Genomic DNA, 57,671 nt, shown 5'->3' with positions numbered 1-57,671 from the left:
ATCAAGAATTCGATCTTCCGCCGCTTCTTCGGCTCGGTACTTCACTTTCTCAGTTTCTTGTTCTTTGGTCATTTTGATAGAAATATCCGCAAGATCACGAATAATACTTTCTACTTCTTTGCCAACATATCCCACTTCAGTGAATTTGGTCGCTTCAACTTTAATAAAAGGAGCATTGGCTAATTTAGCTAATCGACGAGCTATTTCTGTTTTACCAACACCTGTTGGACCAATCATCAAGATGTTTTTAGGGGTAACTTCCTGACGTAATTCCGCATCTAACTGCATACGTCGCCAGCGATTTCGCAATGCAATCGACACTGCTCTTTTGGCATCTTGTTGACCAATTATGTGACTGTCCAACTCGTGGACAATTTCTCTTGGAGTCATCTCAGACATAAAAAACCTTTAAAAATGTAACGCACTGAAAACACTTAATCAGTGCTATTAAAATTAGTAATCTAACGTTTCTATAGTTTGACTATGGTTGGTAAACACACAAATATCACCGGCAATAGTCAGACTTTTCTCGGCAATTTCTTTTGCACTTAAATCTGTATTTGCCAGTAATGCGGTGGCCGCGGATTGGGCATAGGGGCCACCTGAACCAATCGCAATAAGATCTTGTTCGGGTTGCACAACGTCACCATTACCAGTGATGATAAAAGAGGCCGTATGATCAGCCACAGCGAGTAAGGCTTCTAACTTGCGTAACATCCTATCTGTTCGCCAATCTTTCGCTAATTCGACAGCGGCTTTGGTTAAATGCCCTTGATGCATTTCCAGTTTAGTTTCAAAACGTTCAAATAAAGTAAAAGCGTCCGCAGTGCCTCCGGCAAAACCAGCGATGACTTTATCGTTGTATAGTCTGCGCACCTTTCGCGCATTACCTTTCATTACGGTGTTTCCTAACGAAACCTGACCGTCACCTGCGATGACGACTTGATTGTTGCGGCGTACGGATACTATGGTAGTCACGTCTGCTCCTTGTTTAGCTCAACTTTCGACTCACTGCACATGCGAGTCACGATTTATGCTGTATATGTGGGGAGCGGTAAGGAATTTTCAAGCGCTAAGGCCCAAGTATCTCAAAAAATGAAGACAATATAGTTGGATCAGCCGTGAATTTCAGGTTTTAGCCTAGAGGCCATGTTCTAAACCTAACTTGTAGGCGGCGGCTTTAGCCCCGCAAAGAAAATGATAAACCCATGGCCTAGAGGACTTGCTACAGTCCCGCGGAAGAATTAAAGGTCCCAGTACCAAATTTGGCAAGAACCAATACCGATACGTTGAATAACATGTCGGTCTGTCTCGGCGTCTCTTTTATAATCATAAGGACCTAAAATCACTCGGTACCATAGGCCGTTTTTGCCTTCACTGGCTTTCACCAAAGATTCTAATCCTTGCAACGCTAACTGAGCACGCATCTTTTCGGCTTGTTGTTTCTGTCTAAATGAACCACATTGCATCAAATACGGACGTTCTGATTTTTCTTGTTCTTTTCGGTCGATCTCTACGCTGCCATGTTCCAATTCTTCAGGATAAATATATTCTTCTTTTGGCATTTCAGGCAACGACTCTTGCTCTTTGGCCTTTACTTCGACCTTGGGCTTTTGAGTGCTTTTCTGTTTGTCTTGTTGTGCTTCTTGTTGAGATTGTTCTGCAACAACATCGTCGGAATCAGAGGAGTGACTTATAACCCACAAACCATATGCGAAGCCACCTACTAAAATTAATGTGATAAATAGTAGGATCCAAGGACGCTTCGGCTGCTGCGCTTTTTTAACAGGTTTCTTTTTAGGTGCTTGACCCCGTTTTACAAAATCTTTGTGTGCCATATTATTAATTATTTTTATTAATGAGAGTCTGATTTTTAAGGTAATGTACTAATGAAAATGCAATTGAAATAGCTGAGTTGGATATCTCAGAAGATGCATGTTACCTCTGAGTAAAACCAAATAGTAACGTGAACAGCTAGATAAAACCAACATTAAAAACGTGACTTACATGAAATCCTGGGGGTCAATATCAATTGACCAACGAACTTTTCGCGCCATGGGTAAGGCCTCAATTTCAGCTGCAAAATGACCGATAACCTTGTTAATCAGCCCTCGACTTTGACTCTGCACTAAAAGCTGCATGCGGTATTTGCCTTGACGTTTTTCCATAATTGCTGGAATAGGCCCAACCAAATGTACCTGAGGATGTTGTAGCATTTGCGACACATGAGATAGGAACTCAAATCCATCTTGTGCTTTTAAAGATTCCGTGCGAAATAAAGCATGAAAACTAAAAGGAGGTAAATTGGCTAACTTTCTTTCGCTAAGTGCAAATCGCGCAAAATGACCGTAACCGTTATGAATTAAGTCTTGTAGAAGTGGGTGTCCAGGTTGATGGGTTTGCAACCACATTTCGCCAGGCTTCTGAGCTCTACCTGCTCTACCGGAAAGTTGGGTGATAAGCTGGGCAAGGTGTTCAGACGCTCTGAAGTCAGCACTAAACAAAGCGCCGTCTGCATCTAAAATCACCACTAAAGTGACATTGGGAAAATGATGGCCTTTAGATAAAATTTGGGTGCCGATTAAGATCTGATGGGCGCCACCATTAATTTCAGTCAGTAAGTTATCTAATTTAGCTTTCCCTCTGACACTATCACTGTCAATGCGAACAGAACTGTATTGGGGAAATTCTTGTTCCAAATACATGGTTAATTGTTCTGTGCCCACACCTTGGGTGATTAATTCATGATGACCGCACTCTTTGCATTGTTTGGGTAATGGCTTAGCTGCACCGCAGTGATGGCATTGCATCTTGTGTAACGACTTATGCACTGTGTAGGGTTTATTGCAGCGTCGACATTCTTCAACATGCCCACACTGATGACACAATAGTGCCGGTGCAAAACCCCGTCGATTAACAAATAACATAACTTGGTTACCGGCTTTTAAGTGCTGTTCAATGCGCGTCAACATGCCCGCAGCCAACCCAGCAGTTAGTGGTTGATTGGTAATATCTAAAACACTTTGTTTCGCTTGTAGAGCATTACCAGCTCTTTGATGAAGTTGCAGCAACTGATAGCGCCCCGTTAACGCATTATTCAGAGACTCTAAACTCGGTGTTGCTGAACCTAGGATTAGTGGTATTTTATGTTCCTTGGCACGGATAACCGCTAAATCACGAGCGTTGTATTTAAGTCCATCTTGTTGTTTATAGGACGCATCATGCTCTTCATCTACAATGATCATTCCAGGCCGTGCCATAGGCGTGAAAATAGACGAACGAGTGCCAATAATAATCCCTAGCTTTCCTGAGCGGCTTTTTTGCCAAACTGCTAAGCGTTCGTTGTCAGTAAGATTAGAATGCAGAATCCCTACTTTAATCTCAAAGCGCTTTTCAAATCGTTTGACCGTTTGTGGAGTCAAACCTATTTCAGGCACCAGTATCAATACTTGTTTATGATTTTTAAGCACCTCTTCGATACTTTGTAAATACACTTCAGTTTTACCACTGCCAGTAATACCTTCTAACAAGAAGCACCTGTATTTAGCTAACGATTGACTGATAGCGGTGATGGCTAAGGCCTGTTCAACATTGGGCTGGGGCTTTTCAATCGTTTCTGGAAGGGAAAATTCCATGGCCTCATCTTGTTCATCAACAGACTCGAATTTGGCAATATTTTTTTCCACCAAACCTTTGATCACTGTGTCTGTGTAGGTTTGTTTAAGCGAACTCACGGGGATTGCTCGCTCTAACAGCTCAATATACAACTCACGTTGTTTTTTAGCGCGATTGAGTTGTTCGGGAATGACTGCCTGATTACCCTCAATTAAACTCAACACTTGAATGGGTTTTGGCTTATCAGACTCTCCTTTACGCAGTGCTACAGGCAGAACCGTGTGCATCACCTCACCTATTGGGTGATGGTAATAACCAGCCAACCAATTACACAATGACAATAGGGTTTGATCGATAACAGGTTGCTGGTCAATCACCTGAGTGATGGGTTTCAATTTGTTTAAAAACGGTGAGTCTTCGGTGGTACTGATGATGATACCAATGAGTTCTCTTGGCCCGAATGGCACTCGAACACGACAACCGGGTTGCAGACCAGTATGTTCATACAAATAATCGAACAATTGTCGCTTGGGTAACGGCAGTGCAACTTGATAAATGGGCATGGGCGAAATTCGATAATCCTAGACGATTTAGTGCTATTAAAGACACGATATGGTTAACAAACAGTCAAAAAACAACTTGATCAATACAATCCTTTACATTAATATGCGCGCCTCTTTGCGGCAAGCCGCTATTTAATTTAATTTGCGTATGGTGTGCAACTTCGGGTTGTATAGCGATACGGCCCAGAAATGAGGTAATCCATATGAAACAAGATATTCATCCAGAATACACAGAAATGACAGCAACTTGCTCTTGTGGCAACAAAATTGTTGTACGTTCAACCCTTGGAAGAGACATGAACCTAGACGTATGTTCTGCATGTCACCCTTTCTACACTGGTAAGCAACGTAACGTTGACACTGGTGGTCGTGTTGATAAGTTCAAGAAACGTTTCGGTGCATTGGGCAAAAAATAAGCCTAACTGCTACGAATTCGAAAAGGCGCTTAAAGCGCCTTTTTTTGTGCCTGTTATTTTTAAATCTCTTATTGGATTATTCTGCAATTAAATCATGAATATATCGAAGTGAGGGTAGCTTTCTCTCCGACTGATAAAATAAACGATTTAGCCGACCCAATAAATTAATTGAGCGACTGGGATCTTTTGGCTTGCGACGATGAGAGCTTGCTGTCTGCAAAAACTCCCAAGGTTTTAAGTTCATACTCGCTATCTGTTCGCTACTAATTCCCTGCGCACGAATAGTAGATAAAATACGTTCTGTTTTGCTTTCCTGAATCGGGATGACCTGTTCAGCGTAGACCTCTGCAATAGGGTCGCCAATTGCAGATAGACTATTATTAATCGCCTGCCAAACAACATCATGGTCAAATGGATGATTACTAGGCGCGTAATATCCCATAATTTCCCACTCTAATTCCACATTGCTTACAGCAATAGAACTCTGCAATTCGTGGGAAAAAGACAAATCTGGTCGAGCTCCAATGTTGTATACATCAACCGAGAAGCCCAGACAAATGACTAAATCTCCAGTAACCTGAGGGTCGTGATATAAAGCTTCAAATGCTGCCCGTTTGACCCCCATCCAACCATGCACTATGGGTGTTTTGGTAGCAAAATCACGTACATCGTCAGGTAAATCTTCGCCGTACTTATCAATAAATAAAGGAAGTGGATCTTGTTGCAGCTGATCGTCCGGTACCCATATTTCATACTCCTGACGATTGTCTCCTTTACCACGACTTTTAATCCCATATGACAAGTTTGTGGGTCGACAAATATTGCGATCTTCGCCAACTCGATGAAAGTATTCTGAGCGGAAACGTTTAATAAAAGGAGCATCAAAGCCTGCAAGTGCAGCGGTTGGGTAACGGAAACCCAAATCGCTTTTCGCCACAAGACATAGTCCAGGTAAAACCTCCGTTAGAATTGTTTTTACCCCCTTTAAAGTAGACAAATTAGGTAAAACAATACTGCGCTCAGGCTCTATGCATTGCCTTTGGCCATCAGGGCTAATAAATTTTGGCGTTTTGTGATAACCATATTCGCCAAAACCAAGTTGTGCGGCATGGGCGTTTCTAATTAATGCTAAATCAGTGAATAGTGCATCATGATTTTTTATGTGCTTGATTAAAGGTCGATTATCGGTCATAGGCTAAGAATGAATGGATCGGTATTTTTTATATTAGGTACTCAAGTTATAAAGTGATACGTGCTCTAACACAAGTGAAAGATTTAGAGTAAGTACTAATGAAAAGGTATATAAACAATATAAACTTTTACAACTTAACAGGATAGAATATCAGTCAGTATATAGTTACATGCAAACCTATATCATATTCATGAATAGTATCCATAGCCTCATCTGATATGTGCTTTTGTTTGAGCTATGTTACATTCGTTCAACTGGTAGCAGACGCTTAACATATTTTTAAAGATATTTAACCGCGCTAAAATAAAAATAATAAGCTGATACTAATTAATAACTCTTAACCGAACACTCCGTTAATTAACAGAAAAGGCGATTAATGGATGTACCATTCAAAGTAAGGACCAAGACAGTTATGTCTGACTTTCGACACAAAGCATTGGATTATCATTCTAAACCTGTTCCGGGAAAAATTAGCGTTGAACTAACCAAACCGGCTGAAAGTGTTACCGATTTAGCATTGGCCTACAGCCCCGGTGTGGCTGAGCCTGTAAGAGAAATAGCCGCAGATCCAAATACAGCCTATTTATATACTGGAAAAGGTAATACTGTTGCGGTCATTACTAACGGCACTGCTATTTTAGGCTTGGGTAATTTAGGCCCTCTTGCATCAAAACCGGTAATGGAAGGCAAAGCTTTGTTATTTAAACGCTTTGCCGGTATAGATTCAATTGATATTGAGGTTACTCACCGTACTACCGAAGAGTTCATCAATACCGTAGCCAATATTGCAGATACCTTTGGCGGTATTAATCTAGAAGATATCAAAGCCCCTGAATGTTTTGAAATTGAGCAAGAATTAATAAAACGTTGTTCGGTACCTGTATTTCATGATGATCAACATGGTACAGCCATAGTCACCGCTGCCGGTATGCTAAATGCCTTGGAGATTCAGGGAAAAAATGTTGGCGAGGTTAATATTGTGTGTATGGGAGCTGGCGCTGCAGCAGTCGCATGCATGGAGCTATTAATTAAATGTGGTGCTCAACGAGAGCGAATTTACATGCTAGATACCAAAGGCGTAATCCACACTCGTCGTGACGACCTAACCCCTCATAAACTGATGTTCGCTAACAATACTGACAAGCGCACGCTGGAAGATGTGATGGACGGTGCTGATGTGTTTGTAGGTGTATCAGGCCCTGATGTATTGCCTGCCGAAGCCCTTAAATTAATGGCTGATAATCCAGTTATTTTTGCTTGTTCGAATCCTGACCCAGAAATTAAGCCAGAATTAGCCCATAAAACCCGTGATGACCTTATTATGGCTACAGGCCGATCCGATTATCCTAACCAAGTTAACAACGTGCTATGTTTTCCATTTATCTTCCGCGGCGCATTGGATGTGAGAGCGTCTAAAATAAATGACGAAATGAAGATTGCGGCAGTTAATGCTATTCGCAGTATTGCCAAAGAGCCAGTTCCCCAGCAAGTACTGAACGCCAGTGACATGGACTCTTTAGAGTTTGGTCGTCAATATATCATCCCTAAACCTATGGATCCGCGCTTGTGTAAACGAGTGGCAACAGCCGTAGCTCAAGCCGCTATTGATTCAGGTGTCGCAGCAATAACTGAGGTACCTGACAATTATTTGGATTGATAAAAAAGGCGCATCGCGCCTTCTTTTATTTTAGCGGGCTGCAAATATCAGGCGTGCTAAGCTTCGGTTGCTGATAATACAAAATTGCGGTCACCTCTTGCTGAGGTGACCGGTTAAATTTACCTTAATCTATTCTGAAGTTAATTAGTCTCTGTTACGACCAAACTTATCGTGACTACTTACCCAATGGCCACCAATAACAGCACATGCTAAGGAAATATCCCCAGCCAGCACTGTAGCAGCCACTATCTCTGCAAACTTATTAGCTTTGCCCGTTCCATAACAGTCCATTAGTTGCAAACACTCTTTTTGGGTAGGTAATCCAGTACCTCCACCATAAGTTGCTACGATTAAGGACGGCAAAGTAACAGAAAGATAAAAATCACCGTTTTCTAGTAACTCATGGGAAAGTAGACCTGCATGAGACTCAACTACGTTGGCTTCATCTTGACCTGTGGCGATAAATAGCGAGGCTATTCCATTAGCTGAATGAGGACCGTTATAGGCCGCACCAGCCATCAATGCCCCGGTATTGGCTAAAACTGTAGCCCGCGCCAACATTTTCGTATCAACTTTCATGATCTTTTTGAGTACGTCTTTTTTCAAGACGATTTCCGCGATGACGCGTTTACCGCGAGAATGCAGCATATTTAGGTGCGAGTGTTTTTTATCTGTATCCATATTACCGGATAGTAGATATTCACATTTTTCAGGGTAATTGGCGACAATCCACTCACAGGCAGCTAGGGTGGCTTTACCCACCATATTCTGTCCTGCCGCATCGCCAGTGGTATAGTTGAAACGTAAATAGCGGGTCTTTGAAACAGACCACTGCATGATATGTTCAAGCTTACCAATAGTGGTGGTGGTTTCAGCCGCAACTTTAATCTCTAAAAAGTGTTCATCTACCCACTTCCCAAACTCACGAGCTTCTCTGGCATTGGCAAAGATAAATGCTGGAGCTCGTTGCATATATTGTTCAACAACTGTGGTGTGAACCCCACCACACTCGTTTATTACGCGCATACCTCGGCTATAACTAGCAACGAGAGTACCTTCGGTCGTCGCTAAAGGAACGTGAAATAATCCCTCTGCATATTCACCATTTACTTGAACCGGTCCAGCGATGCCGACTGGCATCTGTACTACACCGATGAAATTTTCGATATTACCCGGAAGCGCCTCAGGGTCGATAGAAAAATGCCCTGTGTGTGGCAGCTCCGTGCCCGTTTGCTCAGTAAGGTATTCACGACGCTTTTGGGCCCACTCGAGACTATGATCATTCATTGTATTGCGCGGGATACGTGGTGTTTTTACCATGTTGGCTTGTCCTCAATTGGCGATATTTATATGACTATCTATTCATGCCGTTAGTTATTAATAAAATAACAAACGCCATTCTTAATACAATTTAATTGAATGCAATCTGCTTGCCATAACAAGACTACTGTATAAAGATGAATAAATCATGAAACTCACTCGAATCGTGACTATTTTTGCACCAATGTTGGGATTTTACAATTGGGTATTGATGCAAATACAACATAGTTTATTTACTGATTCTTTAATACTAACTTAGTCATCTACTTCTTTAACTTCAAGCCCCATGGCTTCCATTAATTCTCTAGCTTCTTTGGGAATACGATTTGGATTATCTTTGCGCAGATCATCATCATCAGGAAGCGGCTGACCTGTAAAGGCGTGCAGAAACGCCTCACACAACAATTCTGAATTAGTTGCGTGTCTTAGGTTATTCACTTGTCGACGGGTGCGTTCATCCGTCAAGACTTTAAGTACCTTTAATGGAATTGATACTGTCACTTTTTTTACGAGTTCACTCTTTTTACCGTGTTCAGCGTAGGGATGTATGTATTTTCCGTTCCACTTTGCCATACTGTTGCTCTTTTATCTTTCTTATAAGATGAAAGTCTAACCTCAAGTCTATTAGATGTCTAAACATCTTGACGGCTTATCATTCTCAGTTTAGTTTAGACGTCTAAACGGCTAATGTTAGTTTACCTTTAAACGTACTGACGAATTAAGCTGATATTATTATTATTTTTTACCTATTGGAGTACAGCATGGTCTCTTACGCACAAGGTATTGAGTCGCTCAATCAGTCGCTGTCTGAATTAAGTGATATCAATGTTTCTTTTGAATTTTTCCCGCCAAAAACGGAACAAATGGAACAAACACTTTGGAAATCAGTAGAGCGCCTTGCGCCGTTAAAACCTGCCTATATGTCAGTGACCTATGGTGCCAATAGTGGCGAAAGAGATCGCACCCATGATGTGGTTAAGCGTATTCAAAGTGAAACGGGGATAGCTGCTGTCCCACATTTAACCTGTGTAGATGCAGGCAAAGAAGAATTAATTCAAATTGCTAAAGATTATTGGCAGTCAGGCATTAGACGAATAGTAGCCTTACGAGGAGATCTTCCCGCAGGTACTCAAAATACGGAGATGTATGCAGCAGATCTAGTGGCGTTGTTAAAAGATGTCGCCGATTTCGACATCTCTGTTGCTGCATATCCAGAAAAACACCCAGAAGCACCTAATGCTCAGTTTGATTTGCTCAATTTGAAGCGGAAAGCGGAAGCCGGTGCCACCCAAGCCATTAGCCAATTTTTCTTCGATGCAGAGGTGTTTTTACGCTTCAGAGACCGTGCAGCTGCCGCAGGTATCGATTTAGATATTGTTCCGGGCATTTTACCGGTAACAAATTATCAAACACTAAAGCGCTTTGCAGGCTTCACTAACGTTCACGTACCTAGCTGGTTACACAAAATGTACGATGGTTTAGAGAAAGATGATCAAACCACTCGAAACCTTTTGGGGGCAAGTATTGCAATGGATACGGTTAAAGTATTAGCAAAAGAAGGGATCCGTGACTTCCATTTTTACACCCTAAACAGAAGTGAGTTAAGTTACGCCATTTGTCATTTATTAGGCGTTCGAGCACAAAACGGATAAACTAATGGGGCGATAAATTCATTTTGAGAGTGGTATGACACAGCAAAACTGGTTTACACAAATTAAAGCCTTTTTAGGGCACGTGTTTATAATCGTGCGCAATGTGTTACACCACTGTCAAAAAGATAATATTGGCGTATCCGCAGGTCACCTTGCTTATGTTTCCCTGCTATCTCTTGTGCCCTTTATTGTCGTATTTTTTAGTATCCTTTCCGCGTTTCCGGCTTTTTCAGAAGTACGAACTCATTTAGAAGAGTTTGTGTTCAATAATTTCATTCCCACGTCGGGGGATGTTTTACAAAAACATATGACAGAGTTCGTCGACAACGCCTCTAAGATGGGAGCCTTGAGCATTGCGTTTTTGGTGGTAGTGGCTTTAACTCTTATTTCTAATGTTGATAAAACCCTAAATAGGATTTGGCAGGCCAAAAGTGAACGTCCTGCCATCTACACTTTTGCCATTTACTGGATGGTTCTCACTTTAGCGCCGCTGTTGATTGGGGTAAGTGTGCTAGTCAGTTCATATTTGGTTGGTCTAGCCAACTACGCTGATGAATATACCCCAGGTTTTAGTACAGTTCTGCTCAAAGTTGTGCCCTTTGTTACCTCAGTGTTTGCCTTTTTTATTCTCTATATGGTGGTGCCAAACAAACAAATTAGCTACAAACACGCCTTGTCTGGCGCAATATTGGCTGCTGGTCTGTTTGAGTTATCCAAAAAAATGTTTGCCATGTATGTGGAAAACTTCCCGTCTTACCAAGTGATTTATGGCGCGATTGCAGTCATTCCTATTTTGTTTGTATGGGTATATTTAAGTTGGATATTAGTGTTGGTGGGCGCTGAATTTACCCGAGCACTGGAGCGAATCATGCCAGAAGAAGATACCGGTGAAGAACGCAATTTAATGCCTAATGATGAAAACTCAGATTAGCAGAATGATTTTTTAGCACAACTTAGAAGCACAGAGTTGACTAAGTCTGCATGGATTTACAAAAGGGGCAAAGCCCCTTTTTTCATGATTGAATGCTGGTGATAAATTCATTGCTTTGAGAAATAGCGGAATTCATTTCTTCAATCAACAGATCAATATCTTTTTTGATGAGATTGAATTCACCTTGCAGCGCGCCAACTGCGTTAGCATTTAGATTATGTTTTAAATACAGAACATTATCCTGCAACGCTGAAAGTACGGGTGGCATTTTAGACTCTGCTTTACGCATGGCGGATATCAACGAATTATAGCGTCGCTGTGTTTCGCGCAATTGTTTTTCACTGTCGCGCTTCAACTTAGCGTTAGAATACTTTTCAAGTTCTTCAGCCCATTCATCAAAAAGCGCTTCAGCAACACTCTCAACCTTATCAATTCGGCTACTTACGTTATCAGCGGCACTTTTACTCGCTTCATATTGACCACTAAGATCGTCATAAACGTCTTGTAACTCACCACCGTCATAATTAATTAACTGACTGAATTCGTCCAAGGCTGAGGCAAATTGCAATTGTGCATCTTCTTGAGAATCTTTTGCGTCCTCTACGCGATCAACTAAGATATCGCGCTTTTCAACACCAAGCTTTTCCCATGCCGCATAATAAGCACTTTGACAACCAAACATCACCAAACTAAAGAATACGATTACTAGATTTTTCATGTTTATGAACCTTTGTACTTTGCAGCATCAATGATAGCCCAAATATAAGCTATCCCCGCTATAACACCTGGAACGATTAAGAACCAAAGGGCTGCGCCACCGAAAAAGACAATAGCGAAAATAAGCGCAGCTAAAATTCTGCCCTGTACTAACTGTCCTAATCCTGGAAAAAAGATATTACATATTGCAGCAATCACATTGCCGCCAGATCCTTGTCCCGCCATTTTTGCCTCCAAAATCGCGTTATTATTAAATAGAAAACTTATATTTTATCAATTAAGTGCTAAATTAAAGCAAATGGATTCAATAAACAAACAAAAGCGGAATTTATGAGCCATATATATCCACCGATAAAAACCTATCATAGGGAAATGTTAGACGTAGGTGATGGGCATCAAATTTATCTGGAACAATCTGGTAACCCCGAAGGTCTGCCTGTTTTATATCTACATGGTGGTCCTGGTGCAGGCCTGTCACCCATGTATCGAAGTTTTTTTAATCCGGAAGTATACCGAATTATTGGGTTTGATCAGCGAGGTTGCGGTCAATCACTTCCTTTTGCAAAACTTGAGCACAATACTACAGATCACTTACTCGCAGACATTGAGTTTATTCGTAAACATCTAGGTATTAAAAAATGGATGCTTTGTGGCGGCTCTTGGGGCACAACGTTGGCCCTACTGAGTGCTATTGCCAAGCCAGAAGCCGTTTCCGCGATTATTTTACGTGGCGTATTTTTAGGTCGGAAACAAGATTTTGAATGGTTTATTGAACAAAGTGGCGGGGCTGCTCAACTCTTTCCCGAATATTATGACGAATTCGTGGGAATGGTTAAAAATGGCGCGAAAGATCTATCGGTAACTGATCGCTTTTATCAGATATTCTTACATGGAGATGAACTCAGCCGGGTACATGCCGCGAAATCTTGGTGCATGTGGGAGGAGCGTATATCGGTGTTAAATAGCACCGTTAAAGAACACGATTTCCACCAGAATTTGAGTCGCGCTGCCAGTTTGGCTTTGCTCGAGTGCCATTACATCAAAAATAACTGCTTCATTATTGAAAACCAAATTTTACAGAATATTCATAAAATTGATTCTATTCCCGGTACCATAATCCACGGTCGTTTTGATATCGTATGCAAAATGGAAAATGCTTACACTTTGAGTAATGCTTGGCGCGAAGGCCAGTTATTGGTGGTTCCAGAAGCCGGACACAGTGCATCTGATCCAAGAATAAGCGATGCAATTTGTCACGCAACCGATAGAATGGCTAAATTTTTGACAGAGAAACAATCTTGATAGCACTAATCCAACGGGTAACCCATGCCCATGTAGAAATTGACAATAATCTTGTTGGCCAAATAGATAAAGGCATGATGTTGTTGTTAGGGGTCGAAAAAACCGATAGTGAAGAGACAGTCAAAAAGCTTGCCAATAAACTGATGAAATTGAGGATATTTAGCGATGCTGAAGGCAAAATGAACCTTAATATTCAACAGTTTGGCGGAGCTATGTTAATTGTTTCACAATTTACTCTGGTGGCTGATACTAGCAAGGGTAATAGACCTGGATTTTCTAATGCAGCTCCTCCTGAACAAGGTAAATATCTGTATCAGCAATTCGTTGAATACTGCCAACAACAAGGAGTGGAATGCCAGACAGGTGAGTTCGGTGCTGATATGCAAGTATCCCTTACGAACGATGGTCCCGTGACATTTCATCTGCAAATAAATTAATCTGCCTATTGTGCGTCGTCTGCGATTGCGTTTTAATGATGAACATTTTTCGCGGGCTAACATCTATATCAGACAAGGTTTTTACTGAGATATTTTTAAAAGTACCTTTCTTGAACTGACCTGTAATAAAAGAGACGACCTATTATATGTATAGAATAGAAACACCAAAAACGGAGCAACAACTTGAAGCGTATTTCCATTTCCGTTGGGAAATGTTGAGAGAACCTTGGAATCATCCCTTAGGTTCAGAGAAAGATGAATACGAACAAGTTGGTGAACACCGTATGGTGGTTGATGGAAACGGCAAAGTCGTTGCCGTAGGGCGAGTACATTTAAATATGTCTGAGGAAGCGCAGATTAGACATATTGCGGTTGCTAAAGATTGTCAAGGTAAAGGCTTAGGCAAGTTAATCTATTCAGCTTTAGAAGAAGTGGCGCGTCAACAGGGTGCAACCCGATTAGTTACCAATAGTCGACAAATCTCTATCGAGTTCTTTGAAGCCTGTGGGTTTGCAGTTGAAAAAGAAGCTCCGACTGAAATGGGAAAATTGAAACGTACCCAAATGATTAAAAAGCTTTCCGATGTAAACCAAGTCATGCTCCACCCTAAATGGTGTCAGGAACTGCAAAATACGTGGCATGAAACCATTCCGATTAGTGAGCAAATGGGAATTCAACTCTATCAATACAGCGGTAAGACTTTAGAAGTTCGAGCGTCGTTAAATAAAAATATCAATTTGCACGGCACTATGTTCGCCGGCAGTATTTTTTCGTTGGCTACCTTGACAGGCTGGGGCATGATCCATTTAAAGCTAAAAGAAAAAGGGTTGGGTGGTGAAATCGTGTTAGGAGACGGCGATATCCATTACCACAAACCTATTACCATGCAACCTAGGGCTTTATGTAACATTGAGTCATTAGAAGGCAGGCTTGAAATGCTGGAGAGAAATAAAAAAGTAGCAGTGAAACTCCAAGTCGATATTTTAGATGGTGAATCGCCAGTAGCTGAGTTTAAAGGTGTTTTTTGGGTATTGCCGAGTAAAGGTGAAGAGCTAGAACAGGCAAACTAATTAATCTGACGAGAATATTTAGACAGGAAAAACAACTATAAAAAAAGCGCGATTAAATCGCGCTTTTTAATGAAATCATAGTGAATGATTAAACTGCGTTTTTATGCCGCCATTGCAGACTGCAACTTTTTCATCGCATTTTTTTCAATCTGACGAACACGCTCAGCTGAAACTTCATATTTATCAGCCAAATCTTGTAGTGTTAGTTTGTCGTCAGACAACCAACGAGTTTGGATAATATGCTGACTGCGTTCATCTAAAGTTTTAATCGCTGAATGTAAGCGTTTTGAAGCGTTTGTATCCCAATCGGAGTTAATCACTTCATTTTCGACATCAGTGGTTTTATCTTCTAGGAACTGTACAGGCGCAAAACTGCCACTTTCATCATCATCAGCAGACAAATCAAAGGCTTGATCTTGGCTACTCATGCGAGCTTCCATCTGCAACACTTCTTTTGTGCTAACACCTAGCTCTTGAGCAACTTTTTGCACTTCATCATGGGTAAACCAACCTAAACGCTTTTTATTTTTACGTAGGTTAAAAAACAATTTACGCTGTGCTTTCGTTGTTGCTACCTTAACGATACGCCAGTTTTTCAGTACGAACTCATGAATTTCCGCTTTAATCCAATGTACCGCGAAAGACACTAATCTCACACCTACAGTTGGGTCAAAACGTTTCACGGCCTTCATAAGGCCAATGTTACCTTCTTGAATAAGGTCAGCTTGGGGTAATCCATATCCTGAGTAGGATTTAGCAATGTGTACAACAAAACGTAAATGGGACATAACCAGCTTTCGTGCAGCTTCAATGTCTTCATCTCGCTGCAAACGTTCTGCTAGCTGTCGCTCTTCTTCCACAGTGAGCATATTAATGCTACTAACAGCTTGAATATAAGATTCAATACTACCACTGTGAGGAACGCTTAATGCCATAGCTTGCATATTTGTGCTCATGTTCACCTCGTTATTCGTTACAGCCCAGTATTCTAGCAATACAAATGGGCAAAGCCAATTATCTATTACGTATATAGACCGTAAAAGGTCATAAATAATTCACTTAAACTGAAAAAATTTGTCTATATAGAAGACATTCAGGATATATGGGGACGAAGAATCATATTTAAAGGTTTAATTTTAAATTAAAATAGATCAATATACTCGTCTAAAATTCAGTCAAGAAGAACAAGTATTAGGCAAGGATAAATGTTTTCATACATTGCACGACAAGCTATTTTTGACAAGCAGATGCATGTATTTGCTTATGAACTACTTTTTCGTGATGGTGAAGATAACACCCTACCCAACATTGAGTCTAATGAAAAAACGGCCAAGCTGATTACTTATAGCCACTTCAGCGTTGGAATAGAAGAAGTCGCAGACGGCAAAGCTGCTTTGATTAATTTTCCAACTGATACTTTACTCTATCGATTTCCCACATTATTTGAACCACACAGTGTTATTGTCGGTATAGTAAATAACATCGAGGTATCCAAAAAACTTTTAGAAGCCTTAAAACACATTAAGGGGTTAGGATACAAATTAGCCTTAAACGACTATGATTTTGACCCTAAATGGGATCCCATACTTACTATTGTCAGCTACATTAAAATCGACGTTTCGGCAACTAATGTACAATTAATCAAAGACAATAAAGCACGTTTTCAGCAGACCAAAATTAAACTTATTGCAACGGAAATTGAAAGCGCCACTTTGTTCGCACAATGCTGTGAACTTGGTTTCGATTATTTCCAGGGTTACTTTTTCTTTCAACCTGAAACCCAAAAGCAAAAAAACATCCCAAGTTCGAAGCTTAATTTGTTAGATTTAATGCGTGAAAGCGCAAATCCACAATTAGACTTTAATAAAATACGGCAGATATTAGAAAAAGATGTAGGCCTTTCTTATATGCTGATGCGCTTCATAAACAACCCAATTATGAATAAGCGAAATAAAATTGAATCCTTGAGTCATGCTTTAAATTACATGGGCGAGGTGGAAATCAAAAAGTTTATCGCCTTAGTCGCTATCGCCAACTTGAGTGATGAAAAGCCAACCGAATTAATTCGATTATCTTTGGTACGCGCAAAATTGTGTGAGCTCATATCTGTGGCTAAACAAGATGCTGATAATCCCCCCAAAGGCTTCTTAGTGGGTTTATTTTCACTATTAGATGCGCTGTTAGATCAAAAAATGGCGAATTTATTGAGAAAGTTACCCCTGAGTAGTGATTTAAACGATGCGCTAAATGGTATACATGGTCAACTTAGAGAATATTTAGTCATTGCTCGCGCGTTTGAATATGGCGATTGGAAAGGGATCTCTCATCATTCAACTAAACTTGAACTTGATCAAGACATGTTGCATAGTTTTTATCATGAATCGATAAAATGGGCGTCAGCAATCGTAAGCTCAATTCATCGGAAATAAAATAATTAGAAATGACAAATTAATTTTTGTGTAAATGGAATAATAGGGGTTTTGATGTTCGCTTTTGTGGCTCGGCAACCAATTTTAGACAGGGATAAAGAAGTATTTGCCTATGAATTATTATTTAGAGACGGCAAAAATAATTGTTTCCCTGACAAACTAGTTGAGCCCTACCAACCTCAACCCGAAAATCAATCAAACCTCAAATTGGCATTAGATGACATTTCCTGTCAGAAAACGTCTTTTATTAATTTTACCAATGAGACCATTTTAAAAGGCCTACCTAATAGCTTAGATCCCAATACAGTTGTAGTCGAAATATCTGAAAATCCCGATGGTGAAGACTCCATAATTGAGGCCTGTAAGAATATCCGTGACATGGGCTTTCAAATAGCCTTAAACGAACCCAAGTTGACCACCAGCAGTGAGTTATTAAGCTTAGTGGATATCGTTAAAATTGATACGTTTCAGCATGCATTTCCAAATATCGCGAAACAAATGCCGCGCTTTTCTAATGCCAACGTAAAAATGGTAGCAGACAATGTAGATACTCTGCAAAATTTCATATCTTTCAATGATTTAGGCTTTGATTATTTCCAAGGTTATTTCTTTTCTAAGCCAGTTAATTTTAATCAAGCTCCACTACCTGTGAACAAATTGTCGTTGGTTGAATTAATCGGTGAAACGGCTAATGAAAGTTTTGGCATAGAACGTATAAATGAAATTATTGAAAGAGATGTTGGTTTGTCATATATGTTGTTGAGATTCATCAACAACCCAATGATCAATAAACGATTTAAAATCACTTCTTTAAAACACGCTCTAAACTACATGGGCGAAGTTGAAATCAAAAAATTCATCGCCCTACTCGCTTTGGCCAATCTAGCTGATGACAAGCCAATGGAGCTATTACATATGTCTTTAGTGCGAGCCAAATTCTGTGACTTATTGGCGAAACACCGAAAAGTAGGAGATAACCCTCCTATTGGATTCATGACTGGATTATTTTCTTTACTCGACGCCCTGTTAGATCAAGACATGCAAGAGCTCGTCACTAAAATACCCATTGTAGATGAAGTGAAATTTGCATTATGTGGTGGAAAGAACGATTTTTATCTCTACATTTTGTTAGCCAGAGCGTTTGAGAGTGCTACGTGGATGAAAGTGAGGAAAATCTCAGAAGTACTGGAAGTTGAACAAAAACACTTACATCACATGTTCAATCAAGCGGTCTTGTGGGGCAATACTATCCGCCAATCAATCTCTCCACACTATCCAAAAGCAATTGCTTAGCTAGTTAAGGAGGAGCCACTCACCTCGATTTAGCTAGAAATAGTCATTAACGTCTATTTTGGTTCAATGCTTCTAACGTGTTTTTGCACTGAGATTATTGAACCGGCCAAACCTAAAAAGATTGACACACCAAGCATCACTAGTAATGACGTCAAGTCTAAGCCAGTTAGATCAAAGTTTTTGTCATACTGAGCAGTCAATGCATCAATACTGCCCCCCATCCACCAGAGTAACAGTATGACCGCAAACCAGGCCATTAAGCCTCCTAGTAAGCCGTACCACATACCTGTGTACATAAACGGACGGTGAATAAACCCATCGGTCGCACCGACCAATTTCATGACCAAGATTTCATCTCGCCGACTTAGGATATTGAGGCGGATCGTGTTGCCAATAATTAACACTACAGCGAGAAACAACAACAGGGCAACTGCGTAGATAAGTTCTTTAGCAATAGATAAAAAACCATGTAAACGCTCTAACCACTTTATGTCGAGTTTACCGACTTCCACATGACGCTCCCGATTGAGTTTCTCTAGCAACTGCTTAGCCGCTGATGGAGTGGTATTTTGAGAAGTTGGATTCACCAAAATAACGTCGGGTAAAGGATTTTCATCTAAGTAATTTAGTGCTTCTCCCAAACCACTTTGTTGTTGAAATTCAATCAACCCTTGGTCAGCAGGAATGTAAGTCACCGAGTCGATTTCTGACCATAGTCCCAATCGCGTAACAAGTTGGTTAGCATCTTTGGATTGTGTGCCTTTCCGCAGGAACAAGGTTATTTCGGAGGCTTGTTGCCAATTTTCAGCAACGGATTCGGCATTTTTAACTAAAATATAGAAAGTACTAGGCAGTGTAATACTCAACCCAAGTACCCCTACCGTCATTAAAGAGGCCAACGGTGCACGCCACAATTCGCCTAAACTACCTAGAGCTTGTCTGACATGACTGACAAAAAACATGTGTATACGTTGAAACATGCCTATTTTCGAAGAATACGCACCTTGAGGGCGACCTTTAAATAGAAGACTCATTAAAAATCGTACTCCTTGGACTCTTCAGTATCCCACTCTTCGCTTAAACCATCGGTGATCATTTGCCCTTGCTTTAGGGTCAACGAGCGATATTTCATGCGAGCAATTAAACCTAAGTCATGGGTGGCAATAAAAACAGAAACACCCGCTTGGTTGAAATCTTCGAATAAACGAATAATTTCCATGGATAACTTAGGATCTAAATTCCCAGTGGGCTCATCGGCCAATAACAGAGGGGGCTTATTAACTACGGCTCTGGCAATACCAACTCGCTGTTGTTCCCCCCCAGAAAGCATTAATGGGAAACTTCTAATTTTGTCCCGCAATCCCACCATTTCTAGTGCTGCATGCACCCGCTTAGTGGTTTCTTTATGGGAATATCCTTCAATCACTAGCGGCAAAGCAACATTGTCAAAGACGGTTTTATCCAATAGCAATTGGTGACTTTGGAAGATCATGCCGATATCTCGACGAATAAACGCAATTTGTCGTCGTTGTATGGTATTTAAATCGTGACCGTTTATAAGTACCTGTCCTACGGTGGGACGCTCCATGATGCTAATGAGTTTCAACAGGGTACTTTTACCTGCACCAGAGTGACCGGTCAAAAATGCCATTTCACCAGGTTCAATATGAAAACTCACTTTTCGCAAAGCTTGCTGTCCGCCTGGATAAGTTTTACTAACCTGTTCAAACTTGATCACGATATTACCTACACTTAACTTTCGTTATCTTGAAATAGCGCTTCTACAAACTGTTGGCTATCAAATGGACGCAGGTCATCAATTCCTTCGCCGACACCAATGTAACGAATAGGGACGTCGAACTTATCAGCGATTGCGAATATGACGCCGCCTTTTGCCGTGCCGTCTAGCTTAGTCAAGGTTATACCACTCAAACCTACAGCTTCATCAAAGAGTTTAGTTTGGCTAATGGCGTTTTGTCCGGTACCGGCATCAATAGTTAACATAATTTCATGAGGGGCATGTGGATTTATCTTTTTCATTACCCGCACAACTTTCTTAAGTTCTTCCATTAAATGATCTTTATTTTGCAATCGGCCAGCGGTATCCGCTATCAAAATATCAACATTTTTAGCTTTAGCAGATTGGAACGCATCAAAGATAACAGATGCACTGTCAGAACCCGTTTGTTGTGCAACCACGGGTATATTGTTTCGCTCGCCCCACACTTGGAGCTGCTCAACTGCCGCGGCGCGGAAAGTATCCCCCGCTGCCAACATGACTTTTTTGCCTTGTTGTTGGAATTGTTTTGCTAATTTACCAATGGTGGTGGTTTTACCCACACCATTTACACCCACCATTAGAATCACAAAAGGTCCATCCGTGCCTTCGAATTTAAGGGGTTCGCTAGATTTGCCTAAAATCTCCGACATTTGTTGTTTCAGCAGTTGATATAAGGCTTCTCCATCTTTCAACTGAGAACGGTTGGCGCTTTCGGTCAACTCATTAATTATTTTACTGGTGGTATCCATTCCCAAGTCGGCGACCAACAACTGGGTTTCCAGTTCCTCAAACAAGTCGTCATCGATGGTTTTGCCTTTGAACAAACTAACAAAACCACTTCCCAAATTTTGTTTGGTGCGCGACAGCCCACGTTTCAGTTTGCTGAAGAAGCCTTCTGGCTCTGGCTCTGGCTCTGGCTCTGGCTCTGGCTCTGGCTCTGGCTCTGGCTCTGGCTCTGGCTCTGGCTCTGGCTCTACAGGAGTGTGTTGCTCTGTAGCCACAGCGTCAATGGATTGAAGCTGTTGTGTGCTGTCTTTACTGCTCCCCTCATCAACTTCAAGGTTATCATCCTTGTTTACTGAAGATGTATCATTGGGGGAGGATTCTTCAGGCAACTCCTTTTGAGCCTCTGGCGCAGAGAATTCTTGCTTCTCAAGGTCATCGTTACCGATATCCTGTAACGCCTCATCTTGCTCAACGGACGGCTTAGATTTTTCATCTTTATCTTTATTAAACCAGCGGAAAAATTTCGACATGCTTTAGTTAATTCTCTTGATAATGTGAGTCTTCAATTTTGTCTTTCTAAGCAACAAAAATCGACTAATATAAAGTTTCTTGATAGCGACCTGCCTTTTCAAAAAGTGTGCATGCAGAAAAGTGCTTAAAGGTATACACTATCGTCCAATTTTGACAATCATAGCATTTCTTGGATTCATGAAGCGAGGCGTAAAAAAGCAAAATGCCATCACCGGCTCAATCCGGGTGATAAGTGGCAAGTGGCGAGGCAGAAAGTTACCTGTTTTAGAGGCACAAGGTTTGCGTCCAACAACGGACAGAATGAAAGAAACCTTGTTTAATTGGTTAATGCCCTATGTCAACGAAAGTCGTTGTTTAGATATGTTTGCTGGAAGTGGCAGCCTTGGTTTTGAATCTCTCTCAAGACATGCTAGTAGTGCGACCTTCATCGAGTTAGATAAGGTAGCTGCCAAGCTAATTACCAGCAATCTCGAAAAACTAAAGGTTGAAGACCAACAAACTCAGGTGATGCAGGGCAATAGCCTTGAGGTATGTAGCAGACTAAACCACAGTTTTGATCTTGTTTTTATCGATCCTCCCTTTAATGCTGGATTAGTACCTAAGGCAATCGACGTAATCAACCAAAATAACTTAGTGACGACACAAAGCGTGGTTTACATAGAATGTGAAGCACAAAACCAAAATTACCAAGTGCCAGACAATTGGCAATGCATCAAAGAAAAATCAACTCAAAGTGTGTCGAGCAAACTCTTTATAGTGAGTTAATTTCTAATCCAAGGTTCGACACACCTTCGCTTGTTACCATTTCACGAAGTAATTTCACACTTTTTGCACCTTCAGGCAAAGCAGTAATATTTTCTAGCAATTCGTTTTGAAATGCCACTTCCCATTGCATCAAGGGGTGCTCTTTTATTTCTTGAGAGCTCAATGATTTATCAGATACCAATTCAACAAAAGCTTCCACACTACCTTGCGATAATTTAGAAACAATAACTGCACCTTGAGGTTCATCATTAGTTATCAAAGAGATGATGGCCGCTAATGAAATGGCGGCATCAATAGCGGGGTAGACCCCAAAACTATCGTGCTCAGCAGCGTCAGGGGTCACACTTTCGATTTTTTCTAACTGTAAAGCGAAGTTTATTTTAGAGCCTGTGCGTGATAACCACTGCCAAATCGATTCCAAAGACTTGTGGAATTGACCTTCATCGTCGAATTCAGCTGTTTCACAAAACAACTGAAAATTGGGTTTCATGCGCTCGGTTAATGTGGCGGCATAAGCAACTGCATGCCAGCCTGTTAATTCACGCACTTTTTGAAATGTATTTAATTTAGCGCTCAATTCGTCACTCCAATTGAAAAGTAGTTACCTACGCCGTCGAGAAACATTTGTATCGACAACATAATAAGAATCATGCCCATTAAACGCTCTATGGCAATCAAGCCTCGCTCGCCAAGAATCTTAAAAAATACACCAGAAAACAATAAAATACTTGCTGAAACTGCCCAAGCTGAAAAAAGCGCTAACGACCAGTCAAACATTCTTAGGGGATCTTGATTGGCAAGTAATATCAAAGCGGCTAATAATGAAGGGCCGGCAATCATCGGAATAGCCAAAGGAACAATAAAGGGTTCTTGTTCACTTACATCGTCGTCATGGCTACCTTTATTGGGAAAAATCATACGTATGGCGATAAGAAATAAAATGATCCCACCAGCAATACTCACGGCTTGCTGTTTCACATTCAAAAAATCTAACACTGCCTGTCCACTGAATAAGAATATGAACATAATTAGCAATGATAAAATCAACTCTCGAGCCAAAACTTTGCGACGACGCTTAGGCTCAATTGATTTTAAAATGGACATAAATATAGGTAAATTTCCTAATGGATCCATAATTAGGAATAACATTACCGCAGCAGACCAAATATCCATTATACCTCCAACAATCCGAAATTCGCGGCATTGTAAACCTATTTAAGATTTATCCATAATCGAATATAGAACTACCGTAAGTTGTTTGCCTAATCAGTCTCTCATTTTAGAAAGTTGCTAAGCACTAATCGACTCACACCTTATCCTTTCAATGTATAGGTTAAATTGACTTAGTTAAATAAATTTGAGCATAGGATTGATAAAAACCAGATAGTCTAAAGAATAAGATAAATAATGGCTAAACAGATAGAAATATTTAATTCAAAGTGCAGAAATCGAAATTAATGCGGTTCACCAGTGCAGTGAACCGCAAGACTTTTTACAAAATACGACTAAGCCTCTAATAATGCTTGGGCGATACCTCGGATGCCGATACCACTCCCACCGGCGGGCATATGGCTAGTTCCGCTGCCATTATAAGCAGCCGCTAAATCCACATGAATCCAACCTTTTCCTTGATTACCCACGAAACGAGATAAGAAACCAGCTGCATTTGAAGCACCGCCAGCACCCCCACCTTTTTGAGCCCGACTATTTGCCGTATCAGCAAAAGGAGAAGGACACTTATCTTGATGCCATAACTCCAAAGGTAATGGCCATACGGGCTCATGCTGTTTTTCTGATTGAATAATAAATTGTTGAAGTGCCGGTTTATCAAGGGAGAAAACTGCATTGTAATCCCCGCCCACAGCGGCTATTGCTGCTCCAGTAAGGGTGGCAGCATCAATAATTAATGGTGCTTGGGTTTCACTTGCTGCCATTAATCCATCAGCCAATACCAAGCGCCCTTCGGCATCTGTATTAACAATTTCAACTGTTACGCCATTTTTGTAGGTTAAAATATCCCCTAACTTGTATGCATGGCCACTGACTAAATTTTCAGCACAACATAAGAACAATTTAACACGCTTGTTCAATCCTTGCATGATCGCAAGTCCAAGGGCACCGGTAACGGTTGCAGCACCGCCCATGTCACACTTCATACTCAACATGCCTTCACTACTTTTCATACTGTAACCACCGCTATCAAAGGTAATCCCTTTGCCCACAAGGGCTGCGGCCACAGCAGTACTTTCTTCACCGCTTGGGTTGTAATCCACTTCTAATAATACTGGGGGACGTTCACTACCCCTTCCAACATTATAAATACCCACCCAGCCAGCATCCGCTAATTCTTCACCAACACAGTGTTTCACCGAAACTTTATCGCCGCCAAGTTCAGCTAACCAGTCAGCACTGCGTTTCGCCAACTCTTCCGGTGAAAGTTGTTCAGGGGTTTCATTGACTAAGTCACGCGTAAAACTCAAAGCTGCATAACGCTGCTCTAAACTGGTTTTATCACTATTTTCCAGCCATGTTATTTGACCCGCATTTCGCGCTCGACGATAACTAGCCGCTAGAGACCATTGCTGCTCTTCGCTCCAGTTTCCACTAAAAGTAACACCAGATAAATTCATGCCATCTAATTTACGGCCTACCACTGCAATTTTCGATAATTGCGCATCAATAGGATCATCAGTGTTTAAATGAATTGTCGCCGTTTCAGCATCAAAACTAACAAGCGCATTCTCTCCCCATTGTGCTGAGGCTGTTTGATAACTGAGTTCAACTAAAAGATGTGACATACTGGTTTCCTTTTCTTTGACATCCAAGGCTCGTATATATGAGTATTGGAGAAGTTTGCGCAATCTAAAACGCATAATGTGAGAGGTAATATGCTGTTCCCTAGTCCACTTATCAAGGGCAAATTAATAAAACGCTACAAACGATTCTTGGCCGATGTTGAGCTAGAAGATGGTTCCATTGTAACTGCTCATTGTCCAAATACCGGTGCTATGACGGGCTGCGGTGACCCTGGATTTGAAGTGTGGTTAAGCCCTGCCAACAACCCCAAACGAAAATTAGCCTATACCTGGGAGCTAAGTAAAAACCTGCAAGGGGATTGGATTGGTGTAAATACGCAAAATGCGAATAAATTAGTGGCCGAAGCCTTTAATCTCTCTATAGTGGAAGAGTTAGTCCAATACCAAGGATATAAACCTGAGGTAAAATATGGAGAAGAAAACAGTAGAATTGATTTCATGTTAACCTCGGACACTTTGCCCGACTGTTATGTTGAAGTGAAATCCGTTACCTTATTAAGGGATGGGATCGGATATTTCCCAGATGCTAAAACCCAACGAGGTAGTAAACATTTACGCGAACTAAGTAGCATTGCAAAATCTGGAAAACGGGCGGTTTTATTATTTTGCAGTCAACACACAGGCATCAAAAATATTCGCGTTGCCGAAGACATAGATCCAGAATATTCGGCGACTTTACGAGCAGCAATTGACTCTGGTGTGCAAATTATCGCCTACAGCTGCAAATTGTCTGAAGAAAAAATACAATTAAATCAAAAGCTAAGCTTCAATCTATAAAAAAAAGGTTGATTTTTTATTTAAGGAGTCTATGTTTGCGAGTCGTAAAAAACAGCACATTGTTTTTTATTCAAAAAAATTGGTATCTACTAGGCCAATTTTACCGCTGATAAAGCGTAACAGTTACATATATTCGACCAAGCCTAATTTGCTGGGATAATAGCAATCTGCTATATATCCTCATTCGCTAAACAACGTTTGTGTCGTAGTGTAGGAGAATTGGCACATGCCAACTGGAAAAGAAAAAAGTTTAGGATTAATAGCACTAGCTGGTCTAACTCCTTATCAGGAAAAAGACGGCGAAGAGTATATGAACGATGCTCAACTCGAGCATTTCCGTAAAATATTGTCAGCATGGCGCGCTCAACTTCGCGAAGAAGTGGATCGTACTGTTCACCATATGCAGGATGAAGCGGCTAATTTCCCAGATCCAGTAGATCGAGCGGCTCAAGAAGAAGAATTCAGCCTAGAGCTTCGTACTCGCGACCGTGAACGTAAATTAATTAAGAAAATTGAAAAAACTTTAAAACGTATTGAAGAAGACGATTTCGGGTTTTGTGACACATGCGGTATCGAAATTGGTGTAAGGCGTCTAGAAGCTCGTCCTACCGCTGATTTATGTATCGATTGTAAGACGCTAGCTGAAATTAAAGAAAAACAGCTACAAGGTTAATTTTTTAAGTTAATTCAAAAGCCGCTAACTTGCGGCTTTTGTCGTTTCTAGAGCGTTAACTTTAAGTTGGTGATTATTGATGAACCAAACTGGTTATGTTGGCCGATTTGCACCTAGTCCTTCGGGGCCTTTACATATGGGTTCCTTGGTAACCGCTCTGGGCAGTTTTTTGCAAGCAAAAGTAAATAACGGCAAGTGGCTGCTGCGCATTGATGATATCGATCCGCCCAGAATTCAAGCTGGCGCCATTGAAAATATACAGTCATGTTTAACCGCTCACGGTTTGATTTGGGACGGTGATGTTTTTTTTCAAAGTCAAAACGCCGAGCATTACGAACGCATTATATCCCAACTCAACAGTCAAAAGTTACTTTACCCATGTGAATGTACTCGTGGGAAAATTAAAGCCCTTGGAGAATTTTATAAGGGGACTTGCAGAGAAAAAACGCAAGTCAAATCACCCTATTCTCTGCGCTTGAAAAATCAATTTGAAATTTCTCAAATTGAAGACCGTCGATTAGGAACACTTCAGGTTAATAGTCAGGCCACTCAAGAAGATTTTATTGTTAGGCGCAAAGATGGTTTGTACGCCTACCATCTTGCCTCTGTGGCTGATGATATTCAGATGGGGATAACTGAAATTGTTAGGGGCGAGGATTTAATTACGGCCACAGCGTGCCAGTGGGCATTATTTAAGACTTTAGGAAGGACACCACCAGAATGTTTGCATTTACCCTTAGTGACCTTTGCTGACGGACGTAAATTCAGCAAACAAAACCATGCGCCTGGTTTAGATTTAAGTAAACCTGTTAAAAATCTCACAGACGCATTGGCTTATCTGAATTTAACCGTACCAAACTCATTTCAATCTAATCATCAGATAGACGAAGTTCTAAGTTGGGCGATTCATGCTTGGGCAGATTCACCTTCTAACATTTTATAAAACGCCATAGTGACACCATTGGTCCAGCCAAAACCATGTTGCACCTCATACTCACCGCCTTGGGCACTAAACTCAATCTGTTGAACGTTATATTTTTCCATTAAGCTGCCATTTAACTGAAAGTAACGCTCTACGGTGGAAAGCCACTTTTGCATAATCTCCAATGCTAAATCATCTTGTTGATATTGCTGCAAACCTTTGACTGCAAACCAATGTAACGGTGCCCAACCATTAGGTGCATCCCACTGCTGTTGAGTCTGACAAAGGGTGGTAATAAGCCCGCCTACAGACAAGAACTCATTTTTTAGGCGTGAAGCTACTGCTGCGGCCTGTGATGGCTCGGCAAGGGCCACAAATAAGGGTAAAACTCCCGCCAAAGAAATGATCTTAGATTGACGTTGGGTCAGCAGATTGAAATCCATATAAAACCCAAGCTCTGTATTCCACAAATATGATTGAATATTTTGTTTACGTTGCTCTGATTTTTGCAGGTATTCCAAACTTTTTGACTGTTCGCCTAATTTGCCCCAATAGTTACTCAAAAGCACTTCGAGTTTATACATCAAGCAATTCAAATCGATTGGTACAATTTTAGTTGTTTGAATGGTTTGTAAATCTTCAGGATCAGCAAGCCAGCGTGAACTAAAATCCCAACCTGATTCACAGGCCGCACGAATGTTACGATAAAAATGCGTTTTATTATCACCCTGTTTATCCGCCGCAGCATGCATGTCTTCAGCGTAGGACTCTGGACGAGGCGTACCTTGATCATCCCAGTATCGATTTAGTAAGCCGCCGTTGGGCATTCTTACCACATGCCTATGGGCTTCATACGGTTGACTTAATTGTTCTGCACCTTGCATCCAAAATGCATATTCAGTTTCCATCGCCTCTGTACATTGAATTAAAAACTGAGTATCTGCTGTTTCAGTATCTGAGCTCACCAACAAGTCTGCCATCATGGCTAATATTGGCGGTTGTGAGCGACTGTAGTAATAACTCCGATTTCCATTAGGGATGCATCCAATACTCTGCTGCAATTGAATAAAGTTTAAAAGCATCGACTTGACCAATTCCCAACGCCCAGAGTGCAGTAACCCTAGCGCTGTAAAGTAGCTATCCCAATAGTAAATCTCACGAAAGCGACCACCAGGAACGATATACGGCCGTTTTAAGGGCAATAGAGAGTTATTACCCTGTTCATCCGGTTGTTTCATCAATACCGGCCATAGGGCTTCAACATGCTCTGCCACAGTTTTATGCACTATGTGTTGTTCAAGCTCAATGGGCTCGGGCAAACTGAAAAATTCAGTAACAAAATCAGCTAAGTTAAAGTCGGCTTGTGCTGATTGCCTTTCAAACTCGTGATATATCTTCGACCAACTAGTTTTAGGCGTTGCATCGGCAAACTGCTTACTGTCTTTAAAAAGACCCGTGGTTTGCACCTGATGAAACAAGGCACTATCAAAAAAAGTTAAACTATCAGTAAATTCTTGTGGCGGATTTAACACCTTAACCTTACTCATGTTATCTCCTCCAATTTACTCGTTATCTCAGGTTCAATTCGGTTTGCTGAACGTCGAAATAAAAATAAGGTTAAAGCAATCAATAACATAGGGATTAAAGACAAATAGAAAGCAGTTTGGCCGCCAAAGGACTCAAACACGAAACCGGTAATAATTGAGCCTGTGGTACCACCAAGCGCAGAAAATACCACTATTAATCCAGTCATGGGTGCATGTAAGGCTTTCTCCAACGAGCTTAACATTACGGAATTAATCACCGGGTATATAGGAGCCATTAATAATCCAACTAAGGGTAGTAAATAAGCGGCCAAAGGGGCGTCCAGCACATTAGAAATAGTTGCGATTTGACCTGCATTTTGCACCGCATTAGCAAGGGGTAAACATAACAACATTAATATCGCCATGCCTGCTAAACATAGGTTTAGAAACCAATACCAGTTCATAAAACGCAGTAATTGTCCTGCCAATAAACGTCCTACTGCAATGGCTGCGGCAAATATACTGGTTATTTGAATACTGACATCCAAGGGCAAATGTAATATTTCATTATTGAATGTAGGCAGCCAGGTACCAATCCCTTGTTCGATTAATACATAAAAGAAAATAGACAATACAAACACTAGCACTAAGGGTCGGTAAGTCAGCTTTATCATCTCCATGAAATCATCAATTAGTGGTCTGGATAAAGCAGGTTTAGTGGGCTTTTTAATGGGTGATAAGGCCACAGCAAGTATAGTAAATGCGATTAACCCAGCAAGTAGATAGTACACATTCATCCAGCTTAATGAGCTAGGGTTATCAGCATCAATAAAGCCACTAAACAACCAGTAGCCAGATAACACGCCAAGCATAAAAATGCCTTCGATGGTGTTTAGCAGTGAGGCATGACTTTTAGTATCATCGGAGAGTTGACCTATGATGCTGTAAACAGACACTTTTATCAGCGCAAACGCCGTTCCAATACAAGCGAAAAGTATTTGTATCATGCTAAATTGCGCAAATAATGGGGTCAACGCACAGACCACAGCAACCAAAATTAGCCCTGACATCATTGCTAATTTATAACCTACTCTGGGCACAAATGCGGCAATCGCAAAAGATACAAAAGCAATGGAAAGATCTTTAAACCCCTCTAAAGAACTAGCTACAGGTTTACTAATATCAAAGCTATTTATCGATTGCAGAATCACCGCACCAACACTATTTAATAAAATAGCGAAAATAAAGTAGCAAGCTGCAATGGCAAATATGGTCATAAATCTAGGCATTAACGTCACCAATTAAAGGCGTAAAATGATTGAATAAAAAAGCGCGCTAATCGCGCTGCAAACTAGAGTTTATTAGTAAAACTCATAACTCACACTAAATGTTGCTGAACGAGGCATAATAAATCGTCAATTTGGTGTAGTTGGATTTGGCGGATCCCCCTCCGTCAAAGCACCTTCATCGGTGATGCATACAAGGTCACACTTGAGTTACTAAAAACTAGTGGAATCGGTGCATTTAGACACCCAACTAATTACCCGTAACTCCAGTGTTCGAAATGCAAAATAACAGTAATTAATCCCTCTATTTTGTAGTTGAATCAAAATTAGCGATAACTTGCTATAGCAACAGATAGAAAATACTTTTCATCCAGTATATCATTGCGCGCCAATTAAAATAATTTGTGTTATCAGGAGCCAACGCATCATTTCTCGAGTGATCAAAAAGGTCAAAAATGCTTTGACAAAAAACGCGGAAGAATATCATTCGGATATACTTAATCCGAAGGTAATTACCCGTGGTGAGCACGGCATTTCTAGAAAAGGCATCAGTGACAATGCCCTAAAGGTATTGTATCGCTTAAATGGTGCCGGATTCGATGCGTATCTAGTCGGTGGTTGTGTTCGCGATCTTATTTTAGGATTGCAGCCCAAAGACTTTGATGTGGTTACTAATGCCACCCCTGATGAAGTAAAAGCACTGTTCAAAAACTGTCGTTTGATCGGCCGTCGCTTTCGCTTAGCCCATGTGGTTTTTGGTCGTGAGATCATCGAAGTGGCCACGTTTAGAGGCCATCACCAAAACAGTACAGATGAAAAAGGCAAAAAACCTGCTGAAGTACTGGGTAAACAAAGTCAAGAAGGACAAATACTTAGAGACAATGTATTTGGTAGCATTGAAGAAGATGCAGAGCGTCGTGACTTTACTGTCAATGCCATGTATTACCGAGTAACCGACTTCACAGTGACTGACTTTGCCAATGGCATGCAAGCAATCAAAGATAAACGTCTTGAGTTGATTGGCGACCCTGAGACTCGTTACCGAGAAGATCCAGTTAGAATGTTACGGGCGGTGCGATTTGCAGCCAAACTAAATATGCAAATCAGTCCAAAATCTGCCGAAGCAATACATCAATTAGGCAGCTTGTTAAATAATATTCCACCAGCTCGGTTATTTGAAGAAGTGATTAAACTGTTTATTTCCGGACAAGGGCTACGAACCTTTGAACTAATGCAGGAATATGATCTTATTCAGCCACTTTTTCCACAGCTATCGCCTTTGTTAAAAAGCAAGGACAGTCGTGAAAATCAGTTTATTAAAAAAATGCTGATGAACACCGACAATCGCATTAACACCGGTCAAAGAGTCACACCAGCATTTATGTATGCTGCATTTTTGTGGTACCCAATTGAAGAACACTGCCAGAAGCTAATGGACGAAGCAGGTTTGAATCATTTCGACGCTTTCAACATTGCCGTTAACGATGTACTACATCGACAAATTCAACGGATTATGATCCCGAAACGTTTTTCCAGCATGATGCGGGAAATATGGTTGCTACAACTGCGCCTACCAAAACGTTTCGGACGCAGAGCCTATCAAATGTTAGAACACGCGCGTTTTCGTGCAGCCTATGATTTTCTGCTAATACGTGGCCAAATTGAGGGTGGAAAACTACTTGAGTTAGCGGATTGGTGGACTGAATTTCAAGAGGTTAGCCCAGAACAACGCAAACAGATGTTAACCAAGCTTAGGGAAGCGGAAGGTGGCTCTGCTCGTCGTCCTCGCCGTCGTCCGAAAAGAAAGAAACCCAGCGCTTCCTAATGCAATCCGTAATCAGCTACATAGGTTTGGGCAGCAATTTGGCCCAACCCGATCAGCAACTGCAAGATGCATTACGGGCAATTCACGGCCTAAAAGACACCCACGTAAAACAATGCTCCAGTTTTTACGCTAGCAAACCTATGGGCCCACAAGATCAACCAGATTATGTGAATGCAGTAGTTGCAATTGCAACACAATTGTCTGCTGGGGAGTTACTCACCCATTTACAGGCCATCGAACAATTACATGGTCGACAACGAAAATCCGAACGTTGGGGACCGAGAACCTTAGATTTAGACATTATTTTGTACGGCGATGAGCAAATCCAAAGTGAAAACTTGGTAGTGCCCCATTACGGAATGAAAACACGAGAATTTGTACTTTACCCGTTACGTGAGATAGCCCCTGAACTCGTGTTACCATGTGGGAACTCTTTAGTTTCTGTATTAAGTAGCGTACCTAAAAATGGGCTCGAAGTGATCAGAAAGAATGTGACTTGGAAATAAACAAAAGTGGGCAAGCTTCTAATTTTGTTGCACTTTTCAGTTAGCAGAAGGTGATAATTATGACTAAGAAAGTAACGACGTCAACCTTGTTTAAAATGAAACAAGACAATCAAAAAATCACAGCGCTAACCGCTTATGACGCCAGTTTCGCCAAGCTATTTGACGAACAAGGTGTTGACGTGATTTTAATTGGTGATTCACTTGGAATGGTGCTGCAAGGTTGTGACGATACCTTATCCGTTACCATAGATGATATTGCTTATCACACTTCGTCTGTTCGCAAAGGTACCGACCGCGCATTCGTAATAGCCGACATGCCATTTATGACTTATGCAACTCCAGAACAAACCTATACCAATGCCGCTAAGCTTATAGCTGCGGGTGCAAGCATGGTGAAAGTCGAAGGTGGAGATTGGCTTGTAGAGACCATTAAAGGATTAAACTTACGCGGTGTTCCTGTATGTGGTCATTTAGGGCTGACTCCTCAATCTGTACATGTGTTTGGCGGATTCAAAGTCCAAGGCCGTGACGATTTACAAGCAGAGCAACTATTTGAACAAGCGAAAGCTTTAGCTCATGCTGGCGTTCAATTGTTAGTATTAGAGTGCGTACCATCTTCTTTAGCTGAGAAAATTAGTAAGGCAATTAATATTCCTGTGATTGGTATAGGCGCTGGCGTACATACCGACGGACAAATTTTAGTGATGCATGACATGTTTGGTGTGAGTGCCAACTATATGCCTAAGTTTTCAAAAAATTATTTGGAAATTACTGGTGATATGCGCGAGGCCGTTAAATCCTATATCGAAGAAGTGCAAAATGGCGTTTTTCCAGGCCCAGAACATAGCTTTAACTAATCGCTAAGAAGACACAGGACAAATTATGCAGCAAATTAGTGATATCACCCCCCTAAGAGAAATACGTAGAAAGTGGCAGAATGATGGCAAAACCATTGCTTTTGTACCTACCATGGGGAATTTACATAGAGGACACTTACACCTTGTCGAGCAAGCCAAAGAGCATGCAGACATTGTGGTCGTTTCGATTTTTGTCAATCCATTACAATTTGGACCTGATGAAGATCTAGCATCCTATCCTCGCACCATGGAACAAGATATGGCTTCCTTGGAAGCCATAGGTGTAGATGTGCTTTTCACTCCCAAGGCTGAAGACATTTACTCCCGCGGACTGGAAAAACAAACCTTTGTAGAAGTGCCAGGGCTGTCCTATATGATTTGTGGTGCAAGTCGCCCAGGTCATTTCCGTGGGGTCGCCACCATAGTATGTAAGTTGTTTAATATGGTGCAACCAAACATGGCGTTTTTTGGTGAAAAAGACTTTCAGCAATTACAGGTCATTAAAGCTATGGTGACTGACCTGTCAATGAACCTGCAAATCTATGGTGTGCCTACTGTTAGAGAAGGCGACGGCTTAGCCATGTCGTCACGCAATAATTACTTATCTGAGTCTGAACGACAAAAAGCTCCAGCATTGTATAGCTGCTTACAGAAATTAAGTGAAAACATTCAGTTGGGACGACGAGATTTCAGTCGTTTGATTCAACAATCAATTGAAGAGTTAACCGAAGCAGGGTTAACCGTTGATTATATTGATATTCGTTCAGTTGAATCGCTGTTGAGTCCGGGTCACGAAGAGACAGAGTTAGTAATTTTGGGCGCGGCATTTTTGGGAAAAACCCGTTTAATCGACAATATTCAGGTAACGCTAGAATAACCTAGCGTTAACCTACTGATCTTTTCGATTCCAATAGAGCTTGATCCTCAAGCTCTTTCCAAATTTGTGTCCGTTTCGCAATCGCCAATTGTTCATCTAATATGTTGACCAGATCTTGATCCGTAGTCAGCGGGTTAGCTAAAACCACACGAAACACCGTAAGCAGCCTATCGCCATAATCTTCCACGGTTAACCGAGTTCTAGACACAAAGGACTTCCCTGCTTCACGCTGTTGCTTCTGTACCGCGACGTTTAGCCTATCTAACATTTCACTCTCTATTTCACCGTGAGCATCAACCTGAGCGGGTTTTACACGATAGGTAAGCAGTGACAAGGTTGGTGCTGTAATTAACTCAAAGTTTTCATGTTGGTTAATCAAGCAGGCAAATCGTTGGGCTTTTTCGATACTTTGATCAATCAGTAATTCATATCCCTCACGACCAAATATATTGAACGCGGAATACACCATCATTGCCATACCGTTGCGAGACCCTTCTAACGTGGTTGCCCCTAAATCTTTAGATCCCGCTCTCAATATGTATTGTGCATGATGTCGCACAGCGTTGCTGTCTTCAGGATTTTTGAACACCACAACACCAGCGCCCATAGGCACATACATTTGTTTATGGGCATCAAGTGTCACTGAATCTGCTTTATTTATGCCTTTGAGTTTAACTTTATTACGGTTGGAGAATAGGGTTGCACCACCCCAAGCGGCATCCACATGGAAATGACAATTTAGTTCTTTCGCCACATCAGCCAGCTCATCAAGAGGATCCACATGGCCTGTTTCAGTAGTGCCAGCAATGCCCACTATAGCTAACAACTTATTACCGCGCTGTTCGAACTCGCGTCCTACTGCCAAGGCTTTTTCAGGAGATAAACGCTGGTCTAGGCTCTCTACTGTCAGCATTTGCTCGCGCCCCAGCCCTAAAACATCCACGGCTTTGGAAAGAGAGTAGTGCCCGCGTTTAGAGGACAGTATACCCATATTGGCATAACCGTAATGTTTTAAACCTGCCGCCAACCCCTGTTTGGCAACCCCACGGAAGTTTCCATCGGCCGCTAGAGCTTTATTGCGGGCAACCCAAAGGGCGGTAATATTGGCAATGGTTCCACCTGAACAAAATGCCCCAAGAGAGTGTTTTGCACTGTGTAAGTGGGTTTGATAAAAAGCACCTGACTCATTATAAACCAACTCATGTAACATACCGACAACTTGACGTTCCAAAGGCGTAAAGGCTTTTGATGTTTCAATTTTGACTAAATTTTGATTTAGCCCCACTAGCAGTTTTGCTAGGGGTAAATGAAAATAGGGTAATGCTGATGTCATATGCCCGATAAAGGTTGGAGCATAAGTATTGACTGAATTAGCAACGACTTTTTCTAATAACACTTCTGCATGTGCAGAAACGAACTCTGGAGATTCAGGTACTTTGTAGTCCTGAAAGTTCTGTTCAATATCTTCAAGAGACTTCGCGGTAGTTACAACATGTTGAGAAAGAAAGTCCGACAGATTATCTGACAGATGCTCTTCTATTTGTGCAAGTTTGGAATCTTTACCCTCTGGTTTGGTAAATACTCGGAACATATGTTCCAAACTGGCTGTCGCTTTAACCACTCGTTGTAACCTCTAATGAAAACTTTCAGAGGCGGACTTTAGCGCAAATCCACTGTATCGCCAAATTTAAAGCCATCTAAGTTAATAAAAAGCACCGTTTTTTAACAAATCACTGGAAGTTTCATTTTCTGAACTGAAAAAGTGATGTTATTGTTGTAATCCTGAGCAAAGACAATTTACTGCTAAAAAGTGAACGGACGCTCAGAGGTTCATAATGCTGTAACGAGGACACTTATGCACATTAAAGAAGTCACGGATAATTTTAGTCTGGATAGAATCGTTCCTTTTTTCCAACCCATAATGGATATTTCTCAAGAAACGGTTTGGCGTTTTGAATGCCTCGCCAGGTTAGTCACACCCGATGAACAAACTTTTGTGCCAAGCGAATTTTTACACATCATCGAAGAACAAGCTTCAGTCGCACAATTAACCGAAACCATTTTAAATCGAAGTGCTAATTATTTTAGGGATCTGAATGCCGCATGGAACATTAATATCAACAAACAGGATATGCTAAACCCTGAGTTGTTTCATACCTTGTCAGAAGCCCTCTTTGAATACCCTAACCCAAAGCGGATTGGTTTAGAATTAACCGCTGCGGTAGTGCTAGAAAATATTGAGAGTTTTGAGGCGTTCGCCGCCCGATGTCGTGAGTTAGATATTGCCATATACATTGATCATTTTGGGGCTACCCCAGGCAATATTAATAGTATATTGAACTTCCCCGTGAACGGCATAAAGATCGCTGGCGGGTTGATATCACAGTTAATGGAAAATCACCAAACCTACGAGTTTGTTGAGCATTTTACTGCTCTGGCTAAGGAAAAAGACATCAGTGTGGTGGGTGTACATGTTGAGGACTGGGCAACCTTAGAAAAATTAAAAGAATTAGGTATTCAATATGCTCAAGGTTATTATTTTAGTGTGCCAAAACCTAATTGTTAAGCCTCATACACACAGCAATACATTAGCTAGAATACACTAGCTAGCAACGGGCTACTGCAATAGAGCCCATAAACCATCCCTAGTTAGGACAAGTCGCTAATCACTTGCCAACTTTGCTGGCCGCTGGCCCAGTATTTACGTTCAAAAGGGGTTTGCGACTCATCACTTTGATAAGGGCTCACCGCAGCGGGTTTTTCTGCTGTATTCAAGGCAATGGCAAATTCCTGAATATAAATCTGCCAATTACTTCTAACCTCTAAGATTCCCCCCAAGCCAATTATGTCTTTAAATGCAGCGCAGGCGTGCCATCTTCGCTGTACTTGAGAGGATTTTGGGTACGGGTTAGGATATAACAGAAAGTGATGACTCAATTGCCACTGGGCAGTATTTGCCAACCGCCAAAAATCATTCAGATCCGCGCGGATCACTAAATAGTTAGGAGATTTATCACCATAGTGGGCATGTTTATTGGTGCGTAACTCGGACTTATCAATGCCCACCACTAACGCATCAGGAAACTGTGCAGCAATGTGTGCGGTACTTTCCCCGACCCCACAGCAAGAATCAAAAATCAGAGGCTTAAGTAAATCAGGGTCGAGTTGCTCTCGCCACTTTTGTACTTCTTCAAAGGCATCTAGGGTATGTTGATTGTAGGGCTTCTGACTGGTATTCGATAAATGTCGACGCACCAGCTCAGGCACTTTTTCATGGGGCCCAAGCTGGTTACTGGTAATACTACGAGAATTGCCGGTTTGCATAGTCATTTCTTTAACGTTACCGAAGATTTAGCTGCGTATACCTACACCGCGATTGATCAGGCGATAAGCTATGGTAAATAACAACAAGTTAAAGCCAACCAACAAGCCCAACGACAACATGTAGTCCACGTCTGAAACCCCAAGAAAACCGTATCTAAAGCCATTAACCATATACACGATTGGGTTTGCTTTACTGACCCATTGCCAAAATTCAGGTAACAGGGTTAACGAATAGAACACGCCACCTAAGTATGTGAGTGGAGTCAGCACGAATGTGGGCACCATACTAATATCATCAAAGGTTTTTGCGTACACCGCATTGATTAAGCCCGCAGTGGCGAACAAAGATGAGGTTAGAATGAGAGTGATGATGATAATTGCTAAATTATGGATCTGAATATCCACAAAAAACATGGATACGGTAGTAACGATAACACCAATTAATATGGCTCTGGCCACGCCGCCCCCGACAAAACCCAGAACGATAATCCAACTAGGAACAGGGGCCACCAGCAACTCTTCAATATTGCGTTGAAACTTGGCACTGAAGAAGGATGAACTAACATTGGCATAAGAGTTGGTGATCACCGACATCATAATCAGACCCGGAACAATAAACTCCATGTAGGAAAAGCCGCCCATTTGCCCTATGCGCGAGCCAATCAAACTTCCAAAGATCACAAAATATAACGACATGGTAATCGCTGGCGGTACTAAGGTTTGAATCCAGATGCGTAAAAAGCGTGTACACTCTTTGATCCAAATGGTTCGCAAGGCGGTGAAATTTCGATTTGCCATTATGCTGCTCCTGCCTGTTCTTTTCTGCCTTTCTCAACCATTCTGACGAATAATTCCTCCAAACGATTGGCTTTATTGCGCATACTCAATACGGTAACGCCTTGTTCAGTCAACTGACGAAACACATCGTTCAAACCAACGTCTTTATCTGCATCCACTTCCATGGTGTGATCATCAATATTGCGGAAAGCGAAACCTTGCAAACTGGGTGGTTTGGACTGTACAGGTAAATCTAATACGAAGGTTTCCATGCTCAATTTAGATAACAACGCCTTCATACTGGTATTTTCGACGATAATCCCCTTATCAATAATGGCGATATTTCGACACAACATTTCAGCTTCTTCTAAATAATGGGTGGTTAAAATGATGGTGATACCCTGCTCGTTAATTTCTTTAAGAAAGGTCCACATTGAACGGCGAATTTCAATATCTACTCCAGCAGTGGGTTCATCAAGGATCAACATTTTGGGTTCATGCATCAAAGCGCGGGCAATCATCAGTCGCCGTTTCATACCACCAGAAAGCTCTCTAGCTGGTTCATTACGCTTTTCCCATAAATCCAACTGTTTTAGGTACTTTTCAGCGCGTTTTTTGGCAATATCCCGGGGAACCCCATAATAACCAGCCTGATTAACCACAATTTGCTGAAGGGTTTCAAATTGATTGAAATTAAATTCTTGCGGCACCAGACCAATACAGGATTTAGCTTCAACTAACTCAGTGTCTACCGAATGACCAAATACCTTTACGCTGCCAGTGGATTTATTGACTAACGAGCTGATCACGCCAATGGTGGTAGACTTACCTGCACCATTAGGCCCAAGTAACGCAAAGAAATCTCCTTCGGAGACTTGTAAATTGATACCTTTTAAAGCCTGTGTTCCACCCTTGTAGGTTTTTGTCAGACCAGAAATGTCTAAGGCTTTCATAGCGCTTCCCATTTAACGTTTTATTTTATTTTTGTAAACCTAAACGCCTGCTTATCGCAAACTTCAACGGAGGTTCGATTGATTGAATTTGATATTACCTGAGGGTGAGAGTGTCAGGTCATTTTCCAATATGCTGCCATTTTGCCATATTTCAAGTGCGAATAAACAATTAAAGCGCTTTTTAATGAAGGCAAGCCATCCCCCTAATTGAAAGGTTTACAGCCTGAAACGGCAGGTGTTACCTTATTCAATTGATATAGATTTTTGCATAAATAGGAATCAAATGAGTTACGAACAATACGCTATCGGTGTACCTGGCCAACCTTGGGGTGACGTTGAAAAAGCGCAGTGGTTAGAAAACCAGCAAGTTAAACGAGAATATCAAGTTGAGGTGTTAGCCAAGCTAGAAGCATTAAAAGACACCTTTGAACTTATTCAGTATGGGGCTCTCCCCTATGACCCAGAGCGCTACCCTTTATTTGCCCTTAAAACCAAGTCTTGGGATAAAGATAAGCCTAGCGTGTTAATCACTGGAGGTGTCCATGGTTATGAAACCAGTGGGGTCCAAGGGGCAATTCGTTTTCTAAGCAGCCAAGCAAAGGCCTATGAGGCACACTTTAACTTTGTTGTGCTACCTTGTTTGAGTCCATGGGGTTATGAAACCATTAATCGTTGGGATCCCAAAGCAATAGATCCAAACCGCTCATTTTATCCTAACTCACCGGCCCCAGAAGCGGCACTAGCCATGGAGTATGTGAAGGGTTTACAGCTGGAATTGCTAGCCCACTTTGATTTACACGAAACCACTGACACCGACAATTCTGAATTTCGCCCTGCTTTAGGTGCAAGGGATGGTATTGAACAGGCCGTTTGGGACATTCCCGATGGATTTTATGGCGTTGGCGATAGCAACAATCCGGTGCCTGAATTTCAAAAAGCCGTCATTGATTCAGTTGAAAAAGTCACTCACATTGCCCCCGCTGACGCCGACGGGAAGCTCATTGGTACCCCCATGGAACAGCGCGGCGTGATTAACTATGATAAACGTAAACTCTTCCTATGCGGTGGTTTTTCCGGCGCTAAATACGTCACTACAACGGAGGTCTACCCAGACAGCCCTAAAGCTAACGATGAAAACTGCATACTTGCCCAAGTCGCAGCGATCACCGGCGGACTAGATTATCTAATAAAACAAAGATAAGCCCCACTAAGCTTCAACCTTTAACGCCCGTACCACATACCTCAACTCTGGGTTAGGTGCGGCGCTGTTGAAGGGATAACATGTAATTAGTGTCAATTCATCATCCACACCAGATTCAATTAAATTGATTTGATCTTGATGGGCAATTCGTACCTCCAACACTTTATAGCGACTCACCTTTTCCGTGGTTTCAGTGCTGATCAGATCACCGATTTTGATATCTTGTAGTATCGAAAAGTGGGTGTCACGGTGACCCGTAATCACCGCATTTCCCGACTCCCCTGGAAAGGGAGTACTGCTTATATGACCGGGGCCAAAGGCCATGACTCTGCCGGTTGCCCCAGCTAAAACATATAAAGTTCGGTCGGCAATAGTTAGTTTTGCCACCGGCCAAGTATCTGCCCAAGCCCAAGGCGCTATTTTTTCGCCGGTGTGCAGGGATTCCACCCACGCATCTTCAATTAAATACTGCGCCAATATCGCTTTAGCATGAATGTAACCGCTGGATGCAAACAGATATGCACTTGCTACAAAACATAAACTTGCCCACTTAAAGCGCCAGATTGAATGTAGCAATCTTCGCCTTAGTGGCGCTTTGTGAAAATGACCGTACATAGTCCCATCCCCATCAGTAATAAAGCTAACATCCATTGCAACTGCGCTGGAGTAGCCGTTTGCGGTAGGCTACCGATTGCATGTTTTTGTCCTTTCGGTAAGTGGGATTTAAGCTGTGCATCTTTGCTGCTAGCTTGTGCACTGGGTGTCACATCCACGGCCACTAAACTGGTCATTTCGCTGACGATGTGATGGGTCATCGCCACTTCTTCTATCTGTTTATTCATTTCATCGTAATCTTGATCTAAGCGTTTATCTCGCCCTAACTGCGCTATTTTGCGCCTTGCCCAGAGCACATTTAACCCCCTCTCACTACCGCCATTTTGCAATGACAAACTTTGTTGCCAGTATTGATCCTTCAAGGTGCCAGTAACGGATAGATTATCAACCCCATGATTAGCACGGTAGCTGAGCATTATGGGTTCACCTTTATATAAATCCGGTAGGTTACGGGGATAAACTTCCACATCCTCAGAAAAATTCATCACCAAGTCCGTTAATATGGGATGGGTTAATTTAGTAAATAAGCCCTGCATCTGCTGTTGTACCGAATCCGTAGAGCCAATATAGGTAAAAGTACCTTTGCCCATCCGCGCCGCTTCGCCCATAAAAAAGCTATTGGGCGCCGAACCTATGCCAACAGTAAACAATCTGCTTTGTTGTAAATTATGCTGAATATAGTCAAACAAACTGACTTCGTTGCCCACCGAGCCGTCGGTAATAAAAATCACTTGGCGAATCCGACTTTCAGTTTCATTGCCTGATGAACCTGAGCTCTGTTGACCTAAAGCCAATTGCAAAGCTGATAACATTTCAGTGCCGCCGTCCGCTTGTAAATTAGCTATATAATCGATGGCCTCAGATTTAACCCGAGTATTCGCAACTTTAGGACTAGACCACATTTTTCTTGCGGTTGAATCAAACTCCACTAAATTAAAAGTGTCATTTTCTGGGAGTTCTTGGATGGCATAAATAAGCGCTTGTTTTGCCTGTATCATGGCATCCCCTGACATGGATCCCGAAGTATCAATTACAAAAATAACTTCCCGGGCTAGGCTCAAGGTTTGGCTATCCACATCCGGTGGCATTAACATCACCATGCCATAAAAAGCATCTTGGTGACGCTCCACAAAATGGGCTGCCTTAGGTTCTTGATTAGGCTCAGGTTGCCAACTGAGTACGAAGTCTTGATTTGCAATCATGTCTTGTTGTAAGGATATTTCGTAAACCCCAGCTTGTTTCTCTAATTGATGAATGGGGTGTAATTCACTTTGAATATTTTGCACTGAGAAGCCCGTATTTAAGGCAATATGCATGGCCACTTTATGCATAGGTTCAGGTTCTTCCTGTATAAGCGTCGACTGCCCATCTTTATACACAGGCTGGGTCATGCCCCAACCGCTGTCGGCTATCTCTTGCGCCCCAGCATTCATGTTCAATTTGGGCAGATATCTTGGCGTGACAGTGGTGGGAAAACGTAAACTGAAGGTATTATTTTCATAGGCAACGGCTTGTTGATATTCAATGGTGACTTTAATTGACTCACCTGGGCCGATATTTGCCACCGAATTTTTAAACAAATTAGGACGCTGCTGTACCAGCAAACTGGCTTTTTTACCTTCTCGTTTAGCTTGTTCAAATATGGCCTTGGCTTTCTGCTTAGGGTGAATTTGACCGACAATACGTCGCTCACCAATGAGCATTTCTAAATGATCCACTGCGGCATTTTCAGGTAAAGGAAACACATATATCCCATTCACCCACTCATCACTGATGTTGGTAAAGGTTTGTGTCACTTTCGCTCGGGCAATTAAGCCTGTTATGTTCATATCCACTCGGGTATCTAAAAGTGGCGACAACAGATATCCCTGCTGACCTTGCTTTTGTAAAAAGAAACTCCCTTGCTCTACTTGTTGATAATCGTTGATATACACAGGCGGTTGGTTAGCCTGAACAGACTCGTAAGACACATCAATTTTGAATTTTGACTGGCTAGTAGAACGTTCATCGGTACTTTCATCCTTGAAAAAGGGCGTTGCATATTGCAACGCACCTAAGATAAAAAGTAGCGAAAGGACTATGATAAATCGCAGACGCTTAATCACTGTCTCTCTCCTATAGGTTAGATGCCGTCATAGCTTGCTGACCTTCAGCAACACGAACTAAAACTCTGCGGTCGAAAAAGAAGTCTTCGTTATCAGACTCAGCAGATACTGGCTGGGTTTCCCCAAAGGATAGAGTAAGTACTTGCTTATCATTTACACCCTGAGATAAAAGATAGTCTTTTACGCTCACCACTCGTTGCTCAGAGAGAGCTTGGTTAAAGGAGTCATCACCACGGCTATCGGAGAAGCCGGACAAACTCACCACCAATTGAGGGTTGTTTTTTAAGCCTTTGGCAACTAAATCTAGCTGTGGTTTAAAGTGAGATTCGAGCACATAAGAAGCCGTTCGAAATTGAATATTTGATTCCATTTCCTGCATCACTCGCTCGATTTCTTTGTCCATTGCCACCAATTGCACTTGGCTTTCTTGTTGCGCTTGCGCATAACGTTTTTGCAATGCAAGAAGCTCAGACTCTTGTTGAGACAGTTCGGATTGAACTTTGGCTAATTCACTTTCACTGGCTTCCAGTGCGTTATCGTTGTTGACATCTTCGGCAATTAATACCCCAAAAAGGCCTCCAACTATCGCCCCCACTGGGCCTGCTACTAATCCCCCAGCTACTGCGCCAGAACCAAAACCAATAGCTTCGTTAGTTTGCTCTTCTGTTGTTCTAGATTTAGACACACTTTGTGCAGCTAACCCATTTGCTGACAGGCATAAAGCGATGGCGGTAAGTGGAAATAAAATACGTTTTTTCATTATAGTTCTCCAAAAGAGTAGTTTGATTGAGTTTGTGTTGTTTCGATGGAGTCTATTAAAACCTGACTTTCTGGCATGAAATGCGGGCAAAAATGGCAATCTGGTGAGCAAATGTGGCGAAAAAATGGAAATTGTCGTTATTCAGCCAAAAGGCCATGGGCACAACAAAGTTTTGCGATATAGTTAGCAACACTGAATAGGAACAGCTAGTTAAAGCGGTATTGTCATGTCCAAACGTATTGCCATAGTCGAAGATGACCCAGCGATTAGAGAAAATTATGCATCTGCATTGCAAAAGCAGGGCTATGAAGTATCCACCTACAGCAGTCGTATTGATGCAGAAAAAGCGTTCATGCAACGATTACCTGATTTAGCTGTTGTAGATATTGGCTTAAATGAGGAGATAGATGGTGGCTTTATGTTGTGTCAGCAACTGCGCTCACTGTCAAAAACCTTACCCATCATCTTTTTTACCGCCAGAGATAACGATTACGACACCATTTGTGGTTTACGTATGGGCGCAGACGACTATCTCACCAAAGATATCAGCATGCCCCATCTATTGGCCCGCATTGCCGCCTTATTCAGACGCACAGAATTGCTCAACCAACCGCAAGTTGCCACGGATCTAATTGAGACAGGCGCTTTATTGATGGACAGCAACCGAATGACCGTAAGTTGGCATGGTCAGCCCATCGAACTGACGGTTACAGAGTTTTGGATGTTACATGCTATTGCCAAATATGCTGGCCATGTAAAAAGCCGCCAACAGCTTATGGATGAGTCAAAAATGGTGGTCGACGATACAACCATTACCTCCCACATTAAGCGTATTCGCAAAAAGTTTGTGCAGCTAGATAGTCAATTTGATCGCATTGAAACCGTGTATGGCATGGGCTATCGCTGGAAGTCTAGTTAAATTATGAACCGTATTCGCTTTGGCATCCGTTTAAAACTGTTGTTGCTGTCATTATTTTTGTTCGCCATACCTTGGTTGGGTTATCAGTATGTGTGGGAGTTAGAAAGCTACCTACGTACCGGTCAGGAACAAACCATGGAAGGTACGGCCCGTGCCGTGGCCACTGCGTTGCACGAAAGACCTTCACTTTTTGATAGCCAATCTTCCTATTTACAAGATGTTAAGCCGGGTACGGATCTGTACGCCCATAAAATTGTCGACCCTATCCAATTAGATGGTCAACTGGATGACTGGGTTGATTATCGGCATTTATCGCTGCGTTATGGGGAAATGCAATTAATTGAACAAAATGAATTTTATGACCCCGACAGTTTTCATTTTGAACATATGGTAGGGCAATATAATAAGTACCTGTACGCCATGTTTGAGGTGGTAGATGACCATCTGGTTTATCGCCCCAAAAATAGTCTTCGGGTTGACAGAAATGACTACCTTTTGATCGCAGTGACCAACCCCGAAGGTGATTTTAGACGCTACATTGTTGCTCCCCAGCAATCAGGTTGGGTGAACGCGTACTTGCTGGATGAAAAACCAGACTCATTGCGACCACTGTCTTTAGAAACGGCGATCCAAGGTAACTGGCTAGAAACTGCAAATGGTTACAACATAGAGTTACGCTTTCCGCTAGAAATAATGTCGAGCAAAATCGCCTTTGCCATAGCAGACGTGGATGACTTAAGCAGCCGGAAGCGAAAATACATCATAGGTACCGCGAACCCCAACAAATCCGACTCTTTGGGCACAGTTTTGGTGCCATCACCGGAAATTGAAAAGATTCTAAAAGGCTTAAAATATTCCAATGCAAGAGTCTGGGTAGTGGATAAACACATGCGAGTGTTAGCCCGATCTGGCTCTATTCAGGATGCTACTGGAGTACGTACAACACCTAAATCTGGCCGTAGGGATACCCTGTGGCATCGTATTGAACAGGATTGGTTGTTTCCGCTGTATTATCGAGTTCTCACCAAACCACCAGCAGATTTTGTTGATGAATTAGAAAATGCCTACGCACTTAAGGGCCAGGATTTAGCCAATGCCCTCACCGGAGCCGCGAGTTCTCAATGGCGTTTATCCCCAGACAACAAGGCTGTGGTGTTATCTGCCGCCCATCCTATTTTTATTGATGAGCAGGTTATGGGTGCAGTGGTGGTTGAGCAAACCACCCACGGCATTCGTACGCTCAGAAATCGGGCCTTAGAACAGTTGTTCCACGTTATTATCGCGGTGGTATTTTTAGGCACAGCCGCTTTATTTCTGTTTGCTTCTCGAATTTCTTTTCGGATCAGTAAACTACGTAATGAAACCGAGTCAGCCATTGATGAAAATGGTAAAATTCTTGGCAATATTCCGCGCTCCAATACCCAAGACGAAATAGGGGATTTATCCCGCACCTTCCATAGTGTGTTAGACAAATTGCAGCAATATAATCATTATTTAGAAAACATGAGCTCCCGTTTATCCCATGAACTTCGTACACCAGTGGCGATTGTGAAGTCATCGTTGGAAAACCTCTCCATGGAGCAAAACAACGGCAATGATGAACAAGAGAAACAGCAATATATTGAACGTGCACAAACCGGCATCCATCGTCTGAGTAAAATACTCAGCAATATGAGTGAAGCCACACGTTTAGAACAGGCCATCCAATACAGTGAACGGGAAAATTTTGAGTTAGCAGAGCTGCTAATTGGATGCACCGAAGGCTACCGAATTGCCTATCCAAAAAATAAGTTTTCGGTGAATACCCACGGCATTCAAAAAACCTTAAATGGTGCCCCAGAACTCTTTGCCCAGATGCTAGATAAAGTGATCGCCAATGCTGTGGAATTCAGTCCAGACGCCAGCACCATCATTTTGTCGTTAATCGAAAAAAGCGGAGATTTAGAGCTAAGCATTGCCAACACCGGACCTAAGTTACCTGACAATATGCATGAACAGTTGTTGAATTCTATGGTGTCGGTAAGGGAGCACCTGGTTGAACAAGAAGCTCATTTGGGGTTAGGTCTGTATATCGCCAAAATTATCGCCGAATATCATAAAGCCAAAATTCATATCCAGAATCGCGAAGACGAAAAAGGCGTAGAGGTGATTATTCGTTTGTAGGCGGGTGCTTTAGCCCCGCGAGATTGTGTGGTTTGGGGGCCATGGCCTAAAGGCCATGCTAAAGGTGATATACGGATTTCGCCTGTAGGCGGGTGCTTTAGCCCCGCGAGATTGTGTGGCTTGAGTGCCATGGCCTAAAGGCCATGCTACATAAAGAGCCCGTCCTTGGGCTGGAACTTCCTTGCTCCTTCCATAACCTTTACGTCAATTTAACGGTTTCTCGCAACAGTTGATCAACGCCGCCGTATACGTTCAAGTTGCTAACTTTTTCTGACACTTTTTCAAGTGACTCTAGCTCCTTCAAACGCAACAATGTTGGGTTGTTCTCCATCATTTTAGCGGTGTTTTGCAAACTTCTAGTGGCGGCGGTTTCTTCCCGACGTTTGATCACATTTGCCTCTGCGGCTTTTTGTGCTTCCACGACTTGGTTAAGAATCGCTTTGATCTCACCAGGCAGAATAATATCCTTCACGCCCACTCTTTCGAGCTTCACACCCACTGAATCCAGCTCTTGCTCAACCAATTCTTTTATGGTTTGGTTAACGTAAAGCTTATCTTCAAGCAGTGCATCCAGAGTCTTGGTTCCCACAGCTTCACGCAATGCCAATTGCATTGACTTGTAGATAAATTCGTCTAAATTCTCTACTTGTTCAGCCGCTACAACTGGATCTAAGGTTTTCACTGTAGCAGTTAGATTTACCCGCACTGTCACCCGATCTTTTGTCAAAATATCCTGACCAGAGACCTCCTGATTGCGAGATCGCAAATCATAGGTTTTCACCTCGATAGCGTGATTTAACTGCCAAAAACCATACATACCAGCGCTCAAGGATCTGACTAATTGACCATCTACATATAACAAAGCTACATGTTGAGGTTTTACTTCAACCATAGCTACTGGAGCACGCTTTACCGAGCCTTTTGAAGAAATCAATTTGGTCACTTCATTCTTGCCACGATGCTTAATTTCTTCCAACACCGAGCGGGTTACCTCAAGATCACCATTTAAGGACACTCGATCTAGACGATATTCACCGGCCGACTTCCATAACTGTAGGACTTCACCCGGTGCGACAATACCCATAAGCTGATCGTCAATATACAACAACCCTAGCTCGTCGTTAGCGAGCTTCCAAACATGCACCAATTCAGCCACTTCTGGGTAGGATTTAATCAAATAAAATGACTCAGGATCTGAGTAATAAATGCTGTTAGCATCAAAATACTTGGCTGTTAGAGCATTACTTAAATCCCATACTCGATGCACGCCTGCTTGTAACACTTGTTCGAATTTTTGATTTTTAAACACAAATGCAACTGAGTTTTCAGCAACGCTAAATACCTTTAAAAATTTTCCTTGTTCTGTCATTAGAATCTCTCCTTTTTTATTGCCTCGACATAGGTTTTGGACATGCCATAACAATATGTGACACAAGGGGTAACTAACTTGCGTGAATTGACAGCAAACAAGGTTGATAAGGTAAGCTTCGCATTCCCGATGCTTTGCTACTGCTACCGTGCAGTGCCTACCAAATCAATGTTGTTTGTGCGAGTCCACCACAGTGGTCAATCGCTAGCCTTGTGTCGGGCTATTACAATGTTTGTGGGATTCGAACCCACAAGGCTCGCGCCTTATCCTTTAGTCGTTTAATAATCAAACCAGATTATTTGCTTGTGGTGCAGCGCACCGTCTTAGTTGGTGTCTTTACATGAGATATACACCTTTGGCATTGCCACGTGCATCAGGTTGCCCTTAGAAACAACTCCGCTTCGTTAAAAACAATTTATGTATTACAAGCCCCATGCCAAAAAATTAAACGACTTAAATAAAAACATAACCCGTTGAAACAACTATACTTATTGAAATTTCACAAATCATCAATACAGAATGACTTTCACAAAACCTATCTTTTTCGATATATTAATATTTTTTTAGATAGTTTGATAAATTATGAAACGCAAAAATGTCATGTTTGCCATTCTAGGAGTGGTTAAAGACCGCAAAGGACGGGGTGTGAACCGTTGGCAAACTTGGCGGCCGACCATTAGTGCAGTTATGCAAGATGATTTTCAGGTCGATAGACTAGAGTTATTGTATGAACCCTCTCACCTTAGTTTAGCCCGCCGAATCTCTGAAGATGTAGTAGCAGTCTCTGCTAACACAGAAGTCGTGCTGGTTGAAACTGCATGGAATAATCCGTGGGATTTCGCTGATGTGTACCAGTGGTTATATCAACATGCCAGTCATTACAATTTCGATACCGATAAAGAAGATTATTACCTGAACATCACCACTGGTACCCATGTAAATCAAATCTGCATGTTCATGTTAAGCGAAGCGCAAATTTATCCAGCCTCAAAATTGGTACAAGTTTCCCCAGATCCAAATGGCGCTAACCCAGCTAAAGGGACAATCAGTATTGTCGATTTAGATCTTTCTAAATATGCGGCATTAGCAGCCCGTTTTTCAGAACAATCAGCCTCAGCACAGGAATTTCTAAAGGCCGGCATTCAAACTCGTAATCCAGGGTTTAACCAGCTCATTAATGAAATAGAACAGGTCGCCATTAACGCTACAGATCCCATGTTATTGGAAGGCCCAACGGGTGCCGGTAAAACTCAACTGGCAAGACGTATCTACGAGTTAAAGTCTTCTCGGGGGGGCGTGTCGGGGAGCTTAGTGGCTGTTAATTGTGCAACCTTAGTCGGCGACGGAGCAATGTCTGCCTTATTCGGACATATCAAAGGTGCTTACACAGGGGCACAAAGTGCGCGAGAGGGTTATTTAAAAAGTGCCGACCAAGGAATACTATTTTTAGATGAGATTGGGGAATTGGGTATTGATGAGCAAGCCATGTTATTGCACGCCATTGAAGAAAAACAATTTTACCCTGTGGGCAGCGATAAGGCGGTAAACAGTGACTTCCAGTTAATTGCTGGCACTAATTTAGATTTGCGCAAAGCAGTGTCACAAGGTCGATTTAGAGAAGACCTGTTAGCCAGAATTGATATTTGGAATTGGCGTTTACCGGCGTTAAAAGAGCGGATTGAAGACTTTGAAGTAAACTTAGACTTTGAATTACGTCAATATGCCCGACTAAACAATCTACACATCCGTTTTGGAAGTGAAGCCAAAAAACGCTATTTACAGTACGCTCGAAGTGAGAAAGCTTTGTGGAGCGCAAACTTTCGTGACCTCAATGCCAGCGTAAAACGCATGGCCACTCTTAGTAAAGAAGGACGCATTGGCACGAGCAGTGTGGAAGCAGAAATAGCAAGGTTAAATCAGCGTTGGCATGCAGAAACTAACGCCGACAATATTGAACTAAGCCGATATATTGGCGAAGACCAACTATCTACTATGGATGTGTTCGATCAAATGCAATTGAGAAACGTCATTCAAGTTTGTGTATCTTCGACAAATTTAGCTGATGCAGGACGTAAACTATTTAATGTTAGCAGGCAACATAAAAGTAGTAGCAACGACTCTCACAGATTGAGAGTTTACTTACAGAAGTTTGATTTAAGCTTTGCCCAACTTAGCAATTAATAACTTTCCCATGGATAAATGGCCCAATCCATAGTTAATTTCATAGCGCTATGTAATAAATATTAAAATCATCAGGTCTAAGGTAACAGACCTTAAAAGTGCAGGACAAGGGAACACCTTATGGCATCTGAAAACAAGATTAAGTTAAACAACAAACTGATTAAAATAATCGCTTTTATTGCCCTAGGTACCATGATTTATCTGGCTTATCAAGGCTTTCAGAGTTACCTGGGCCAAGAGGCTAAGGATAAAATTGAAATAGAAATGTTGGATTTTGATGTGGCAATGGCAAAAGCCCAGGCCCACGATAAATTAATACTGGCTGATATGTCAGCAATTTGGTGCCCCACATGCCGCAAACTCGACAGCACAGTATTCACCGACGAACAAGTTGAAAAAGTCATTGATGAAAACTTTGTCTTCGCTCGAGTGGATTATGATTCAGAACAAGGCCAATCTTTCGCTCAACGCTATCGTGTCACCGGCTATCCGGTATTGCTGATTATTAATCAACGGGGCGAAAAGCTAACCCGTTTACCACTGACTTTTGACAGCATGGAATTTATTGGCAATTTGAACAAGGTACTTCATGCCCAACAACAACTCAACAATTGATAATGTGTTGTTAGGCATGTTTTTAAATTAGTGGATTGAATTAGAAACCGCACTTATTTGGATAATATTTATACTCCACTGTAGATTGATTGCAATTCCACGTAATACCTAAATCTGAGGCTTCAGGAATGAGCACCATATTGCCGTTTTCGGGGGGTAAGTTAATATACACAACTCCCTTGACCACCTTGATTGGATCCAGTTGTGAACTGGTAAGATCGCCACTGATAACCAATTCGTCCATATTTTCAGGCCACTGTTCCTCAGATAAAGCATAATCCTCCACCTCGGTCATCACCGAATTAGCCGTCACCTTAGCTTCAGCCATCATCACTTTGCTGAGATACCCTTGATAAGCAGGAATAGCGATAGCGGCAAATATTCCCAGCACACAAATCACGGAAATAAGCACCGCGATAAAAGCTACCACTTTGCCTTTTTCCCTACCAGCGGAAACCCCTTGGTTGTATTTTTCATTCCATTCATCTTGAGAAGTACAGAGGAAGGCAATGCCTTCGATGATCCCTACTACCCAGGGGATATATGTCCAAAAGAACAATAAATAAAACAGTCCCCACCACTGACCTAAAAAGAAGCGATGAAAACCAAACATCCCCCCAAACAACGCCAAGGTTGCCGCAGCAATTCGACTTTTATATTGGAAGGTGTCTTGAATTTCTCCACAGCTAAGACATTTGGGAAAATCGATTGGATTTAAAACTTCGCAATTTTTACATCTGCTATCCATGCTAACCCCTTAATTTTTATACAGTATATTCATATTTAATGGGGCTTAACAAGAAATTGTTAGATTATTTTTTAATCAACATCGATTAGAGTAATTTTAATCCCGATACGGCGTAGACCATCAAGGTAATCTGGGGGTATGTTACTGTCGGTGACAATTTGATTAACGCCCATGGGCTCAAGAATTTTATGCAAGCATACATGACCGAATTTAGAAGAGTCAGTGACCACTATAATTTCACTGGCCACTTTACACATTAGCTGATTTAGCAAAGATTCAACTTCAAAATGGGTAGAAACCCCCCTTATCCATATGGAAACTATCTACGTCTAAGAATAGTTTGTCGACATTTAAATCTTTTAGCGTGAATAACGCGCTACTGCCGAAAACTGACTAGCTTTTATGTCTGAGGGTTTCCCGCAAATACATTACTTCAATGTTCTATTGAAGTTTCAACTCGTTGACAATATTAATACTATTGCTCACAACGGTAATATTCTCTCGGCCGCCCAAATTAGAGGCCAACTTGAAGGTTGAGTCGGAGTCCAAAATAATGGCATCACCATAACAGCGAATGGTGACACTAGATACTCTCAATTGCCAAACCCACCATTTCTTTAGGGGCTCATTTGTAAGCTTGTAAATGAGCCTTGTCAGTATAAATACATAGTTTAATTTACGTTGACCCCACGAACCCAATGTAAAAATGTCTGTCGTTTTTGGGGATCAATTTTCTCTGATTGCTTTTGCAAGGATTCTATCTCTAAGTCAAATGGCTCATCACCTATTTTAGGAATATCGACCTTGAGTAAGTTGTTCTCTTGCTCTTGATTGTCTCCGGCAAATTCTAATATTGCCGCCAAAGTAACTAAATTATCCTCTTGAATACCTGCACCCGACTCATAGTTGCGCATTGCTAAGTATCGAGCTCGATTCACATAACGTTTAATGTTTCTAGGGGTCCGATGGGATAGGCCAAGGGCTTTGACCCAGATAGATACGGTTTTAAGAAACTCATCAGAATCATTCTCGACGATGCGTTTTCGCTGGCGAAAACGCTCAACGCGGATTAACAATGCAATAAATGCCAATATGATTACCGGCATCAAAACCTGAATATAGTATTGATTAGACTCAAACACCGCATAATTCAATATTTTGCTGGCCTTGGGTTGGGTTTGTTGTCTATCTTGCTCCGCAGAGCCTGAAGCTGGCGTATTGCTACCTTGGGTTTCAGTGTCTGTTGATAGATTTTCATAAGCATCCTTAAACACTGGGCTCTCACTTTGGGGGCTGCCACTCATTTCAGAATTCAGCACATTTGCTAGGTAACTTCCCAAGACTAAACTCAGAATAAATATCATTAATAACAATAGCGGTTTCACCCAAGGTAAAATGGATGTTGATACTTTTGTTTGTTCTGCCAATAAACCATCAAACTGTTCACTGTTGGCAATAGGTACAGGGATTTCAATATTGATGATTTTTTCAAGATAGCGTTTCGCCATCGTTTTCAGAGCATCATTATCTAATTCATCATGAGTGCCTTGATAATAACTACAAATAGCATTTTCAATGGGCGCACGCTCCATACCCACAATGATGTAACAATCACCACTTGAAACTAGATAATTGATGGTTTCCATTACATCCATGATACGCTGCTCTTTGCATCGATCTAAATCATCAATAAAGATCGTCAAAGTACTGTCACCCAGAGCGTTACAGAGTAGATTAAACTCTTTGGCAAATTTTTCTCGCAAACCCACATTTGCTCTAAGATCTAAGTTGCTGCCTGGGCTACGTAATAATGTTTTTAAAACGTTTGTATTCACTAAACCAGAAATACGATCCATTCCCCCCCTAAGTATTGAAAAAGCTCCGAACACCGCGCCTAAATAAGGGATCGCCTCAGCGGAAAGGTTCGACAAGGGTTTAAAAGAGGCCTCACCTGAGGTGACTATGTACCCTAACGAACACAAAAATATCACGGTCACAGAAAAGAAAAACACCGGCGCCTCCGTCCAGCGCATTTTTAGCAGATTCCAACGATATAAAAGACCAGCAGCAGTCCAAAAAGGAGGAATGGCATTAGTCTGAATTGCACTCAATAAGCCCGCTAGAAATTGTTCTTCATTTTGGTGGTGCCAAGCATTAACCCAAACGGGGTGAAGACGAAAACTCTCTAAGTTTTGTTTTAAAAAATACATTAACGACGACTTACCACTTCCCCACACGCCGGTAATTGCCAAGGTTAACGGTGCTTTCGTGCCCGCATTACGTAAAAAGCGAGATAATGCGGAGGAGATTTCGATAAACCCTAGTTTGTCTTGAGTTAGGTCATTAGCTGGAGAATCGGAGACAAAACTATCAATGAGTTGCTGGGATTTGATGATTTCTACATCTTTTTCACCATGATTAGCCACTAGTATCCTCAACGCCATAAAAATACTCATGGCCAATACTAATAATGCCAGCGGAGAAGGAAAAACCTGATGTTCCCTAGTTTTTATTTCGGCCATCCAATTTGGGTTGCTTTGCATTTGCTGATCAATGGAAAAAGTGCGGAATAAAGCACTAGGCAGAATGACTTCTGTGAATTGCTGACCATTTTCATCTTTAAATACAATAATATCTGAATTGTAAATAACCCAAGTTTCATCCTCATTCTGCACACTTGAAATAGTTACAGCTTCATCTTTGGAGGAAGGTAATGGCGTCCACTGTAGTTCAGGTGTCGCTGGTGTAATAGTCACAAAGACTCCACTATTGGGTCCAAAGCCTTCTTGCCAATCGTCTGTATAGTGGCGTTGAAAACCATAACCAGTCACTTCAATTAGGGTTGATGAAATCCCAAAATAGGACGCAATAAACTCACCGACAGTTTGCGCTAATTCAATCGACTGTTGCTGGGCGTAATTAGCGTTGTAAGCTATTTTTTGTTGTTTAGGTGACTCTGCTTTGGCACTTCGAGGGGATTGCCTTAACCTGTCTAGATCATCATTAGTTAATGGTTGATTCGGCGAGATATAACCGAATATATTGATTGTTTGAATTTCAATATCGGCTTGAACGACCTCAGATAACAGCGCAATCACCTCAGATAATAACGGCTCCGACGCCCCCTCACCGCTGATTGGCAAGATAAAGTTTTGAGCGAGGTTAGGTAGCTTAGATTGTTGACTAACTCCGTTGGCTGGCTGACTATTTTTATAAGGCAAATACAACAGACTTCCATCGTCAAATTGTAAACTGAGTTGTCTTTCATTCACTTGATAAGCACGCAATTCAGCGGGGGTATCAACTATGTTCAAGCGTAATGCTGCGTTTCGCTCTATTGGGTAATACCAACTCTGTGCACTGAAAATATTAAATGGACTGATAAGTGGAGTGGGGTTTAACGGGCTTAATTTAGAAATACCCACACATAGTGCTATGCCCACCAGCATAACGGCAATAGAAGCAAGAAATCGAACTTTAGGAAAAGTCGATTTAGTTGAGGTTTCCTCTGAATCAATTTCTAGGCCGTCTACTTTTTCCTGCCTAGGCTCTTGAGAGCCACCTTTGGTTACCTCTGTTTCATATTCAGCCTGCATGTTCCAATTCCGTTGTCACTTATAAGCGTTACTATTGAGTATCAACCAAACCGATTAATAGTGCAAAAAACAAACAGAAAGTTTACCCTAGGGTTACTATTAAAAATTGTTCAGGCTTTAATAAACGCTGATTTCAAATTCAAAGGAATAGGCATAAACAGCCACATTAGCTGGCAAAATAGGCAACATCATGACCAAATTAAATACAGTTTTGATAACGGGTGCATCCGAGGGAATTGGTAGAAGCTTTGCTGAAACCTTCGCTAAGCACGGTCACGAATTAGTTTTAGTGGCTCGAAATCAGCAGAAGCTAAATGAATTAGCTATTTATTTGAATGCAAAATATGCCGTGACTTGCCACGTTTATCCATGGGACTTAAGTCTTAAAGAAAGTCCACAAAAACTATATGAACAATTATTAGCAGATCAAATTGAAGTGGACATTTTGGTCAACAACGCGGGCATGATGCAAATAGACCCCATTCAACAAGCGGATGTAGAAACGCTCAACAACTTAATTCAACTGAACATTCAAAGCCTAGTCAATATGACCCGCGTATTTGTTGGCCCTATGATTGCAAAGGGCGAAGGCCGAATAGTCAATGTAGGCTCTATAGCCAGCTTTATGCCGACCCCAAGTTTTAGTGCATATGGTGCAAGTAAAGCATTTGTACTGTCATTCAGCGAAGGAATTTCTGAAGAGCTTAAAGGCACAGGAGTTACGGTTACCTGTGTGTGTCCTGGCATTACCGAAACAAAGATGCTAAACGACGCCCACGGGGTTGAAAAATATATTCCCAAATTCCTCAAAGCTCAACCAGATACCCTTACAAGCGACGCGTATAAAGCGATGATGAAAGGTGAGGTAGTGTTCTTAGATAAATTGGCCAATAAAATGTTAGTGCAATATGCCACCCATTATCCTCGTTGGATGGTGCGTCGCATTAATGGGCTATTTCGTAGATTCACCCTCTGAATTTAAACAGTTATGAAAATCTAATCTATACTGTTTCAAGGTTTAGTTAACTATTTTAATGGGAGAAAGTCATGTCAAATCCGGTAGGTTGGTTCGAAATCTACGTTGATGATATGGACCGTGCAAAAGCCTTTTATGAAAAGGTTTTTAAAACTGAATTGGAGGCCATAGGCGACCTCAATGATGACAATTTAACGATGGTAGCTTTTCCCTCTAATATGGAAAAATATGGCGCAGCAGGTGCACTAGTTAAAATGGCCGGATTCAGCGCTGGCGGAAATAGCACACTGGTCTATTTTTCCTGTGATGATTGCGCAATAGAAGGCGAAAGAGTGACAGAAGCCGGGGGACAAGTGCAGCAAGAAAAGATGTCAATTGGTAATTACGGTTTCATCATTCTAGCTTTAGATAGCGAAGGCAATATGTTTGGTTTACATTCCTTAAAATAAACAAACCTTCCCTGTAGGCGGGTGCTTTAGCCCCGCGAGATTAGGTGGTTTGGATTCCACGGGCTGAAGCCCCTGCTACAGGTGCGGTGGTGTATTTCCTTAATCTTGCGGTTTCCATGTAGGCGGGTGCTTTAGCCCCGTGAGGTTAGGTGGTTTGGATTCCACGGGCTGAAGCCCGTGCTACAGGTTCGGTGATATATCCCCATAATCTTGCGGTTTCTTTGTAGGCGGGCGCTTTAGCCCCGCGAGATTAGGTGGTTTGGATTCCACGGGCTGAAACCCGTGCTACAGGTTCGGTGATATATCCCCATAATCTTGCGTTTTCTTGTAGGCGGGCGCTTTAGCCCCGCGAGATTAGGTGGTTTGAGTTCCACGGGCTGAAGCCCGTGCTACAGGTTCGGTGGTATATCCCCTTAATCTTGCGGTTTCCATGTAGGCAGGTGCTTTAGCCCCGCGAGG

The 57,671-nt window shown here is 41.8% G+C and carries 55 protein-coding genes (1 of these 55 running past the window's edge); 25 read left to right on the top strand and 30 right to left on the bottom strand.

Features of this window, described 5'->3' with window-relative positions:
• From hslU to priA, 4 genes are all read right to left on the bottom strand, one after another.
• A protein-coding gene (gene hslU, locus AB6T38_RS10480) for an HslU--HslV peptidase ATPase subunit (RefSeq protein WP_348491240.1) crosses the window boundary here: on the bottom strand, nucleotides 1-399 show its 5' portion. Its footprint begins 930 nt before the window's first position; 399 of the gene's 1,329 nt are visible here — the first part of the coding sequence; its start codon is at nucleotides 397-399; the stop codon falls past the left edge of the window.
• 54 nt (nucleotides 400-453) lie between these two features.
• A complete protein-coding gene (gene hslV, locus AB6T38_RS10475) occupies nucleotides 454-978 on the bottom strand; it encodes an ATP-dependent protease subunit HslV (RefSeq protein WP_348491239.1) in 525 nt (174 codons plus the stop codon).
• 266 nt (nucleotides 979-1,244) lie between these two features.
• Entirely contained in the window at nucleotides 1,245-1,838 is a 594-nt protein-coding gene (locus tag AB6T38_RS10470; RefSeq protein WP_372547271.1) for an SPOR domain-containing protein, read from the bottom strand.
• Nucleotides 1,839-2,003: 165 nt separating this feature from the next.
• The gene (gene priA, locus AB6T38_RS10465) at nucleotides 2,004-4,178 is read right to left on the bottom strand and encodes a primosomal protein N' (RefSeq protein WP_372547270.1); all 2,175 of its coding nucleotides are present in this window, start codon (nucleotides 4,176-4,178) and stop codon (nucleotides 2,004-2,006) included.
• Nucleotides 4,179-4,381: 203 nt separating this feature from the next.
• Between priA and rpmE the strand changes: the two genes are divergently transcribed.
• Entirely contained in the window at nucleotides 4,382-4,594 is a 213-nt protein-coding gene (gene rpmE, locus AB6T38_RS10460) for a 50S ribosomal protein L31 (protein ID WP_216049138.1), read from the top strand.
• 76 nt (nucleotides 4,595-4,670) lie between these two features.
• Here rpmE and AB6T38_RS10455 read toward each other — a convergent pair whose 3' ends face one another.
• Nucleotides 4,671-5,786, bottom strand: coding sequence for a hypothetical protein (locus tag AB6T38_RS10455; protein ID WP_372547269.1), 1,116 nt, complete (start codon nucleotides 5,784-5,786; stop codon nucleotides 4,671-4,673).
• A 412-nt stretch (nucleotides 5,787-6,198) separates the two neighbouring features.
• Between AB6T38_RS10455 and AB6T38_RS10450 the strand changes: the two genes are divergently transcribed.
• Nucleotides 6,199-7,443, top strand: a complete 1,245-nt coding sequence (locus tag AB6T38_RS10450) for a malic enzyme-like NAD(P)-binding protein (protein ID WP_372547268.1) — start codon at nucleotides 6,199-6,201, stop codon at nucleotides 7,441-7,443.
• 144 nt (nucleotides 7,444-7,587) lie between these two features.
• On the opposite strand, the gene AB6T38_RS10445 is transcribed toward AB6T38_RS10450, so the two are convergent.
• Both AB6T38_RS10445 and metJ read right to left on the bottom strand, forming a co-directional pair.
• A complete protein-coding gene (locus AB6T38_RS10445) occupies nucleotides 7,588-8,763 on the bottom strand; it encodes a hydroxymethylglutaryl-CoA reductase (protein ID WP_372547267.1) in 1,176 nt (391 codons plus the stop codon).
• Nucleotides 8,764-9,018: 255 nt separating this feature from the next.
• Nucleotides 9,019-9,336 (bottom strand): met regulon transcriptional regulator MetJ, encoded by a 318-nt coding sequence (gene metJ, locus AB6T38_RS10440; RefSeq protein WP_303471594.1) that lies wholly within the window; start codon nucleotides 9,334-9,336, stop codon nucleotides 9,019-9,021.
• 188 nt (nucleotides 9,337-9,524) lie between these two features.
• Between metJ and metF the strand changes: the two genes are divergently transcribed.
• Both metF and AB6T38_RS10430 read left to right on the top strand, forming a co-directional pair.
• The gene (metF, locus tag AB6T38_RS10435) at nucleotides 9,525-10,415 is read left to right on the top strand and encodes a methylenetetrahydrofolate reductase (RefSeq protein WP_372547266.1); all 891 of its coding nucleotides are present in this window, start codon (nucleotides 9,525-9,527) and stop codon (nucleotides 10,413-10,415) included.
• Between the two features lie 34 nt (nucleotides 10,416-10,449).
• Nucleotides 10,450-11,346: a virulence factor BrkB family protein gene (locus AB6T38_RS10430; protein WP_372547265.1), complete on the top strand. Its 897-nt coding sequence runs from the start codon at nucleotides 10,450-10,452 to the stop codon at nucleotides 11,344-11,346.
• 82 nt (nucleotides 11,347-11,428) lie between these two features.
• Here the strand turns inward: AB6T38_RS10430 and AB6T38_RS10425 are convergent, their stop codons facing one another.
• Both AB6T38_RS10425 and AB6T38_RS10420 read right to left on the bottom strand, forming a co-directional pair.
• Nucleotides 11,429-12,064: a DUF2959 domain-containing protein gene (locus AB6T38_RS10425; RefSeq protein ID WP_372547264.1), complete on the bottom strand. Its 636-nt coding sequence runs from the start codon at nucleotides 12,062-12,064 to the stop codon at nucleotides 11,429-11,431.
• A 2-nt stretch (nucleotides 12,065-12,066) separates the two neighbouring features.
• Nucleotides 12,067-12,288 (bottom strand): hypothetical protein, encoded by a 222-nt coding sequence (locus tag AB6T38_RS10420; protein WP_372547263.1) that lies wholly within the window; start codon nucleotides 12,286-12,288, stop codon nucleotides 12,067-12,069.
• Nucleotides 12,289-12,393: 105 nt separating this feature from the next.
• Between AB6T38_RS10420 and pip the strand changes: the two genes are divergently transcribed.
• The 3 genes from pip to AB6T38_RS10405 all read left to right on the top strand — a co-directional run bounded on the left by pip (nucleotide 12,394) and on the right by AB6T38_RS10405 (nucleotide 14,872).
• The gene (gene pip / locus AB6T38_RS10415) at nucleotides 12,394-13,365 is read left to right on the top strand and encodes a prolyl aminopeptidase (protein WP_372547262.1); all 972 of its coding nucleotides are present in this window, start codon (nucleotides 12,394-12,396) and stop codon (nucleotides 13,363-13,365) included.
• Nucleotides 13,362-13,802 carry a D-aminoacyl-tRNA deacylase gene (gene dtd / locus AB6T38_RS10410; RefSeq protein WP_372547261.1) on the top strand — a complete coding sequence of 147 codons (441 nt, stop codon included), beginning with the start codon at nucleotides 13,362-13,364 and terminating at the stop codon, nucleotides 13,800-13,802. Before pip ends, dtd begins: the two co-directional genes overlap by 4 nt.
• Nucleotides 13,803-13,948: 146 nt before the next feature.
• On the top strand, nucleotides 13,949-14,872 hold the full coding sequence (locus tag AB6T38_RS10405) for a YiiD C-terminal domain-containing protein (RefSeq protein WP_372547260.1): 924 nt from the start codon (nucleotides 13,949-13,951) through the stop codon (nucleotides 14,870-14,872).
• 101 nt (nucleotides 14,873-14,973) lie between these two features.
• Here AB6T38_RS10405 and rpoH read toward each other — a convergent pair whose 3' ends face one another.
• Entirely contained in the window at nucleotides 14,974-15,828 is an 855-nt protein-coding gene (gene rpoH, locus AB6T38_RS10400; RefSeq protein WP_348491226.1) for an RNA polymerase sigma factor RpoH, read from the bottom strand.
• A 249-nt stretch (nucleotides 15,829-16,077) separates the two neighbouring features.
• Here rpoH and AB6T38_RS10395 point away from each other — a divergent pair, with 249 nt between their 5' ends.
• Together AB6T38_RS10395 and AB6T38_RS10390 are read left to right on the top strand one after the other, a co-directional pair.
• Complete coding sequence (locus AB6T38_RS10395) at nucleotides 16,078-17,301, top strand: EAL and HDOD domain-containing protein (RefSeq protein WP_372547259.1); 1,224 nt, start codon at nucleotides 16,078-16,080, stop codon at nucleotides 17,299-17,301.
• Between the two features lie 54 nt (nucleotides 17,302-17,355).
• Nucleotides 17,356-18,594, top strand: a complete 1,239-nt coding sequence (locus AB6T38_RS10390; RefSeq protein WP_372547258.1) for an EAL and HDOD domain-containing protein — start codon at nucleotides 17,356-17,358, stop codon at nucleotides 18,592-18,594.
• A 53-nt stretch (nucleotides 18,595-18,647) separates the two neighbouring features.
• On the opposite strand, the gene ftsX is transcribed toward AB6T38_RS10390, so the two are convergent.
• The 3 genes from ftsX to ftsY are packed head-to-tail and all read right to left on the bottom strand — an operon-like array spanning nucleotide 18,648 to nucleotide 21,630.
• Complete coding sequence (ftsX, locus tag AB6T38_RS10385; RefSeq protein ID WP_372547257.1) at nucleotides 18,648-19,628, bottom strand: permease-like cell division protein FtsX; 981 nt, start codon at nucleotides 19,626-19,628, stop codon at nucleotides 18,648-18,650.
• Nucleotides 19,628-20,332: a cell division ATP-binding protein FtsE gene (gene ftsE, locus AB6T38_RS10380; protein ID WP_372547256.1), complete on the bottom strand. Its 705-nt coding sequence runs from the start codon at nucleotides 20,330-20,332 to the stop codon at nucleotides 19,628-19,630. The genes ftsX and ftsE overlap by 1 nt, the downstream gene beginning before the upstream one ends.
• Nucleotides 20,333-20,346: 14 nt before the next feature.
• On the bottom strand, nucleotides 20,347-21,630 hold the full coding sequence (ftsY, locus tag AB6T38_RS10375; RefSeq protein WP_372547255.1) for a signal recognition particle-docking protein FtsY: 1,284 nt from the start codon (nucleotides 21,628-21,630) through the stop codon (nucleotides 20,347-20,349).
• Between the two features lie 178 nt (nucleotides 21,631-21,808).
• Between ftsY and rsmD the strand changes: the two genes are divergently transcribed.
• Nucleotides 21,809-22,396, top strand: coding sequence for a 16S rRNA (guanine(966)-N(2))-methyltransferase RsmD (gene rsmD / locus AB6T38_RS10370; RefSeq protein ID WP_372547254.1), 588 nt, complete (start codon nucleotides 21,809-21,811; stop codon nucleotides 22,394-22,396).
• On the opposite strand, the gene AB6T38_RS10365 is transcribed toward rsmD, so the two are convergent.
• The 3 genes from AB6T38_RS10365 to pepB form a co-directional block, all read right to left on the bottom strand.
• Nucleotides 22,383-22,973: a YjaG family protein gene (locus AB6T38_RS10365; RefSeq protein ID WP_372547253.1), complete on the bottom strand. Its 591-nt coding sequence runs from the start codon at nucleotides 22,971-22,973 to the stop codon at nucleotides 22,383-22,385. The genes rsmD and AB6T38_RS10365 overlap by 14 nt on opposite strands.
• A complete protein-coding gene (locus AB6T38_RS10360) occupies nucleotides 22,970-23,569 on the bottom strand; it encodes a YhgN family NAAT transporter (protein ID WP_372547252.1) in 600 nt (199 codons plus the stop codon). Before AB6T38_RS10360 ends, AB6T38_RS10365 begins: the two co-directional genes overlap by 4 nt.
• A 332-nt stretch (nucleotides 23,570-23,901) precedes the next feature.
• Complete coding sequence (pepB, locus tag AB6T38_RS10355; protein ID WP_372547251.1) at nucleotides 23,902-25,194, bottom strand: aminopeptidase PepB; 1,293 nt, start codon at nucleotides 25,192-25,194, stop codon at nucleotides 23,902-23,904.
• 90 nt (nucleotides 25,195-25,284) lie between these two features.
• Here pepB and sfsA point away from each other — a divergent pair, with 90 nt between their 5' ends.
• The 3 genes from sfsA to gluQRS all read left to right on the top strand — a co-directional run bounded on the left by sfsA (nucleotide 25,285) and on the right by gluQRS (nucleotide 27,605).
• Entirely contained in the window at nucleotides 25,285-25,989 is a 705-nt protein-coding gene (sfsA, locus tag AB6T38_RS10350; protein ID WP_372547250.1) for a DNA/RNA nuclease SfsA, read from the top strand.
• A gap of 226 nt (nucleotides 25,990-26,215) precedes the next feature.
• Nucleotides 26,216-26,662 (top strand): RNA polymerase-binding protein DksA, encoded by a 447-nt coding sequence (gene dksA / locus AB6T38_RS10345; protein ID WP_372547249.1) that lies wholly within the window; start codon nucleotides 26,216-26,218, stop codon nucleotides 26,660-26,662.
• A 79-nt stretch (nucleotides 26,663-26,741) separates the two neighbouring features.
• Nucleotides 26,742-27,605, top strand: coding sequence for a tRNA glutamyl-Q(34) synthetase GluQRS (gene gluQRS, locus AB6T38_RS10340; protein WP_372547248.1), 864 nt, complete (start codon nucleotides 26,742-26,744; stop codon nucleotides 27,603-27,605).
• On the opposite strand, the gene treF is transcribed toward gluQRS, so the two are convergent.
• Together treF and AB6T38_RS10330 are read right to left on the bottom strand one after the other, a co-directional pair.
• On the bottom strand, nucleotides 27,569-29,131 hold the full coding sequence (gene treF, locus AB6T38_RS10335) for an alpha,alpha-trehalase TreF (protein ID WP_372547247.1): 1,563 nt from the start codon (nucleotides 29,129-29,131) through the stop codon (nucleotides 27,569-27,571). The genes gluQRS and treF overlap by 37 nt on opposite strands.
• A complete protein-coding gene (locus AB6T38_RS10330; RefSeq protein ID WP_372547246.1) occupies nucleotides 29,128-30,399 on the bottom strand; it encodes a sugar MFS transporter in 1,272 nt (423 codons plus the stop codon). The genes treF and AB6T38_RS10330 overlap by 4 nt, the downstream gene beginning before the upstream one ends.
• Nucleotides 30,400-30,907: 508 nt before the next feature.
• Here AB6T38_RS10330 and pcnB point away from each other — a divergent pair.
• The 4 genes from pcnB to panC are packed head-to-tail and all read left to right on the top strand — an operon-like array spanning nucleotide 30,908 to nucleotide 34,461.
• The gene (gene pcnB / locus AB6T38_RS10325) at nucleotides 30,908-32,221 is read left to right on the top strand and encodes a polynucleotide adenylyltransferase PcnB (protein WP_372547460.1); all 1,314 of its coding nucleotides are present in this window, start codon (nucleotides 30,908-30,910) and stop codon (nucleotides 32,219-32,221) included.
• Nucleotides 32,221-32,727: a 2-amino-4-hydroxy-6-hydroxymethyldihydropteridine diphosphokinase gene (gene folK / locus AB6T38_RS10320; protein WP_372547245.1), complete on the top strand. Its 507-nt coding sequence runs from the start codon at nucleotides 32,221-32,223 to the stop codon at nucleotides 32,725-32,727. The genes pcnB and folK overlap by 1 nt, the downstream gene beginning before the upstream one ends.
• Nucleotides 32,728-32,786: 59 nt before the next feature.
• The gene (panB, locus tag AB6T38_RS10315) at nucleotides 32,787-33,584 is read left to right on the top strand and encodes a 3-methyl-2-oxobutanoate hydroxymethyltransferase (protein ID WP_372547244.1); all 798 of its coding nucleotides are present in this window, start codon (nucleotides 32,787-32,789) and stop codon (nucleotides 33,582-33,584) included.
• Between the two features lie 25 nt (nucleotides 33,585-33,609).
• Complete coding sequence (gene panC / locus AB6T38_RS10310; protein WP_372547243.1) at nucleotides 33,610-34,461, top strand: pantoate--beta-alanine ligase; 852 nt, start codon at nucleotides 33,610-33,612, stop codon at nucleotides 34,459-34,461.
• 7 nt (nucleotides 34,462-34,468) lie between these two features.
• Here the strand turns inward: panC and panP are convergent, their stop codons facing one another.
• Complete coding sequence (gene panP, locus AB6T38_RS10305) at nucleotides 34,469-36,082, bottom strand: pyridoxal-dependent aspartate 1-decarboxylase PanP (RefSeq protein WP_372547242.1); 1,614 nt, start codon at nucleotides 36,080-36,082, stop codon at nucleotides 34,469-34,471.
• Nucleotides 36,083-36,316: 234 nt separating this feature from the next.
• Here panP and AB6T38_RS10300 point away from each other — a divergent pair, with 234 nt between their 5' ends.
• Entirely contained in the window at nucleotides 36,317-37,027 is a 711-nt protein-coding gene (locus AB6T38_RS10300; protein WP_372547241.1) for an EAL domain-containing protein, read from the top strand.
• An 83-nt stretch (nucleotides 37,028-37,110) separates the two neighbouring features.
• On the opposite strand, the gene AB6T38_RS10295 is transcribed toward AB6T38_RS10300, so the two are convergent.
• Genes AB6T38_RS10295 through AB6T38_RS10285 form a run of 3 tightly spaced genes read right to left on the bottom strand, consistent with a single transcriptional unit; the run spans nucleotide 37,111 to nucleotide 39,515 of the window.
• Complete coding sequence (locus AB6T38_RS10295; protein ID WP_372547240.1) at nucleotides 37,111-37,785, bottom strand: tRNA (guanosine(46)-N(7))-methyltransferase TrmB; 675 nt, start codon at nucleotides 37,783-37,785, stop codon at nucleotides 37,111-37,113.
• Between the two features lie 27 nt (nucleotides 37,786-37,812).
• Nucleotides 37,813-38,583 carry an ABC transporter permease gene (locus AB6T38_RS10290; RefSeq protein ID WP_348490267.1) on the bottom strand — a complete coding sequence of 257 codons (771 nt, stop codon included), beginning with the start codon at nucleotides 38,581-38,583 and terminating at the stop codon, nucleotides 37,813-37,815.
• Nucleotides 38,583-39,515 carry an ABC transporter ATP-binding protein gene (locus AB6T38_RS10285; RefSeq protein ID WP_372547239.1) on the bottom strand — a complete coding sequence of 311 codons (933 nt, stop codon included), beginning with the start codon at nucleotides 39,513-39,515 and terminating at the stop codon, nucleotides 38,583-38,585. The genes AB6T38_RS10290 and AB6T38_RS10285 overlap by 1 nt, the downstream gene beginning before the upstream one ends.
• A 283-nt stretch (nucleotides 39,516-39,798) precedes the next feature.
• Here AB6T38_RS10285 and AB6T38_RS10280 point away from each other — a divergent pair, with 283 nt between their 5' ends.
• Nucleotides 39,799-40,716, top strand: a complete 918-nt coding sequence (locus AB6T38_RS10280; RefSeq protein WP_372547238.1) for a M14 family metallocarboxypeptidase — start codon at nucleotides 39,799-39,801, stop codon at nucleotides 40,714-40,716.
• Between the two features lie 6 nt (nucleotides 40,717-40,722).
• Here the strand turns inward: AB6T38_RS10280 and AB6T38_RS10275 are convergent, their stop codons facing one another.
• From AB6T38_RS10275 to pdsO, 3 genes are read right to left on the bottom strand one after another with little or no spacing between them, the layout of a single operon-like run.
• Nucleotides 40,723-41,292, bottom strand: coding sequence for a class GN sortase (locus AB6T38_RS10275; protein ID WP_372547237.1), 570 nt, complete (start codon nucleotides 41,290-41,292; stop codon nucleotides 40,723-40,725).
• Nucleotides 41,293-41,300: 8 nt separating this feature from the next.
• Nucleotides 41,301-43,436, bottom strand: a complete 2,136-nt coding sequence (locus AB6T38_RS10270; protein WP_372547236.1) for a marine proteobacterial sortase target protein — start codon at nucleotides 43,434-43,436, stop codon at nucleotides 41,301-41,303.
• A 10-nt stretch (nucleotides 43,437-43,446) separates the two neighbouring features.
• Complete coding sequence (pdsO, locus tag AB6T38_RS10265) at nucleotides 43,447-44,196, bottom strand: sortase-associated OmpA-like protein PdsO (protein ID WP_372547235.1); 750 nt, start codon at nucleotides 44,194-44,196, stop codon at nucleotides 43,447-43,449.
• Between the two features lie 226 nt (nucleotides 44,197-44,422).
• Here pdsO and pdsR point away from each other — a divergent pair, with 226 nt between their 5' ends.
• Nucleotides 44,423-45,115: a proteobacterial dedicated sortase system response regulator gene (gene pdsR, locus AB6T38_RS10260; protein ID WP_372547234.1), complete on the top strand. Its 693-nt coding sequence runs from the start codon at nucleotides 44,423-44,425 to the stop codon at nucleotides 45,113-45,115.
• Nucleotides 45,116-45,118: 3 nt separating this feature from the next.
• Entirely contained in the window at nucleotides 45,119-47,278 is a 2,160-nt protein-coding gene (pdsS, locus tag AB6T38_RS10255) for a proteobacterial dedicated sortase system histidine kinase (RefSeq protein ID WP_372547233.1), read from the top strand.
• 199 nt (nucleotides 47,279-47,477) lie between these two features.
• Here the strand turns inward: pdsS and AB6T38_RS10250 are convergent, their stop codons facing one another.
• Nucleotides 47,478-48,647 (bottom strand): slipin family protein, encoded by a 1,170-nt coding sequence (locus AB6T38_RS10250; RefSeq protein ID WP_372547232.1) that lies wholly within the window; start codon nucleotides 48,645-48,647, stop codon nucleotides 47,478-47,480.
• Between the two features lie 582 nt (nucleotides 48,648-49,229).
• Here AB6T38_RS10250 and rtcR point away from each other — a divergent pair.
• Nucleotides 49,230-50,828, top strand: coding sequence for an RNA repair transcriptional activator RtcR (gene rtcR, locus AB6T38_RS10245; protein ID WP_372547231.1), 1,599 nt, complete (start codon nucleotides 49,230-49,232; stop codon nucleotides 50,826-50,828).
• 120 nt (nucleotides 50,829-50,948) lie between these two features.
• A complete protein-coding gene (locus AB6T38_RS10240; RefSeq protein ID WP_372547230.1) occupies nucleotides 50,949-51,443 on the top strand; it encodes a thioredoxin family protein in 495 nt (164 codons plus the stop codon).
• A gap of 40 nt (nucleotides 51,444-51,483) precedes the next feature.
• Here the strand turns inward: AB6T38_RS10240 and AB6T38_RS10235 are convergent, their stop codons facing one another.
• From AB6T38_RS10235 to AB6T38_RS10220, 4 genes are all read right to left on the bottom strand, one after another.
• Nucleotides 51,484-52,191 carry an NINE protein gene (locus AB6T38_RS10235; protein ID WP_372547229.1) on the bottom strand — a complete coding sequence of 236 codons (708 nt, stop codon included), beginning with the start codon at nucleotides 52,189-52,191 and terminating at the stop codon, nucleotides 51,484-51,486.
• Nucleotides 52,192-52,262: 71 nt separating this feature from the next.
• Nucleotides 52,263-52,463 (bottom strand): hypothetical protein, encoded by a 201-nt coding sequence (locus tag AB6T38_RS10230; protein WP_372547228.1) that lies wholly within the window; start codon nucleotides 52,461-52,463, stop codon nucleotides 52,263-52,265.
• Between the two features lie 169 nt (nucleotides 52,464-52,632).
• Complete coding sequence (locus AB6T38_RS10225; protein ID WP_372547227.1) at nucleotides 52,633-52,788, bottom strand: hypothetical protein; 156 nt, start codon at nucleotides 52,786-52,788, stop codon at nucleotides 52,633-52,635.
• Nucleotides 52,789-52,862: 74 nt separating this feature from the next.
• Complete coding sequence (locus tag AB6T38_RS10220; RefSeq protein WP_372547226.1) at nucleotides 52,863-55,787, bottom strand: P-loop NTPase fold protein; 2,925 nt, start codon at nucleotides 55,785-55,787, stop codon at nucleotides 52,863-52,865.
• A gap of 190 nt (nucleotides 55,788-55,977) precedes the next feature.
• Between AB6T38_RS10220 and AB6T38_RS10215 the strand changes: the two genes are divergently transcribed.
• Together AB6T38_RS10215 and AB6T38_RS10210 are read left to right on the top strand one after the other, a co-directional pair.
• Nucleotides 55,978-56,763: an SDR family NAD(P)-dependent oxidoreductase gene (locus AB6T38_RS10215; RefSeq protein ID WP_372547225.1), complete on the top strand. Its 786-nt coding sequence runs from the start codon at nucleotides 55,978-55,980 to the stop codon at nucleotides 56,761-56,763.
• Between the two features lie 71 nt (nucleotides 56,764-56,834).
• Entirely contained in the window at nucleotides 56,835-57,212 is a 378-nt protein-coding gene (locus tag AB6T38_RS10210; protein WP_372547224.1) for a VOC family protein, read from the top strand.
• Nucleotides 57,213-57,671: the final 459 nt, after the last annotated feature.

It is taken from the genome of Aliiglaciecola sp. SL4, assembly GCF_041538045.1.
GTDB lineage: Bacteria > Pseudomonadota > Gammaproteobacteria > Enterobacterales > Alteromonadaceae > Aliiglaciecola.
The sequence above is the reverse complement of the archived record's forward strand: the minus strand, read 5'-3'. Positions and strand labels throughout refer to the sequence as shown.

Coding starts and splice junctions, on each gene's coding strand:
- AB6T38_RS10470 (WP_372547271.1), bottom strand. CDS start 1,838: ATGGCACACAAAGATTTTGTAAAACGGGGTCAAGCACCTAAAAAGAAA.
- priA (WP_372547270.1), bottom strand. CDS start 4,178: ATGCCCATTTATCAAGTTGCACTGCCGTTACCCAAGCGACAATTGTTC.
- rpmE (WP_216049138.1), top strand. CDS start 4,382: ATGAAACAAGATATTCATCCAGAATACACAGAAATGACAGCAACTTGC.
- AB6T38_RS10455 (WP_372547269.1), bottom strand. CDS start 5,786: ATGACCGATAATCGACCTTTAATCAAGCACATAAAAAATCATGATGCA.
- AB6T38_RS10450 (WP_372547268.1), top strand. CDS start 6,199: ATGTCTGACTTTCGACACAAAGCATTGGATTATCATTCTAAACCTGTT.
- AB6T38_RS10445 (WP_372547267.1), bottom strand. CDS start 8,763: ATGGTAAAAACACCACGTATCCCGCGCAATACAATGAATGATCATAGT.
- metJ (WP_303471594.1), bottom strand. CDS start 9,336: ATGGCAAAGTGGAACGGAAAATACATACATCCCTACGCTGAACACGGT.
- metF (WP_372547266.1), top strand. CDS start 9,525: ATGGTCTCTTACGCACAAGGTATTGAGTCGCTCAATCAGTCGCTGTCT.
- AB6T38_RS10430 (WP_372547265.1), top strand. CDS start 10,450: ATGACACAGCAAAACTGGTTTACACAAATTAAAGCCTTTTTAGGGCAC.
- AB6T38_RS10425 (WP_372547264.1), bottom strand. CDS start 12,064: ATGAAAAATCTAGTAATCGTATTCTTTAGTTTGGTGATGTTTGGTTGT.
- AB6T38_RS10420 (WP_372547263.1), bottom strand. CDS start 12,288: ATGGCGGGACAAGGATCTGGCGGCAATGTGATTGCTGCAATATGTAAT.
- pip (WP_372547262.1), top strand. CDS start 12,394: ATGAGCCATATATATCCACCGATAAAAACCTATCATAGGGAAATGTTA.
- AB6T38_RS10405 (WP_372547260.1), top strand. CDS start 13,949: ATGTATAGAATAGAAACACCAAAAACGGAGCAACAACTTGAAGCGTAT.
- rpoH (WP_348491226.1), bottom strand. CDS start 15,828: ATGAGCACAAATATGCAAGCTATGGCATTAAGCGTTCCTCACAGTGGT.
- AB6T38_RS10395 (WP_372547259.1), top strand. CDS start 16,078: ATGTTTTCATACATTGCACGACAAGCTATTTTTGACAAGCAGATGCAT.
- AB6T38_RS10390 (WP_372547258.1), top strand. CDS start 17,356: ATGTTCGCTTTTGTGGCTCGGCAACCAATTTTAGACAGGGATAAAGAA.
- ftsX (WP_372547257.1), bottom strand. CDS start 19,628: ATGAGTCTTCTATTTAAAGGTCGCCCTCAAGGTGCGTATTCTTCGAAA.
- ftsY (WP_372547255.1), bottom strand. CDS start 21,630: ATGTCGAAATTTTTCCGCTGGTTTAATAAAGATAAAGATGAAAAATCT.
- rsmD (WP_372547254.1), top strand. CDS start 21,809: ATGAAGCGAGGCGTAAAAAAGCAAAATGCCATCACCGGCTCAATCCGG.
- AB6T38_RS10360 (WP_372547252.1), bottom strand. CDS start 23,569: ATGGATATTTGGTCTGCTGCGGTAATGTTATTCCTAATTATGGATCCA.
- pepB (WP_372547251.1), bottom strand. CDS start 25,194: ATGTCACATCTTTTAGTTGAACTCAGTTATCAAACAGCCTCAGCACAA.
- sfsA (WP_372547250.1), top strand. CDS start 25,285: ATGCTGTTCCCTAGTCCACTTATCAAGGGCAAATTAATAAAACGCTAC.
- dksA (WP_372547249.1), top strand. CDS start 26,216: ATGCCAACTGGAAAAGAAAAAAGTTTAGGATTAATAGCACTAGCTGGT.
- gluQRS (WP_372547248.1), top strand. CDS start 26,742: ATGAACCAAACTGGTTATGTTGGCCGATTTGCACCTAGTCCTTCGGGG.
- treF (WP_372547247.1), bottom strand. CDS start 29,131: ATGAGTAAGGTTAAGGTGTTAAATCCGCCACAAGAATTTACTGATAGT.
- AB6T38_RS10330 (WP_372547246.1), bottom strand. CDS start 30,399: ATGCCTAGATTTATGACCATATTTGCCATTGCAGCTTGCTACTTTATT.
- folK (WP_372547245.1), top strand. CDS start 32,221: ATGCAATCCGTAATCAGCTACATAGGTTTGGGCAGCAATTTGGCCCAA.
- panB (WP_372547244.1), top strand. CDS start 32,787: ATGACTAAGAAAGTAACGACGTCAACCTTGTTTAAAATGAAACAAGAC.
- panC (WP_372547243.1), top strand. CDS start 33,610: ATGCAGCAAATTAGTGATATCACCCCCCTAAGAGAAATACGTAGAAAG.
- AB6T38_RS10300 (WP_372547241.1), top strand. CDS start 36,317: ATGCACATTAAAGAAGTCACGGATAATTTTAGTCTGGATAGAATCGTT.
- AB6T38_RS10295 (WP_372547240.1), bottom strand. CDS start 37,785: ATGCAAACCGGCAATTCTCGTAGTATTACCAGTAACCAGCTTGGGCCC.
- AB6T38_RS10290 (WP_348490267.1), bottom strand. CDS start 38,583: ATGGCAAATCGAAATTTCACCGCCTTGCGAACCATTTGGATCAAAGAG.
- AB6T38_RS10285 (WP_372547239.1), bottom strand. CDS start 39,515: ATGAAAGCCTTAGACATTTCTGGTCTGACAAAAACCTACAAGGGTGGA.
- AB6T38_RS10280 (WP_372547238.1), top strand. CDS start 39,799: ATGAGTTACGAACAATACGCTATCGGTGTACCTGGCCAACCTTGGGGT.
- pdsO (WP_372547235.1), bottom strand. CDS start 44,196: ATGAAAAAACGTATTTTATTTCCACTTACCGCCATCGCTTTATGCCTG.
- pdsR (WP_372547234.1), top strand. CDS start 44,423: ATGTCCAAACGTATTGCCATAGTCGAAGATGACCCAGCGATTAGAGAA.
- pdsS (WP_372547233.1), top strand. CDS start 45,119: ATGAACCGTATTCGCTTTGGCATCCGTTTAAAACTGTTGTTGCTGTCA.
- AB6T38_RS10250 (WP_372547232.1), bottom strand. CDS start 48,647: ATGACAGAACAAGGAAAATTTTTAAAGGTATTTAGCGTTGCTGAAAAC.
- rtcR (WP_372547231.1), top strand. CDS start 49,230: ATGAAACGCAAAAATGTCATGTTTGCCATTCTAGGAGTGGTTAAAGAC.
- AB6T38_RS10240 (WP_372547230.1), top strand. CDS start 50,949: ATGGCATCTGAAAACAAGATTAAGTTAAACAACAAACTGATTAAAATA.
- AB6T38_RS10235 (WP_372547229.1), bottom strand. CDS start 52,191: ATGGATAGCAGATGTAAAAATTGCGAAGTTTTAAATCCAATCGATTTT.
- AB6T38_RS10220 (WP_372547226.1), bottom strand. CDS start 55,787: ATGCAGGCTGAATATGAAACAGAGGTAACCAAAGGTGGCTCTCAAGAG.
- AB6T38_RS10215 (WP_372547225.1), top strand. CDS start 55,978: ATGACCAAATTAAATACAGTTTTGATAACGGGTGCATCCGAGGGAATT.
- AB6T38_RS10210 (WP_372547224.1), top strand. CDS start 56,835: ATGTCAAATCCGGTAGGTTGGTTCGAAATCTACGTTGATGATATGGAC.